At 65.3% G+C, this 57671-nt stretch carries 51 protein-coding genes, 2 tRNA genes and 1 riboswitch; of the genes, 33 read left to right on the top strand and 20 right to left on the bottom strand.

The window, feature by feature from the left end:
* Positions 1–86 precede the first annotated feature (86 nt).
* Positions 87–563, bottom strand: a complete 477-nt coding sequence (locus DCM79_RS06615) for a helix-turn-helix domain-containing protein (protein WP_257179174.1) — start codon at positions 561–563, stop codon at positions 87–89.
* Positions 564–804: 241 nt separating this feature from the next.
* On the opposite strand from DCM79_RS06615, the gene DCM79_RS06610 reads away from it, so the two are divergent.
* Positions 805–1257: a hypothetical protein gene (locus tag DCM79_RS06610; RefSeq protein WP_257179173.1), complete on the top strand. Its 453-nt coding sequence runs from the start codon at positions 805–807 to the stop codon at positions 1255–1257.
* Between the two features lie 560 nt (positions 1258–1817).
* Here DCM79_RS06610 and DCM79_RS06605 read toward each other — a convergent pair.
* From DCM79_RS06605 to DCM79_RS06590, 4 genes are all read right to left on the bottom strand, one after another.
* A tRNA-Thr gene (locus DCM79_RS06605) sits at positions 1818–1893 on the bottom strand.
* A gap of 99 nt (positions 1894–1992) precedes the next feature.
* Positions 1993–3762, bottom strand: coding sequence for a heme biosynthesis HemY N-terminal domain-containing protein (locus DCM79_RS06600; protein ID WP_257179172.1), 1770 nt, complete (start codon positions 3760–3762; stop codon positions 1993–1995).
* A 36-nt stretch (positions 3763–3798) separates the two neighbouring features.
* On the bottom strand, positions 3799–5019 hold the full coding sequence (locus DCM79_RS06595; RefSeq protein ID WP_257179171.1) for a COG4223 family protein: 1221 nt from the start codon (positions 5017–5019) through the stop codon (positions 3799–3801).
* A gap of 64 nt (positions 5020–5083) precedes the next feature.
* Positions 5084–5830, bottom strand: a complete 747-nt coding sequence (locus DCM79_RS06590; RefSeq protein WP_257179170.1) for a uroporphyrinogen-III synthase — start codon at positions 5828–5830, stop codon at positions 5084–5086.
* Between the two features lie 158 nt (positions 5831–5988).
* Here DCM79_RS06590 and tsaD point away from each other — a divergent pair, with 158 nt between their 5' ends.
* The 3 genes from tsaD to DCM79_RS06575 are packed head-to-tail and all read left to right on the top strand — an operon-like array spanning position 5989 to position 8454.
* Positions 5989–7056 (top strand): tRNA (adenosine(37)-N6)-threonylcarbamoyltransferase complex transferase subunit TsaD, encoded by a 1068-nt coding sequence (tsaD, locus tag DCM79_RS06585; protein WP_257180710.1) that lies wholly within the window; start codon positions 5989–5991, stop codon positions 7054–7056.
* 1 nt (position 7057) lies between these two features.
* Positions 7058–8038 (top strand): NAD(P)H-dependent glycerol-3-phosphate dehydrogenase, encoded by a 981-nt coding sequence (locus tag DCM79_RS06580; RefSeq protein ID WP_257179169.1) that lies wholly within the window; start codon positions 7058–7060, stop codon positions 8036–8038.
* A 2-nt stretch (positions 8039–8040) separates the two neighbouring features.
* Positions 8041–8454 carry an EVE domain-containing protein gene (locus DCM79_RS06575; RefSeq protein WP_257179168.1) on the top strand — a complete coding sequence of 138 codons (414 nt, stop codon included), beginning with the start codon at positions 8041–8043 and terminating at the stop codon, positions 8452–8454.
* Positions 8455–8576: 122 nt separating this feature from the next.
* On the opposite strand, the gene DCM79_RS06570 is transcribed toward DCM79_RS06575, so the two are convergent.
* On the bottom strand, positions 8577–9743 hold the full coding sequence (locus tag DCM79_RS06570) for a DNA topoisomerase IB (RefSeq protein ID WP_257179167.1): 1167 nt from the start codon (positions 9741–9743) through the stop codon (positions 8577–8579).
* A gap of 403 nt (positions 9744–10146) precedes the next feature.
* Here DCM79_RS06570 and acs point away from each other — a divergent pair, with 403 nt between their 5' ends.
* Entirely contained in the window at positions 10147–12093 is a 1947-nt protein-coding gene (acs, locus tag DCM79_RS06565; RefSeq protein WP_257179166.1) for an acetate--CoA ligase, read from the top strand.
* Between the two features lie 431 nt (positions 12094–12524).
* Positions 12525–13040 (top strand): L,D-transpeptidase, encoded by a 516-nt coding sequence (locus DCM79_RS06560; RefSeq protein WP_257179165.1) that lies wholly within the window; start codon positions 12525–12527, stop codon positions 13038–13040.
* 54 nt (positions 13041–13094) lie between these two features.
* On the opposite strand, the gene DCM79_RS06555 is transcribed toward DCM79_RS06560, so the two are convergent.
* The gene (locus DCM79_RS06555) at positions 13095–13676 is read right to left on the bottom strand and encodes a thermonuclease family protein (protein WP_257179164.1); all 582 of its coding nucleotides are present in this window, start codon (positions 13674–13676) and stop codon (positions 13095–13097) included.
* 199 nt (positions 13677–13875) lie between these two features.
* Here DCM79_RS06555 and DCM79_RS06550 point away from each other — a divergent pair, with 199 nt between their 5' ends.
* The 4 genes from DCM79_RS06550 (at position 13876) to cysN (ending at position 19631) form a co-directional block, all read left to right on the top strand.
* Positions 13876–15594: a methyl-accepting chemotaxis protein gene (locus tag DCM79_RS06550; RefSeq protein WP_257179163.1), complete on the top strand. Its 1719-nt coding sequence runs from the start codon at positions 13876–13878 to the stop codon at positions 15592–15594.
* A 154-nt stretch (positions 15595–15748) separates the two neighbouring features.
* Complete coding sequence (locus DCM79_RS06545) at positions 15749–16768, top strand: sulfotransferase family protein (protein ID WP_257179162.1); 1020 nt, start codon at positions 15749–15751, stop codon at positions 16766–16768.
* A gap of 5 nt (positions 16769–16773) precedes the next feature.
* On the top strand, positions 16774–17736 hold the full coding sequence (gene cysD, locus DCM79_RS06540; RefSeq protein ID WP_257179161.1) for a sulfate adenylyltransferase subunit CysD: 963 nt from the start codon (positions 16774–16776) through the stop codon (positions 17734–17736).
* Entirely contained in the window at positions 17736–19631 is a 1896-nt protein-coding gene (gene cysN, locus DCM79_RS06535; protein ID WP_257179160.1) for a sulfate adenylyltransferase subunit CysN, read from the top strand. Before cysD ends, cysN begins: the two co-directional genes overlap by 1 nt.
* A 77-nt stretch (positions 19632–19708) precedes the next feature.
* On the opposite strand, the gene DCM79_RS06530 is transcribed toward cysN, so the two are convergent.
* Positions 19709–19924, bottom strand: a complete 216-nt coding sequence (locus DCM79_RS06530; protein WP_257179159.1) for a DUF1674 domain-containing protein — start codon at positions 19922–19924, stop codon at positions 19709–19711.
* 190 nt (positions 19925–20114) lie between these two features.
* Here DCM79_RS06530 and DCM79_RS06525 point away from each other — a divergent pair, with 190 nt between their 5' ends.
* The 3 genes from DCM79_RS06525 (at position 20115) to purH (ending at position 25092) form a co-directional block, all read left to right on the top strand.
* On the top strand, positions 20115–21461 hold the full coding sequence (locus DCM79_RS06525; RefSeq protein ID WP_257179158.1) for an RsmB/NOP family class I SAM-dependent RNA methyltransferase: 1347 nt from the start codon (positions 20115–20117) through the stop codon (positions 21459–21461).
* A gap of 155 nt (positions 21462–21616) precedes the next feature.
* Positions 21617–23335 carry a heparinase II/III family protein gene (locus tag DCM79_RS06520; protein ID WP_257179157.1) on the top strand — a complete coding sequence of 573 codons (1719 nt, stop codon included), beginning with the start codon at positions 21617–21619 and terminating at the stop codon, positions 23333–23335.
* Between the two features lie 57 nt (positions 23336–23392).
* A riboswitch (ZMP/ZTP riboswitch) is annotated at positions 23393–23474 on the top strand.
* Positions 23475–23499: 25 nt separating this feature from the next.
* Complete coding sequence (purH, locus tag DCM79_RS06515; RefSeq protein WP_257179155.1) at positions 23500–25092, top strand: bifunctional phosphoribosylaminoimidazolecarboxamide formyltransferase/IMP cyclohydrolase; 1593 nt, start codon at positions 23500–23502, stop codon at positions 25090–25092.
* Positions 25093–25234: 142 nt separating this feature from the next.
* Here the strand turns inward: purH and DCM79_RS06510 are convergent, their stop codons facing one another.
* Positions 25235–26620, bottom strand: coding sequence for an MFS transporter (locus tag DCM79_RS06510; RefSeq protein WP_257179154.1), 1386 nt, complete (start codon positions 26618–26620; stop codon positions 25235–25237).
* A 103-nt stretch (positions 26621–26723) separates the two neighbouring features.
* Here DCM79_RS06510 and ggt point away from each other — a divergent pair, with 103 nt between their 5' ends.
* On the top strand, positions 26724–28472 hold the full coding sequence (gene ggt, locus DCM79_RS06505; protein WP_257179153.1) for a gamma-glutamyltransferase: 1749 nt from the start codon (positions 26724–26726) through the stop codon (positions 28470–28472).
* Between the two features lie 73 nt (positions 28473–28545).
* Here ggt and DCM79_RS06500 read toward each other — a convergent pair whose 3' ends face one another.
* Complete coding sequence (locus DCM79_RS06500) at positions 28546–29211, bottom strand: glutathione S-transferase family protein (RefSeq protein WP_257179152.1); 666 nt, start codon at positions 29209–29211, stop codon at positions 28546–28548.
* Positions 29212–29376: 165 nt separating this feature from the next.
* Between DCM79_RS06500 and DCM79_RS06495 the strand changes: the two genes are divergently transcribed.
* The 4 genes from DCM79_RS06495 (at position 29377) to panE (ending at position 33160) form a co-directional block, all read left to right on the top strand.
* Entirely contained in the window at positions 29377–29973 is a 597-nt protein-coding gene (locus DCM79_RS06495) for a DUF2239 family protein (RefSeq protein WP_257179151.1), read from the top strand.
* Between the two features lie 91 nt (positions 29974–30064).
* The gene (locus tag DCM79_RS06490) at positions 30065–31414 is read left to right on the top strand and encodes an MATE family efflux transporter (protein WP_257179150.1); all 1350 of its coding nucleotides are present in this window, start codon (positions 30065–30067) and stop codon (positions 31412–31414) included.
* A 102-nt stretch (positions 31415–31516) separates the two neighbouring features.
* Positions 31517–32131: a 2-hydroxychromene-2-carboxylate isomerase gene (locus tag DCM79_RS06485; protein ID WP_257179149.1), complete on the top strand. Its 615-nt coding sequence runs from the start codon at positions 31517–31519 to the stop codon at positions 32129–32131.
* 105 nt (positions 32132–32236) lie between these two features.
* Positions 32237–33160, top strand: coding sequence for a 2-dehydropantoate 2-reductase (panE, locus tag DCM79_RS06480; protein ID WP_257179148.1), 924 nt, complete (start codon positions 32237–32239; stop codon positions 33158–33160).
* Between the two features lie 87 nt (positions 33161–33247).
* Here panE and DCM79_RS06475 read toward each other — a convergent pair whose 3' ends face one another.
* The 3 genes from DCM79_RS06475 to DCM79_RS06465 form a co-directional block, all read right to left on the bottom strand.
* A complete protein-coding gene (locus DCM79_RS06475; protein WP_257179147.1) occupies positions 33248–33841 on the bottom strand; it encodes a c-type cytochrome in 594 nt (197 codons plus the stop codon).
* A 188-nt stretch (positions 33842–34029) separates the two neighbouring features.
* On the bottom strand, positions 34030–35310 hold the full coding sequence (locus DCM79_RS06470; RefSeq protein ID WP_257179146.1) for a sorbosone dehydrogenase family protein: 1281 nt from the start codon (positions 35308–35310) through the stop codon (positions 34030–34032).
* Between the two features lie 376 nt (positions 35311–35686).
* Positions 35687–36673 (bottom strand): NAD(P)-dependent oxidoreductase, encoded by a 987-nt coding sequence (locus DCM79_RS06465; protein ID WP_257179145.1) that lies wholly within the window; start codon positions 36671–36673, stop codon positions 35687–35689.
* 195 nt (positions 36674–36868) lie between these two features.
* Here DCM79_RS06465 and DCM79_RS06460 point away from each other — a divergent pair, with 195 nt between their 5' ends.
* Positions 36869–37129, top strand: coding sequence for a hypothetical protein (locus DCM79_RS06460; protein ID WP_257179144.1), 261 nt, complete (start codon positions 36869–36871; stop codon positions 37127–37129).
* Positions 37130–37132: 3 nt separating this feature from the next.
* Complete coding sequence (locus DCM79_RS06455; protein WP_257179143.1) at positions 37133–37783, top strand: nucleotidyl transferase AbiEii/AbiGii toxin family protein; 651 nt, start codon at positions 37133–37135, stop codon at positions 37781–37783.
* Between the two features lie 162 nt (positions 37784–37945).
* Here DCM79_RS06455 and DCM79_RS06450 read toward each other — a convergent pair.
* Positions 37946–38020: transfer RNA gene (locus tag DCM79_RS06450), tRNA-Gly, on the bottom strand.
* Between the two features lie 275 nt (positions 38021–38295).
* Here DCM79_RS06450 and trxA point away from each other — a divergent pair.
* Both trxA and DCM79_RS06440 read left to right on the top strand, forming a co-directional pair.
* Entirely contained in the window at positions 38296–39219 is a 924-nt protein-coding gene (gene trxA, locus DCM79_RS06445) for a thioredoxin (protein WP_257179142.1), read from the top strand.
* Positions 39220–39339: 120 nt separating this feature from the next.
* On the top strand, positions 39340–40017 hold the full coding sequence (locus tag DCM79_RS06440; RefSeq protein ID WP_257179141.1) for an LON peptidase substrate-binding domain-containing protein: 678 nt from the start codon (positions 39340–39342) through the stop codon (positions 40015–40017).
* 9 nt (positions 40018–40026) lie between these two features.
* Here the strand turns inward: DCM79_RS06440 and DCM79_RS06435 are convergent, their stop codons facing one another.
* A complete protein-coding gene (locus DCM79_RS06435) occupies positions 40027–42477 on the bottom strand; it encodes an EAL domain-containing protein (protein WP_257180709.1) in 2451 nt (816 codons plus the stop codon).
* Here DCM79_RS06435 and DCM79_RS06430 point away from each other — a divergent pair.
* Complete coding sequence (locus DCM79_RS06430) at positions 42421–42582, top strand: hypothetical protein (RefSeq protein WP_257180940.1); 162 nt, start codon at positions 42421–42423, stop codon at positions 42580–42582. The two genes, DCM79_RS06435 and DCM79_RS06430, sit on opposite strands and share 57 nt — an antisense overlap.
* Before the next feature lie 128 nt (positions 42583–42710).
* Here DCM79_RS06430 and DCM79_RS06425 read toward each other — a convergent pair whose 3' ends face one another.
* From DCM79_RS06425 to DCM79_RS06415, 3 genes are all read right to left on the bottom strand, one after another.
* Positions 42711–43304, bottom strand: a complete 594-nt coding sequence (locus DCM79_RS06425) for a cytochrome b/b6 domain-containing protein (protein WP_257179140.1) — start codon at positions 43302–43304, stop codon at positions 42711–42713.
* Between the two features lie 96 nt (positions 43305–43400).
* The gene (locus DCM79_RS06420; protein ID WP_028133416.1) at positions 43401–43679 is read right to left on the bottom strand and encodes a PepSY domain-containing protein; all 279 of its coding nucleotides are present in this window, start codon (positions 43677–43679) and stop codon (positions 43401–43403) included.
* 210 nt (positions 43680–43889) lie between these two features.
* Positions 43890–44240 (bottom strand): hypothetical protein, encoded by a 351-nt coding sequence (locus DCM79_RS06415; RefSeq protein WP_257179139.1) that lies wholly within the window; start codon positions 44238–44240, stop codon positions 43890–43892.
* Positions 44241–44332: 92 nt separating this feature from the next.
* Between DCM79_RS06415 and DCM79_RS06410 the strand changes: the two genes are divergently transcribed.
* On the top strand, positions 44333–44863 hold the full coding sequence (locus DCM79_RS06410) for a TetR/AcrR family transcriptional regulator (RefSeq protein WP_257179138.1): 531 nt from the start codon (positions 44333–44335) through the stop codon (positions 44861–44863).
* 60 nt (positions 44864–44923) lie between these two features.
* Positions 44924–45121, top strand: coding sequence for a Trm112 family protein (locus DCM79_RS06405; RefSeq protein ID WP_028133418.1), 198 nt, complete (start codon positions 44924–44926; stop codon positions 45119–45121).
* Positions 45122–45189: 68 nt separating this feature from the next.
* Here DCM79_RS06405 and DCM79_RS06400 read toward each other — a convergent pair whose 3' ends face one another.
* Positions 45190–46410, bottom strand: coding sequence for a ubiquinone biosynthesis hydroxylase (locus DCM79_RS06400; RefSeq protein WP_257179137.1), 1221 nt, complete (start codon positions 46408–46410; stop codon positions 45190–45192).
* Positions 46411–46563: 153 nt separating this feature from the next.
* On the opposite strand from DCM79_RS06400, the gene tesB reads away from it, so the two are divergent.
* Complete coding sequence (gene tesB, locus DCM79_RS06395) at positions 46564–47427, top strand: acyl-CoA thioesterase II (RefSeq protein WP_257179136.1); 864 nt, start codon at positions 46564–46566, stop codon at positions 47425–47427.
* Positions 47428–47467: 40 nt separating this feature from the next.
* On the opposite strand, the gene DCM79_RS06390 is transcribed toward tesB, so the two are convergent.
* Complete coding sequence (locus tag DCM79_RS06390) at positions 47468–48358, bottom strand: DUF4339 domain-containing protein (protein ID WP_257179135.1); 891 nt, start codon at positions 48356–48358, stop codon at positions 47468–47470.
* Positions 48359–48605: 247 nt separating this feature from the next.
* On the opposite strand from DCM79_RS06390, the gene DCM79_RS06385 reads away from it, so the two are divergent.
* From DCM79_RS06385 to DCM79_RS06355, 7 genes are all read left to right on the top strand, one after another.
* Complete coding sequence (locus DCM79_RS06385; RefSeq protein ID WP_027535359.1) at positions 48606–48944, top strand: P-II family nitrogen regulator; 339 nt, start codon at positions 48606–48608, stop codon at positions 48942–48944.
* Positions 48945–49077: 133 nt separating this feature from the next.
* The gene (locus tag DCM79_RS06380; RefSeq protein WP_257179134.1) at positions 49078–50379 is read left to right on the top strand and encodes an ammonium transporter; all 1302 of its coding nucleotides are present in this window, start codon (positions 49078–49080) and stop codon (positions 50377–50379) included.
* Positions 50380–50688: 309 nt separating this feature from the next.
* On the top strand, positions 50689–51027 hold the full coding sequence (locus DCM79_RS06375) for a P-II family nitrogen regulator (RefSeq protein WP_008142813.1): 339 nt from the start codon (positions 50689–50691) through the stop codon (positions 51025–51027).
* Between the two features lie 37 nt (positions 51028–51064).
* Positions 51065–52513, top strand: coding sequence for an ammonium transporter (locus DCM79_RS06370; RefSeq protein WP_257179133.1), 1449 nt, complete (start codon positions 51065–51067; stop codon positions 52511–52513).
* A 418-nt stretch (positions 52514–52931) separates the two neighbouring features.
* Positions 52932–54143, top strand: a complete 1212-nt coding sequence (locus tag DCM79_RS06365; protein WP_257179132.1) for an aminotransferase class I/II-fold pyridoxal phosphate-dependent enzyme — start codon at positions 52932–52934, stop codon at positions 54141–54143.
* A gap of 8 nt (positions 54144–54151) precedes the next feature.
* Positions 54152–56623 carry a DNA translocase FtsK gene (locus DCM79_RS06360; RefSeq protein WP_257179131.1) on the top strand — a complete coding sequence of 824 codons (2472 nt, stop codon included), beginning with the start codon at positions 54152–54154 and terminating at the stop codon, positions 56621–56623.
* Positions 56624–56773: 150 nt separating this feature from the next.
* Positions 56774–57535, top strand: a complete 762-nt coding sequence (locus tag DCM79_RS06355) for an outer membrane lipoprotein carrier protein LolA (RefSeq protein ID WP_028133426.1) — start codon at positions 56774–56776, stop codon at positions 57533–57535.
* The last annotated feature ends 136 nt before the right edge of the window (positions 57536–57671 follow it).

The raw sequence follows: 57671 nt of genomic DNA, 5'->3' as shown, positions 1-57671 counted from the left end.
CGCGCCCGGTGGAAACTTCTCCCCTAGGGGGCTGTTGTCCGACGTACACCGGTTGCCATGCAGTAGAACCCACATGGCGGGCGCATTCACGCGGCTGGCGCTTCGATCTTTCGCCGCCGAACCTTTTTAGACTCGATCATCTTGCGAAACTCAGGCTCAAGAATCGTGAGCTTTCGGACGAGTCCACGCATCTCGTATCCGTTTGCGAGTTGGTTTTTTGGACCGCGGAAGCGCTCAATGCGTCGAATGAATCCACCATCTTCCAGTGTTGTTAGATGCCGCTGCACTTGTCTCGCGCCCATTCCAATCCTCGTGGCAAGCAGTTGTTTCGTGGGGAATGGTGGCTCGCCTGCGTCCCACCAAAAGTCCGCGAGGTGCATCAGGATCGTAAATTGCTCGGCAGATAGCCCGAGTCTCCCCTGCGCCCAAATCATGATGGAAGGGACTGTACAAAAACCCAGTCCGATGAGATTCTTTGTCCACTTATCTTCGGGACTGCGTCTTGGTCGTTTCGGAGCTTCCGCCTTAGCGGTGTCGCTCTTCCGTTTCGCTGCCTTCTTCATCGCGTTCTAACCTCCAACGGTCAGAACCATACGGCCAAGAAAGCAAAAAGCACAAGCGACGCGGGGAGACACCTATGCCTCTCCCCGGGAGGCGGCGGACCCCTCCGGTCGGGAGGCGTAAGTGTCTCACGAAACAATCACCATCCATTTCAATACTCAGCGCGTATGACCCAACAGTATCATCGAGGTGGAGGCGAAAATGCCTCCCCTAAAATTTGAGCTTTGCCGGGCGCAGCGAGCAATGGACGCATTAACGCTGACGACAGAAAATCCAAAAGGCGGTCATGACCGCTCGCTTGCAACGAAATCGAGCGCTGGCATGCTTGTCCCGTCAACAGTTGGAGTACCGAACATGACCAAAGCATCGGAAGAACGACGCCACCGGGCGCTGGCCTTGCGTGATATCGCATTTAGATTCGCATCGTCTAATGGGACAATGACTCGCACGGCCAAAGGACCGAGCGTTTTGGAGGTCCGGCATAGTGGCTTGGGCTTTCTCTATTCCAACACCTTTCCGACCGGACGCGGCCCGGGCCACTATCTTGTCGTTGATGATGATGAGATGCCTAGCTCGAAAAATCGACGCCGGCTTTGCGTTGTGTGGACTGACGAAGGCGAGTCGGAGGTTCGGACATTTAAGCCCGGTGACTGGCAAGAGCGTTTGTTAAAGCTTGTGCGGCGCGAAATGAACTAACTCGCGCCACTTTCAGCGTAAGCGGACCAAGGACGATGTTCATGGGGTGCCCCCGTGTGGAACAGGCGCTGACCTACTGCCGACCTCGGCGCCCCAGTTCGAAGAACGCAGTGGCCTAACTTGGTTTAAGGGCAGCCACTGTCATTTGTTGTAGCGTCCCCCGTCGAATCGGGACCGCCCTATATGAGCAACGAATCTCAAGTCTTGACCCGCAGCCCCGTTTGCGACGATTGCCGCATACCGATGACGTTCCGGGCCAGCATATTCGACCCCCGCAAAAACGGTCAGGTCCAAGTCTACGACTGCCCCACCTGCAAACGCATCTACTGGAAAGGGTAAGGCCGCCTCGGTTGGCGGCCTCTTTCATCTGCCGAATAGTGACTTCCGCTTCTGGCCGCCCCACAGCGGACCTCTGGGACTTTCCGATAATGTCTGCTTCGGCCGCATCGTGTGCAAGCTCGCTGCGGGCTTGGACGACGACTTTGCGTGCAGCTACATCCGTTCCTTACCCGCAGCTTACCCGGGCCAGACTAGAAGAAGCTTAGGGGTGGGCTAAGTGCTGGTGCCGCAAGAGGGATTCGAACCCCCGACCCCGTCATTACGAATGACGTGCTCTACCGACTGAGCTATTGCGGCGAACCCTACCGGGGCCTGGCGATGCCGGCCCCGATACGCGCGCTCCTGATATCGGGCATGGCCCGAATTGGCAAGGACAAGCCGGCTTCGAATTGCGGCTCACGCGCCCCAGCGTGACCAGAACCCGCGCCAGCCCCCGGCCTGGGCCTTGGGTGTGCCGATTTGTTCCGTGAATTCATCGCTCGGACCCTCGTCGTCGATCCCGGGATCGTCGGGGGCCCGGACGAGGGGGATGACCGCGGGAATCGGCGCTGGAGCGGGCTTGCCGAGGTCGGCGCGGGTCCGGAACACCGGCGTGGCCGCCGGCGGCGATGATTCGGCGGGCTCGGCAACCGGTTGAACCGGCTCGGCGGGCGTGACCGCCGGCTCATCCCTCACCGTTTCCTTGGTGGCTTCTTTGGCGGCTTCCTTGGTCTCAGGCGGCGTATTGTCCTGGGCGGCGGGAGCCGGAGCCTCCGGCGCGGGCGGTTCCGTCGGGGCTTCACTGACCGCCACCGTCACGCGCTTCGGTGGCGGCGCCGCCAGCATGGCTTCCTCGAAGGCCGAAGATTCGATCGTGGAGCTCCTGTCCGAGGGCAGGCTGGCGACCGGTGTCTGCCACTGGAACGCATCGAGCCGACCGGTGACCGGAGAGACCGGGCGCCAAGTGTCGCTAACGTAACCGTCCGCGGTCCAGGCCGGATCAAGGCGGGCGCGCACCGCGCGCAGGGTCCAGGCCCGGGCGCGGCCGCTATCGCCATGCTCGGCGCGCTCGATCTCGGCCATCAGCAGCGCGACGCGCTGGGTCGGATCGTTGAGATAGGGCGCGAGCACCTCGCGTGCACGGGCGAATTCGGAGGCGTCGATCGCGGCGCGTGCGATCGCGAGCTGACCCTCGACATGGCCGGGCTTGTCGGCCGGCGTCTTCGCGGCGAGGGTCTCGATCCGCTGCAAGCGGTGCCAGGCGGTGTCGCCGAGCTTCACATGCGCATAGGCATCGGCAAGATCGGGATGCGGATTGGCGAGCCAGGCGGCTTCCACCAGCTTCATGGCGCGGCGCACCTGATGCGCCTCGCTCTCGAATTTCGCCGCGAGCACCGCGGCCGGCACCAGTGTCGGCGCGAGCTTGACCGCTTCCATCGCGCTCTCGCGCGCGACGTCGCGGTCCATGGTCTCCAGCTCCAGCGCGCGCGCCGTCAGCAACACGCCGCGCTGCCGGCGATAGGTCTGCTTGTCGATCTGCCCTGCGCGCAGATTCGAGTCGAGGATCGCGAGCGCGCCGCTCCAGTCGCCACGCGCGCAGCGGAAGCCGAGCACCGCGTGCGAGGCCCAGGTCGAGGACGGCGACAGCTTGATCGCTTCCTCCGCGATCATCACCGCTCCGACCGCATCGTCGGCGCGCTGCGCCTCGATGAACAGGCCGCGCAGACCGAGCAGGCGCGTGTCCTCGCGCTCGGCCATGACGCGGAAGACGCGCTGCGCTTCCTCGCGATTGCCTTCGAGCTGCGCCGACTGCGCGTGCAGCAGCAGCGCGAGCGGATCGTTCGGTGCATGCCGCCGCGCCGCTTCGGCGTGACGACGGGCGAGCGCGGTATCGCCATGGCCGATCGCGAGCAGGCCTTGAGTGATGGCCTGGCGGCCCTTGGCGTGGCGCTTGTCGTGGCGGCGCCGCCGCAGGCGCTTCGGCGTGCGCCAGACCATCGTCAGGATGCTCCAGACCAGCACGACAGCCGCGGCAAAGAGGCCGAGCAGGAACACGAATCTGGGAAGCGTCGTCGAGATCCGGAAACTACCTGCGGTCAGGACGAGATCGCCGGGCTGGTCGGCAACCCAGGCCGCGCCGGCCGCCGCCAGCGCGATCAGGACGAGAAAGAGGACGATGCGAAGCATGACGATCCCTATTACGCGCCGATTGTTGCGCGAATCTTATTGAGCAGGCTTGGCCGGATCAGATTTGGCCGGATCAGATTTGGCGAGATCCGCCATCGCATCGTCGGCGAATTTGCGGGACGCGGCGAGCGCAGCGTCGCGGGCATCGGCCTTGTCGAGCCAGGCCAGTGCCGCAGCGCGATCGGCCTCCGGCAGCGACTTCAGCTCGCGCCGTGCCTCCACGAAATCGTTGCGGAGCGCGGCCGCCGTCACCCGCGCCACGATCGCGCCGCGGTCGTTGCCGACCCCGTCGGTCCGCTCGATGCGGACGAGTTTTGAGGCTCCCGCCTGAAGACGCTCGACGATGCCGGCATTCGCGGCCGGGGCTTCCGCCGGCGGCGACAGCTTCGGCACGATGGTGAGCAGCTCGCGGCTCAGCGCGACCGGCGTCGGGATGCCCGAGGATGCGAACGCTTCGAGCGGCTTCAGCGTGTCGGGCTTGGCCGCCAGCGACCGCGCCGCGGCCAATTGCTGCTGATAGGGATCGCCGTGGCGAACAGCGACGTCAAGCAAAGCCGCCGCCACCACGCTACGCAGCGGCTTGTCGTCCTTCGTGGCATCGGCGATCTTCTCGCCCTGTTGCGCGAGCTCGGCCCGTTCGGCCCTGCTGGCGCGCTCGAGCTGCGCGATGCGATCGCTGAGCGCGGAAAGATCGGGCGCGGCAGCACCTGGCGCGGACTTCACGTCGTTCAGTGCGCTCGCCGTCTTGTCGGCCTGCGTACGAAGATTGGCGACGTCGCTCCGCAAACTGCCGATCGATTTCTCGATCGCGTCGATCCGCGCCGCCATGGCCGGATCGGTCGCGGGCCTGCCGGCCTTGGCCTCGACCGCGCTGACGCGCCCGCTCAGCGCATCGACCGTCGCGCTCGTGACTTGCGGTGCGGCAGGCGGCGCCTGCACCGCCGGCCAGCCCAGCATCCAGCCGACCGCGATCACGATTGCAGCCGCGGCCGCGCCGGAGAACGGCGCGATGACCCAGGGGGAAATCGACGGCGCCGGAGCCTGGGCTTCGACGCGCTCCGGCTCTGCGTCAACCTGGTCGGGTTCTGCCTGTTCAGGCGCGGCGTGCTCCGGCGCCGGTGGGGCCTCTGGCTCGACCGCCGCCTCCTGCGGCTGGGTCGCGATTTCGGTGGCTTCGAGATCAATGGTGGGCGGAGTGCGCTTGGCACGACCGCTGTCGGGCGCCAATCCTGCGTCTTCAGGCTTGTCGTCGGCCATCGTGACGGTTCCTCACACTTCCATATCAAGGTGAACTAGATTGCGTCGGATTCGGCCCGACCTCTTACGCCAAACGGGTCTGCAAAGCACGCTCCAAGGTGGCAAATAAGGCATTTTCGTCCGGTGTCGCGGCAACCAGAACCTGCGACGCGCCGGCCTCGCGCAACGCGCCCGCGACCGCCTCGGACAGACAGCATTGCGGTATCGCCAGCGCCGAGATTTCGACGCCCTCGTCCCGCGCCGCATCCAGGAACGCCCGGGCGCTGCGCCGGGAGTAGTGCAGCACCGCCTCGACCCCGTGGGCGGCAAAGCCCTCGCAGACCTCGCGCGGCAGATGCTTGACGGGCGTCATCCGATAAGTGGTGTGCGTGACCACGGAGAAACCCTCTGCATCGAGCTCACCGCCGAGGTCGCGCGACAGATCCGCGCCCGCGAGATACAGCAGCGTGCTCTTTTTCTTCAGCACCTTGTCGCGCGCGCTCTGCATCACCTTGTCGCGCAAGGACGCGGCATCGCCGCCGGCGACGATCACCCGGGTAAAGCCGGCGTCGCGCGCAGCAGTGGCCGTATGCTCCCCGACCGCAAACAACGGCAGCTCCAGAAGACCAAGGTCGCGCAATTGCGGCGCGACCGCGCGAATCGCGTTGACCGACGTGACGAGGACGGCGCCATAGGGAGCGTCACCTTTGTCATGAAAGGCGACCGGCTCGAACTTGAGCGCCGGCGCAAGCAGCACCGCATGCCCCCGCGCGCGCAGACTTGCCGCGGTCGCTTCATTGTCGGGATGCGGCCGTGTGACAAGAATGGACATCGCTGCTGTTCCCGAACCAATTGGCGGTGGCGCACGACCCGGACGGCTTGCTTCGTGACGATTGCGCAATCTGGTCCCGGAATGCTACCGGACGTACCAGAACTCTGCTTTCCGGATGAGCGCAAGGGCGCAAATTGGATAACAATTCGCCAATGCTGGTGCTGGGCATCGAAACCACCTGCGACGAGACCGCCGCGGCCGTGATCGAGCGCGCCTCTGACGGCAGCGGCAGGATCCTGTCCAACATCGTGAGGTCGCAGATCGAGGAGCATGCCCGCTTCGGCGGCGTGGTGCCGGAGATCGCCGCCCGCGCCCATGTCGACCTGCTCGACGGCATCGTCGATCGCGCCATGCGCGAGGCCGGCATCGGCTTCGGCGAGCTCGGCGGCGTCGCGGCCGCCGCGGGGCCGGGCCTGATCGGCGGCGTCATCGTCGGGCTCACCACTGCAAAAGCGATCGCGATGGTCCACGACACGCCGCTGGTCGCAGTGAACCATCTGGAGGCGCATGCGCTGACGCCGCGCCTCACCGATGGCATCGCGTTTCCCTATTGCCTGTTTCTCGCCTCCGGCGGCCACACCCAGATCGTCGCCGTCACCGGCGTCGGCCAATATGTGCGGCTCGGCACCACCGTCGACGATGCGATCGGCGAGGCCTTCGACAAGGTCGCGAAGATGCTGGGCCTGCCCTATCCCGGCGGCCCGCAGGTCGAGCGCGCGGCGGCGAGCGGCGATGCCACCCGCTTTGCGTTCCCGCGGCCGATGCAGGGCAGACCCGATGCCAATTTCTCGCTGTCGGGATTGAAGACGGCAGTGCGCACCGAAGCGAGCCGGTTGCCAGAGATCACGCCGCAGGACATCAGCGATCTCTGCGCGAGCTTTCAGGCTGCCGTGCTCGAATCGACGGCCGACCGGTTGAACGTCGGCTTGAGACTTTTCCGCGAGAAATTCGGCGCTCCCAGCGCGCTCGTGGCCGCCGGCGGCGTCGCCGCCAATCAGGCGATCCGCGGCGCCCTCGACGAGGTCGCACGGCAAGCCGGGACGCAATTGATCATGCCGCCGCCCGCGCTCTGCACCGACAACGGCGCGATGATCGCATGGGCCGGCGCCGAGCGCCTCGCGCTCGGCATGACCGACACGATGGACGCGCAGCCGCGGGCGCGCTGGCTGCTCGACGCCAACGCAACGGCGCCGGCCGGCTACGGCAAGACGCGGGCGGGATACTAGAATGTCCGCGTTCCAATCCGTCGCGGTGATCGGCGCGGGCGCCTGGGGCACGGCGCTGGCGACCGTGGCCGCACGGGCCGGGCGCGCCGTGACGCTGTGGGCGCGCAACGCCGAACATGCCGCGCGAATCGCATCGACGCGCGACAATCCGCGGCTGCCCGGCGTGCGGATCCCTCCTGAGATCGTGGTCACCAGCGATCTGACGCTCGCTGCGCGCGCGGACATGCTGCTGATCGCGACGCCGGCGCAGCATCTGCGCGGCGCGGTCAACATGCTGGCCTCGCATCTGGCAAGGCCGGCGCCGATCGTTGCGTGCGCCAAGGGCATCGAGCACGGCACCCATAAATTCATGACCGACGTGATTGCGGAAGCCGCCCCCAGCGCGCAGCCGGCGATCCTGTCGGGACCGAGCTTCGCCGACGACGTCGCGCGCGGCCTGCCGACCGCGGTGACGCTGGCGGCCGGCGATGAACGGCTGGCGAGCGCCCTGGTGCAGGCGCTGGGCTCGCCGACATTCCGCCCCTATCACTCCACCGACATCCGCGGCGTCGAGATCGGCGGCGCCGCCAAGAACGTGCTGGCGATCGCAGTCGGCATCGCGGTCGGGCGCAAGCTCGGCGCCTCCGCCCAGGCGGCGCTGACGACGCGCGGCTTTGCCGAGCTGACCCGCCTCGGCCGCGCGCTCGGGGCACGCAGCGAGACGCTCGCGGGACTCTCCGGTCTCGGCGACCTCATCCTGACCTGCGCGAGCCCGCAATCGCGCAACTTCGCGCTGGGGCTCGCGCTCGGACGCGGCGAGCCGTCGCCCGCCGGCAAGCTCGCCGAGGGCGAGTTCACCGCGCCGGTCTTGATCGAACTCGCAGCTTCGCGAAACATCGAGATGCCGGTCTCGGAAGCGGTCGCGGCGATCCTGGGCGGCCGGAGCACGATCGACGCGGCGATTTCGGGGCTGCTGACGCGCCCCTTCAAGTCTGAGGAATGAACATGGCGTACTGGCTGGTGAAATCCGAACCGTCGGTGTGGTCCTGGGACCAGCAGGTGGCGAAGGGCGCCAAGGGCGAGGCCTGGACCGGCGTGCGCAATTACACCGCGCGCCAGAACCTCGTCGCCATGAAGAAGGGCGACAAGGCGTTCTATTATCATTCGAACGAGGGCAAGGAGATCGTCGGCATCGCGGAGGTCATCAAGGAGGCCTATCCCGATCCGACCGACAAGACCGGCAAGTTCGTTTGCGTCGACATCAAGGCCGACAAGCCCTTGAAGAATCCGGTGACGATGGCTGCGATCAAGGCCGAGAAGAAGCTCGCCGATATGGCGCTGGTGAAATATTCGCGGCTTTCGGTGCAGCCGGTGACGGCGGAGGAGTGGAAGCTCGTCTGCAAGATGGGCGGGCTCTAGTCGCTGCGGTATAGCTCTCGTAGGATGGGCAAAGGCGCACTCCACGCCGTGCCCACGAATTCTCTCGATATTAGTTAGAAATGGTGGGCACGCTTCGCTTTGCCCACCCTACGGCACCGGCGTTACACCGCCGCGGTGGCGACCACTTGCGCCAGCAACTGCTCGCGCCGCGCCTGGGAGCGCTGGCCCTTCATGGTCGCGGCAAAGCGTTCGAGGATGCCCTCCTCGAAGGCGGTGACGATGGTGTCGTGGACGTAGCTCTTGCGGCAGATCGCCGGCGTGTTGGAGAGCTTGTCGGCGGCAGCGCGGATCGCGTCCAGCACCTGCTTGTTGCGGCCGCGCTGGCTGGTCGCCGGCGTGATGCGTGACAAGGATTCCACGACCACGGCGGAGGCCATCAGCGTGCGAAAATCCTTGAGCGAGATCTTGATGCCGGCGATCTCGCGCAGGAACGCATTCACCTGCGTGGTGCTGACCGCGCGCACGATGCCGTTGGCGTCGCGATACTGGAACATCCGCTTGCCGGGGACGCCCTGCAAGATGCGGATGGCGCGGACCAGCTTGGCCGCGTCGCATTCCTTGCGCACCGCCTTGCCGCCCTTCGCCTTGAAGGTCAGCACGAAGCAATCGTCTTCCAGCGTGACGTTGGACTTCAGCAGCGTGGTGGCGCCGCGGGTGCCGTTGAGGCGGGCGTAGGATTCGTTGCCGGGGCGGATCGCGGTGCGCGCGATCAGCTCGATCACGGCCGAGAGCGCGAATTCACGCGTCGGCTCGTCGCCCGACAGGAACGCCGAGACCTTGCGCCGGATCTTGGGCAGCGCGCCGACGAGCTTTTCCAGGCGATGCGCCTTGCGATGCTCGCGGACCTTCTCCCAATCGGCGTGATAGCGATATTGCAGCCGGCCCGCGGCATCGCGGCCCACGGCCTGAAGATGCGAGCTCGGATCGGCCGAGTAGCGCACCTCGCGATAGGCCGGCGGCACCGCCATGGCATGCAGCCGGCGGATGGTGCGGGCGTCGCGGATGTGGGCGCCGTTGGGGCGGACGAAGGAATAGCCCTTGCCGCGCCTGATGCGGCGAATGGTCAGCTCGTTCTGGTCGCCAAGCCGCAGGCCGAGTTCCTTGGCAAGCGCTTCGACCGTCGCCGGCGCCGCGTCAAAGGTCTTTTTAGGGCTGGGACGCCTGAAAGGGGCCGATTTGGGCCATTGTCCGAGGGCCTTGGCCAGCGCAATGGCCGCAGGATCGGCTGAAGCGGGCCGTATCGTCCCGAGATTCTGCTGATCCATCATAGTCTTATGCCTTAGCCCTGTCTGTTATCGGTCAATGCCGCAATTCTGATTTTTGTTCCCAAGGGTCTCTTTGGACCCGGGTTGGCCATTTAGGGTGTTCCGAACCGCATTGCGAGTCCCGAATCGGTGACAGGAGGTTGCCAAATACCGGCTGCGTCGCATGGGCGCTCTGCACCGGCCCATTCCTGAGGATCGGATCAAAAGCCTCAACGCCGCCCGTGGGGCCTGTTTCAAATCTGCGACAGCCACCGCAAGCGGGCTTGATCCTCCGCATGGCGGGCAGCCCGCCGAAGGTACAGCTTGTGCTCCTTGTCGGGTCCGGTTAGCCCGACGCATAATCAGTCAATGATCAAGTCGGCTCGCCAGTCGCTAGCGTTCGGCCTGCCGTATGTGGAGGGAAAGCATGTCCGAGAAGATCTACGACGTCCCTGCGGAGTGGGCAAAGCGCGCCTGGGTCGACCAGGCCAAGTACAAGGAGATGTATGCCCGCTCGATCTCGGACCCGAACGGTTTCTGGGCGGAGCAGGCCAAGCGCATCGACTGGATGCACGCACCGACGAAGATCGAGAACGTCTCGTTCGCACCCGGTAACATCTCGATCAAGTGGTTCGAGGACGGCATCCTCAACGTCGCCTACAATTGCATCGACCGGCATCTCGCCAAGCGCGGCAACCAGACCGCGATCATCTGGGAAGGCGACGATCCCTCGCAGTCCAAGCACATCACCTACCAGGAGCTGCACGACGAGGTCTGCCGGATGGCCAACATCCTGCGCACCCGCAATGTCGGGAAAGGTGATCGCGTCACCATCTACCTGCCGATGATTCCGGAAGCGGCCTACGCGATGCTCGCCTGCGCGCGCATCGGCGCGATCCACTCCGTGGTGTTCGCGGGTTTCTCGCCGGACAGCCTCGCCCAGCGCATCAACGACTGCAAATCCAAGGTCATCATCACCGCGGACGAAGGCCTGCGCGGCGGCAAGAAAGTGCCGCTGAAGGCCAATGTCGATGCGGCGCTCGCCAAGGCCGACGGCGTCGACTGGGTCGTCGTGGTCAAGCGCACCGGCGGCAAGATCGACATGAATCCGACGCGCGACCTCTGGTATCACGAGGCGGCGGCCATGGTGACGACGGAATGCCCGGTCGAGCACATGCACGCCGAGGACCCGCTGTTCATCCTCTATACGTCGGGCTCGACCGGCCAGCCCAAGGGTGTGCTGCACACCTCCGCCGGCTATCTCGTGTTCGCCTCGATGACGCATCAATACGTCTTCGACTATCACGACGGCGACATCTACTGGTGCACCGCGGACGTCGGCTGGGTCACCGGCCACAGCTACATCCTCTACGGGCCGCTCGCGAACGGCGCGACCACGCTGATGTTCGAAGGCGTGCCGAATTACCCGGATAATTCCAGATTCTGGAACGTCATCGACAAGCACAAGGTCAACATCTTCTACACCGCGCCGACCGCGATCCGCGCGCTGATGCAGTCGGGCGACGAGCCGGTGAAGAAGACCTCGCGCGCGAGCCTGCGCCTGCTCGGCTCGGTCGGCGAGCCGATCAATCCGGAAGCCTGGGAATGGTATCACCGCGTCGTCGGCGACGACCGCTGCCCGATCGTCGACACCTGGTGGCAGACCGAGACCGGCGGCATCCTGATCACGCCGCTGCCGGGCGCGACCAAGCTCAAGCCGGGCTCGGCGACGCAGCCGTTCTTCGGCGTGGTGCCGGAGATCGTCGATGCCGACGGCAAGGTGCTGGAGGGCGAAACATCGGGCAATCTCTGCCTCACCCGCTCGTGGCCGGGCCAGATGCGCACGGTCTACGGCGACCATGCCCGCTTCGAGCAGACCTATTTCTCGACCTACAAGGGCAAGTACTTCACCGGCGACGGCTGCCGCCGCGATGCCGATGGCTATTACTGGATCACCGGTCGCGTCGACGATGTCATCAACGTCTCCGGCCATCGCATGGGCACCGCGGAAGTCGAGAGCGCGCTGGTGGCGCATGAGAAGGTCTCGGAGGCCGCGGTGGTCGGCTTCCCGCACGACATCAAGGGCCAGGGCATCTACGCCTATGTCACCCTGATGGCCGGCATCGAGCCGACCGAGGATCTGCGCAAGGAGCTCGTCACCTGGGTGCGCAAGGAGATCGGCCCGATCGCCTCGCCCGACCAGATCCAGTTCGCGCCGGGCCTGCCCAAGACCCGCTCCGGCAAGATCATGCGCCGCATCCTGCGCAAGATCGCCGAGGACGAGCCGGGCAGCCTGGGCGACACCTCGACCCTGGCCGATCCCGCCGTGGTCGACGACCTCGTCAAGAACCGGCAGAACCGGAAGCCGGCATAAGGCAAGCCCGTGCCCCGGGCGCAGCGCAGCACGCAAGTGGTGCGCTGCCGAGCCGGGGCTCATCTATCCGTGGAAAGAAAGAACTGGGTCCCGGCTCTGCGCAGCAGCGTTGCACGCTGCAGCGCGTCCGGGACACGATACGGCCCCTCGGCGCGACGCTCCCGCAACAACAGCCGTTCACAGCCTCACGCGCTTGTCAGCGTGCGCGGCGGAGGGCCGGTATGTTTCCGGCCGAGTGTTGTTTTCAGGTCATTTACTTTATTTCGAACATTTCCTTTGTTCCCCCTGCTGGCCGGCCTTCGGTGGCCGCGCGTGGAAACCATCCGGTTAACGGGCGCGGTTAATAATGTCCCCTCACGAGGACTTGGCGCGGCGGCGATTGCAGGTTCTGCGTCATTTTGGATGATCCGGTTGTGGCAAGGGGGAGATCGATGTCGATGAGGATTGCGGTGGCGCTGGCCGCCACCATCGGAGCTGGGGTCTTGATGTCGACGGCGGCAGAAGCGCGGCCGGAAATGGTGGGCACGCACCTCGCGGACTATTCGCCGGGCACGATCGTGGTCAAAACCAGCGAGCGCAAACTCTATCTCATTCTCGATAACGGCCACGCCGTGCGCTATCCGGTTGGCGTCGGCAAGTCCGGCAAGCAATGGGCCGGCACCACTCGCATCGACGGCAAGTATCGCAACCCGGCCTGGGCGCCGCCGGCCGAGGTCAAGCGCGACAAGCCCAACATTCCCGACATGATTCCCGGCGGCTCGCCGCGCAACCCGATGGGCGTCGCGGCGATGACGCTGGCCGGCGGCGAATACGCCATCCACGGCACCAACGTGCCGGGCTCGATCGGCGGCTTCGTCTCCTATGGCTGCATCCGCATGCTCAACGACGACATCACCGATCTCTACAGCCGCGTCTCCGTCGGCACGACGGTGGTCGTGACGCGCTGATCCCGCGATCGGCCGCGACAACAACGAGCCGCGTCTTTGGACGCGGCTTTTTTGTTACCAGAATCGCCAGCCGCGTGCGCACCAGCCGTCGCGATGGCCGCCGTTGTAGCTGCGCGCGAAGCCGCCGGCGAGCAACGCCGCGGAAACGTTCGCGGTCCGCCGCGTCGCGACGTCGGCGAGCACGCGGCCATATTTGTCGGGACCGAGATTGGTGATGGTCACGCCGCCCTGGCCGAGCAGATCGCGCAAGGCACGGGCCGCGGCTTCGGCCTTGTTGAGCTCCTCCTGGCAGGATGCCTTCAGTTCGGGCGCATCGATGCCGCGCAGCCGAATGCGCACGACGTGATCGCGTCCCTCGCGCAGACGAACACGCGCGAGAAAAGTATCGCCGTCGACGGCACGGATGAATTCGACGGGACGCACATCCGCGTGGCCGGTCTGCTGAAGAACGATCTCGGCATCTCCGGTACGATCGGCATCGGGAACGAGCCAATGCGTTCCATGACGAAATGTGAGCACGACGGCCAGCGCGATACCCACCACGAACATCCAGGGCAGTAGGCCGGTGAAGCGGCGGCCGAACGGCGAGCCGCTGTACTGCGGCCGACGGGAATGGGGGCGGTCCTGGAAACGCATCAACTCACGCTAGGCCTGAGTCGGGGGAACTCACAAGCGCGAGCGCGCACCCGGCGGAACCGGATCCGCTGCGAGCCTGCACGAAATTTCCGCTTCGAAGCATGTCAGCCGTAGTTCTACTGGACGGCCGCGAATCTTTTCAAATTCTCAATCATTGGTTGCGAATAGCTGTTATACGACAAATCGAGGGGAGACTGCCGTGGGGTCATTCAGGTTTCGCATTGGAACAAAGCTCGGCATCGTCACGGGCGTGAGCGTCGTGTTGGTCGGCGGCATGCTGGCCAATCAGATGCTCGGCAACCGCTCGATTGCGGAATCCAATCGCCTCGTCACGATCAACTATCTCAACAAGGGCAACGCGCAGGCGGCGCAGACGGCGATGGCACGGGCGCAGCTCGCCGCTCTCGAACTCGGCACGGCATCCTCACCCGGCGAGGCGGACAGGCTCCTCGAGCTTCTCCGCACCCGGGCGGGCGAAGCCGGCACGGAGATCCACGCCGCGATGGAGCGGGCGACCCGGAAGGTCACGCAGGACGCCTATCGCGAGACCAAGAAATTCGTCGATGCGTATCTGGCCAGCGGCGTCGAGCTGGCGGCGGCGCAAAAGGCCGTCATTGCCGCCCCTGCAGGCGGTGCCAAGCTTGCAGCCGAGTCGGCCAGGGCAAGCGTTCTCACCGAGCACATGCGGCCGGCAGCCCAGGAGGTCAGCAAGCGGATCGACGATCTCGTCGGCGTCGCCAACGAATTCGCCGCGCGCCGCAAGGGCGAGATGCTGACCGAACTGGACCGGGTCGCGAACTTCGCCTTGATCGTCGGCCTCTTCGTCGTCCTGACGCTGATCGGCTCCGCGGTCTTTTCCGTCTTGAACGTCGCCCGCCCGATCCGGCGCATCGGCGATGTGCTCCTGCAACTCGCCGGAGGCAACAAGGCGGTCGAAATTCCCTACACGAGCCGCGGCGACGAGGTCGGCGACAACGCCCGCGCAGCACAGACCTTCAAGGAAAATCTGATTCGCATCGAGCAGATGGAAGCCGAGCAGAAGAACCAGGAAGCCGCAGCCGCCGCCCAGCGCAAACAGGAGATGGCCCGGCTCGCCAATGCGTTCGAAACTGCGGTCGGCGGCATCATCGACTCGGTGTCGACCGCCTCCCAGCAGCTCGAAGCCGCGGCCGGCACATTGTCGGGCACGGCCGAACAGACTCAGCAGCTCTCCGGAATGGTCGCCGCTGCCTCGGAGGAAGCCTCCACCAATGTCGGAGCCGTGGCGTCCGCGGCCGAGGAAATGAGCACGTCGGTCGTCGAGATCGGCCGCCAGGTGCACGATTCCAGCCGCATCGCCGGCGATGCGGTCAAGCAGGCCGAGCGCACCGATGCCCGGATCAACGAGCTGCTCAAGGCGGCGGGCCGCATCGGCGACGTCGTCAAACTGATTACGGCCATCGCCGAGCAGACCAACCTCCTGGCGCTGAACGCAACGATCGAGGCCGCCCGCGCCGGCGAATCCGGCCGCGGCTTCGCGGTCGTGGCGAGCGAGGTCAAGGCGCTCGCGGCGCAAACCGCGCGTGCGACCGAGGAGATCAGCTCACAGATCGCCGGCATGCAATCGGCAACGGAGGACTCCGTCGGAGCGATCAAGGAAATCGGGACGACCATCGGCCGCATCTCCGACATCTCGACGACCATTGCCGCAACGATCGAACAGCAGAGCGCAGCGACGGCCGAGATTGCGCGAAATGTCAGCGAAGCGGCCAAGGGAACGGTCGAAGTCGCGGACAAGATCGCCCACGTCAGCCAGGGCGCCAGCGCGACCGGCGCGGCATCGGGACAGGTGTTGGCGTCGGCGCGCTCGCTGTCGCGCGAGAGCGGTCTCCTGAAGACCGAGGTCGAGAAGTTCCTCGACACCGTGCGCGCCGCATAGGTCGGCAACGACGCGGCGAGCACAATTGCCGTGCTCGCCGGACGTTCACAACCCCCGGGATTACCCGGGTTTGACCGGCGCCATCGGCAACGATAGGTTGAACATGGAAGCGTAAGCAACTTGCTTGCGGAACTTGTTCAGCGAGTCCCCCACCATGAACATCGACGCATCGTCCCCCGATTCGCTCGAGCGAATCGCCGATCTCGTTCGTCAGCAACATCCCTCGCTCGAAACCACGCTGCTTTCGCCGGTGGACGGATTCCAAACCAGGACCGTCGCGCTCGAAACGCTGATGCGCGAGGTGACGGAGTGCCTGGCCGGCGGCTTCAAGCATCGTCCACCGCAGGATTTTCCCATGCTTTACTTTGCATGCGGCAAGGCGCGCGTCGGATCGACGGCCCTGAGCAATCTGTTCGGCATGACGGGGATGCCGTCCTACTATCAGCCGTTGAAGGCCATGCTGCGCGATGCGCTCGTCGGCAAGAGGCCGGCGCCGTGGATCGTGCCGTCGGCAAACGACGAGCCGCGTATTTTTAGCAAGGAAACGATCGGACCCTACGTGCTCGCCGAGAGCCTGTTCAATCCGCTCAAGTTATTGATCGACGCGGGCTATCCGCCGCACCGGCTGCATCTCATCATGCTCGACCGCGAGCCGGCGAGTTCACTGGCGTCGTGGCTCGACAAGCTGATCTCGCGCGCGCCTGCAGATGTACTGCTGCGGCACTATGTCGTCGCCGCGCTCAGCGCGGCTCAGCTCGCCAGCTACGCCCAGCGACACGACGTTGCCGTCACTCACTACGTCTACGAGGTGAGCAAGGAGGCCGTGTCGTCGATCCGCGTGCTGTTCGACCGGATCGGCCTTTCGGGCAGCTTCAACGAGAATGCCGTGACGTCCTGGCGGGAACCGGGAGAGGCGCAAGCGAACAATGCGCGCGTGATCTACCCGAGCGAAGCGACCATCTACAAGGTGCCCAATCTGCACACCTCCGACAGTGCCTATCGCTACCAGCGCCGCGCCACCGCCTCTCTGAGCCAAGCGCAACGCGAGGTTCTGGAGCGCTGTGGTGTCAACGATGCCTATCGCGCCTCGGTCGCAGCCTGCGTTCGCGACCTCGGCCTGAATGCGACGCTGTCGCAACGTCTGTTCGGCGACTGGTTTGCTGCGGCCGCGTGATCGTCATGCTGGACATTCCCACCATCGCCGATCCCACCCTCCGTGAAGGTGCAGGCGGCAAGCAGCTTCACGTCGCCAGCCATCTCCGGCGCCTGGAGGCGGAAAGCATCCACATCCTGCGGGAGACGGCAGCCGAGTTCCGCAAGCCGGTCATGCTCTACTCGATCGGCAAGGATTCCTCGGTGCTGCTGCATCTGGCGATGAAGGCGTTTCATCCCGGCAAGCCGCCGTTTCCGCTGCTGCATGTCGACACCACCTGGAAGTTCCGCGAGATGATCGCATTTCGCGACCGCCGCGCACACGAGCTCGGCCTCGATCTGATCGTCCATACCAACAACGATGGATTGCGCGAGGGCATCGACCCCTTCACCCACGGCTCGGCCCGCTACACCGACGTTATGAAGACGCAGGCGTTGCGGCAGGCGCTCGAATGTCACGGCTTCGACGCCGCGATCGGGGGCGCGCGGCGCGACGAGGAGAAGTCGCGTGCCAAGGAGCGCGTGTTCTCGCACCGGAGCGCGGCGCATCGCTGGGATCCGAAGAACCAGCGGCCCGAGCTGTGGAGCCTGTACAACACGATGCTCGCGCCCGGCGAGAGCATGCGGGTGTTTCCGCTGTCGAACTGGACCGAGCTCGACGTCTGGGACTACATCCTGCTCGAGGACATCCCGATCGTTCCACTCTATCTGGCGGCCTCGCGCCCGGTGGTCGAGCGCGACGGCGCGTTGATCATGGTGGACGACGAACGGCTGCCGCTGCATGCGGGTGAACAGCCGCAATGGCGCTCGGTCAGATTCCGGACCCTGGGCTGCTATCCGCTCAGCGGTGCCACGATCTCGACGGCGGCAACCCTGCCCGAGATCGTGCGGGAGATGACGGCCTCGCGCACCTCCGAACGGCAGGGACGCATGATCGACCGGGACAGTCCGGCATCGATGGAGCGCAAGAAAGCGGAAGGCTACTTCTGATGTCCTATCACGAAGCCCCCACGATCGCCGCTTCCGGTGCGCCGCGGCTGAACCAGGACGACCGTCCGACGTTGCGTTTCGTCACTTGCGGCAGCGTCGACGACGGCAAGAGCACGCTGGTCGGCCGCCTGCTCTACGATTCCAAGACGCTGCTCGACGACCAGCTCGACGCGCTGGCGTCCGAGAGCAAGACTGTCGGCACCACCGGCGGCGATCTCGATTTCGCGCTGCTGGTCGACGGCTTGCAGGCGGAACGCGAGCAGGGCATCACCATCGACGTCGCCTACCGCTTCTTTGCCACCAGGCTGCGCCGCTTCATCGTCGCCGACACGCCAGGGCATGCGCAATATACGCGCAACATGGCGACGGGCGCCTCCAACGCCGAGCTCGCCGTGGTGCTGGTCGACGCCCGCAAGGGCGTGATCACGCAGACGCGGCGCCATAGCCACATCCTGTCGCTGCTGGGTATCCGTCACGTCGTGCTCGCCGTGAACAAGATGGACCTGATCGGATTCGACGGAGATCGCTTTGCGGCCATCACTGCCGAATACCTGACCATGGCCGGGCAGCTCGGGATATCGCAGGTCCAGTGCATTCCGGTGGTGGCGCCCGAAGGCGACAACATCGTCGCCCCGAGCGCGCGGATGCCCTGGTACGCCGGGCCGACCGTCACGGCCTATCTGGAATCGGTCGACGTGTCCGGCGACGCCTCGCAGCGGCCGTTCCGGCTGCCGGTGCAATGGGTCAACCGGCCGAACGCGGAGTTTCGCGGCTTCTGCGGCCGGATCGCCAGCGGAACGATTGCGACCGGCGAGACCGTCGCGGTGCAGCCCTCGGGTCGTCAAACCCGGGTCGCGCGCATTCTCACCCCCGGCGGCGAACGCGATCGCGCGGCGGCGGGCGAATCGATCACGCTCACATTTGCCGACGAGATCGACGTCAGCCGCGGCGACGTGCTAACGGCCGGTCCCGCGCCGCAGCTCTCGGATCAATTGGCCGCCCACCTCGTCTGGTTCGACGACGAACCCATGGTCGCGGGCCGGCGCTATGTGCTCAAATGCGGCACGGCCTCGACCGGTGCGGCGGTCACGACGCTCAAGCATCGCATCGCCATCGACACCATGGCCCAGGAGAGCGCCGCGACGCTCGATGCCAACGAGATCGGCTTCGTCGATCTCAACCTCGACCGTCCATTGGCGTTTGAGGCCTATCGCGACGACCGCGACATGGGCAGCTTCATTCTGGTCGACCCGATCAGCCACCGCACGGCCGCAGCGGGAATGATCGAGCATTCGCTCCGCCGCGCTACCAACGTTCGTTGGCAGCGGCTTGCCGTCGACAAATCGGTGCGCGCGCGGCTGAAGCAGCAACGGCCATGCGTGCTCTGGTTCACGGGGCTGAGCGGCGCCGGCAAATCGACGATCGCAGATCTCGTCGACCGCAGGCTCGCCGAGCTCGGCCGCCACGCCGCGCTGCTCGACGGCGACAATCTTCGCCACGGCATCAACGGCGACCTCGGCTTCTCCAGCGCGGACCGGGCCGAGAACGTCCGGCGCGCCGGGGAGATCGCCGCGCTGTTCGTCGACGCCGGCATGATCGCGCTAGTCGCGCTGATCTCGCCGTTCCGAAGCGAGCGCGAGCTGGCGCGCCAGCGGGTCGAGGCGGGCGAATTCATCGAGATCCATGTCGCGACCCCGCTCGCCGAATGCGAACGTCGCGATCCCAAGGGGCTCTATCGCAAGGCACGGGCAGGCGAGATACCGGCGTTCACCGGCATCGACCAGCCTTACGAGGCGCCGCAGGCGCCGGAGATCATCATCGATAGTTCGGAGCTGTCGGCCGACGCGGCTTGCGAGCGCATCATCGGTTACTTGCGAGAACGCAACTACCTGTAACGACCGGCCCTGCATCTGATGCAGCCACGAAGGAGGTGCGCTCCCTCTCCGCTTGCGGGAAAGGTCAAGCAAGAGGCTCAGAAGTCGGAGGCGATGCCCTTGCGTTCCCAATCGCCGTAGCGGGTCGGCTCGGGACCCTTCGGTCCCTGCAGCTCCTTCGCCTTGGCCGTGGTCTTGGCCTCGCTGCCGGCTTCCGCGGCAGCAGCCTGCCGGCGCGCCTCGGCTTCGGCCAGCGCGCGCTGGGCTGCCGGCGTGAGCGGCTTGCGATCGGGAACGGGAGGCTGGTCACTCATCGTCCGGTCTTCTAGCGCAGGACGGGCCGCAATGCGACGTGCAATAACGCATTCCTGAAATCAGGCCCGAAAGGGCTGAAAAAGCCGGAAGCGATTCTTACATTTGGCATATTCGCGTGCCAGAGATCGCCTTCTCAAGGCATGCGCCCATTGCGGCGGAACTGCCGCTCGCTCAGAACCTTGCTTCCGCATGCCATCTCAACGTTTTGCTCCTCCGCCCGAAGTGCCAGGCCTTGCGGCACGTCGGATTGCCGCCGACATCGTCGACGGCGTGCTGCACAAGCGCCGCACGCTCGACGACCAGCTCGACGGTAGCGGTGCCCATCCCGGACTGAAGTCGCTGGCCGATCGCGACCGAGCGTTGATGCGGCGCCTGGTTGCCACCGTGCTGCGCCGGCTCGGCACGCTCGGCCACGTGCTGTCGCGCCTGCTCGACAAAGGCATTCCTTCCGACGCGCCGCGCGCGCAGAGCGCGCTGCTGATCGGCGCGGCGCAAATCCTCTGGATGGACGTGCCGGATCACGCCGCCGTCGACCTCTCCGTTCGCCTGGTGCAATCCGACCGCCGTGCCGCGCGCTATGCCGGCCTCGTCAATGCCGTGCTGCGTCGCTGCGCGCGCGAGGGCAAGGCGCTGGTCGAGGAGGTCGCCACGCAATCGCTCGACCTTCCGCCATGGCTGCTCGCGCGTTGGAGCGCACATTATGGCGAAGCCACCGCACGAGACATGGCGCTGGCGCTCGGCCACGAGCCCTCGCTCGATCTCACCGTGAAGTCCGATCCCGCGCAATGGGCGAGCCGCCTGCACGGCGAGATGCTGCCGACCGGGACGGTGCGGATGCTGCTGCACGGCTCGGTGACGATGCTGCCCGGCTTCACCGAGGGACAATGGTGGGTGCAGGACGCCGCCGCCGCACTGCCGGCCCGGCTGTTCGGCGACGTCAATGGCAAGTCCATTGCAGATCTCTGCGCCGCCCCCGGAGGCAAGACCGCGCAACTGGCGCTGGCCGGTGCGCAGGTCACGGCGATCGACCGCTCGCCGGCCCGGGTGGCACGACTGCGCGAAAACCTGGCGCGGCTGTCGCTCCAGGCCGAGACCGTCGTCGCCGACGCCGTGGAATGGGCCGGCCGGGCCGAGGGCTTCGACGGTGTCCTGATCGATGCGCCCTGCACCTCGACCGGCACGATCCGCCGCCATCCCGACGTGGCCTGGCTGCGGCAGGAATCCGACATCGCGCCCCTGACCGCGCTCCAGCAACGGCTGCTACGAAAATCGGTGTCGCTGCTCAAGCCGGGCGGTACGCTGATCTACTGCACCTGCTCGCTGGAACCCGAAGAAGGCGAGCAGGCCGTGGCGACGCTGCTGGCGGCCGAGCCGGCGCTTCGCCGCGTCCCCATCGCGGCGGCGGAGGTCGCGGGCCTCGACGAAATCCTCAACCCGGAGGGCGATCTGCGCACCCTGCCCTGCCATCTGCCGCATGCCGATCCCAAGCTCGGCGGGCTCGACGGATTTTTCGCGGCCCGGCTGGTTAAATCCTGATTTTGCACTGGATTTTGCGACCGGCGCTGATTCGCGCCGTTCAAGGTGGTGTCAGACGAGCGATTTTGGGATTAATAGGGATTCGTCGCTAATTCTCTCCCCCTTCAAGGCACGGCGTGTCGGTCGCTCAACGCAGACATATCTCGACGCTGGTCATGAACCGCTTCGCGCGGAACATGCTTGCGCGCGCGAGCGGCGGTTCGGTTGCGCTGTCGCGGGTCTGGCCCAGCCGCACCGACCGGCTGATCATCGCGCCGCACGATCTGCGCACCGCGGATGCGACCCGCGCCGCCGAGATCTATGCCGGCCGCTTCGTCTTCGCCGGCAAGATCGTCAATTGCCACGGCCGCTCGATCTTCGATCTCGAGCCGCCGTCGGAGGACTGGGAGGTTGCGCTGCTCGGCTTCGGCTGGCTGCGCCATCTGCGCGCCGCCGACACCGCGCTGACACGGGCGAATGCGCGCGCTCTGATCGAAGACTGGATCGCCAACCCCGCCAACAAGCGCCGCCCGGTCGCGCGGCGCGCCGACGTGCTGGCGAGGCGCGTGATCTCGCTGCTGTCGCAGGCACCGTTGGTGCTGAGCGAGACCGACAACAAATTCTACCGCCGTTACTTGCGCGCACTCGCCCGCGAGATCCGGTTCCTGCGCTACACCATGGTCGACATTCCGGACGGAGTGCCGAAGCTCCAGGTGCTGATCGCGCTGTGTTATGCGGCGCTGTGCCTTGCCAACCAGACGCGTCACATCCGCAGCGCATCGAAGAAGCTGTCGGACGAGTTGCAGCGGCAGATCCTGCCCGATGGCGGCCACATCTCCCGCAATCCGGGCGCGCTGATCGAGCTCCTGATCGACCTCTTGCCGCTGCGGCAGACCTTTGCCGCGCGCAACATCGCACCGCCTCCGGCGCTGCTGAATGCGATCGACCGCATGATGCCGATGCTGCGCTTCTTCCGGCACGGCGACGGCAATTTCGCGCTGTTCAACGGCATGAGCGCGACATCTTCGGACCTGCTCGCCACGCTGCTCGCCTATGACGACACTCACGGCGCGCCGATGGCCAACATGCCGCATACCGGCTTTCAGCGCCTCGATGCCGGCCAGACCACTGTGATCATCGACACCGGCCCGCCGCCGCCGGCCAGCGTCAGTCACGACGCCCATGCCGGCTGCCTGTCGTTCGAGCTGTCCTCCGGCATCAGCCGCATCGTCACCAATTGCGGCATGCCGACCACGGGGCGCGACAATTGGCGACCGTTCGCACGCGGCACCGCGGCCCATTCCACCCTGACCTACCACGACACCTCGTCCTGCCAATTCGTCGAGATGTCGGCGATGAAGCGGCTGCTGCACGGCTCACCCGTCACCAGCGGACCCGTCGAGGTCGAGAGCTATCGCGAGATCGTGCAGAACGGCACGCTGCTGACGACGTCGCATGACGGTTACCTCGCCAAGTTCGGCGCGATCCACCGCCGCGTGCTGATGATCGCCAATGACGGTGCGCGCATCGACGGCGAGGACACGCTGTCGCCGCCGCAGGGCGGACGCTTCAAGGGCGCGGATGCCGATTTCGCGCTGCGCTTCCATCTGCATCCGGCCGTGAAGGCCAGTCGGCTGTCGGACGCCCGCGGCGTCATGCTGGTGCTGCCGAACCGCGACGTCTGGACCTTTGAAGCGTTGGACGACAAGGTCGATCTCGAGGACAGCGTGTTCCTGGCCGGCAATGACGGCCCCCGCCGCACCGCGCAGATCGTGATCCGGCAGGATGCCCGGCAGGCGCCCTCGATCCGCTGGAGCTTTGTGCGTTCCACCGCATCGCCGGCGGTCACCAACGCCCGGAGAAATGCGCGGCGAGAGCCGGAACTACCGCTGTAGACGTGCGATTCAGTCAGATCCGGTCGTTGTGAAAACGGCCGAAAACTGCTATCGAGCCCTCGCTCGCGCGACTGGCGACCTGGGATGGAGCACCATCGGGAAGCGCGGGCCATAGAAGCCGCGCGCCTGGGCATAGACACTCCTTAAGACAGAGGATCTTGCTCATGACTGACCGTCCCCGCCGCGTCACCCGTGCTCTTCTCTCCGTCTCCGACAAGTCCGGCCTGATCGAGTTCGCCAAGGCGCTGGTCGCGCATGATGTCGAGCTGGTCTCGACCGGCGGCACCGCGAAAGCGATCGCCGCGGCCGGTCTCAAGGTGAAGGACGTCTCCGACCTGACCGGCTTCCCCGAAATGATGGACGGCCGCGTCAAGACGCTGCATCCGAAGGTGCATGGCGGCCTGCTCGCGATCCGCGACAACAAGGAGCATGCGGAGGCGATGAAGGCCCACGGCATCGCGCCGATCGACCTGCTCGTCGTCAACCTCTATCCGTTCGAAGCGACTGTCGAGAAAGGCGCCGGCTTCGAGGATTGCATCGAGAACATCGACATCGGCGGCCCCGCCATGATCCGCGCCGCCGCCAAGAACCACGACGACGTCGCCGTCGTGGTCGAGGCCGATGACTACAAAGCCGTGCTCGACGAGCTCGCCGCCAACAACGGCGCGACCACGCTGAAGCTGCGCCGGCGGCTTGCGGCAAAGGCCTATGCGCGCACCGCGGCCTATGACGCCGCGATCTCGAACTGGTTCAACCGGCAGCTCGAGATCGACGCACCCGACTTCCGCGCCTTCGGCGGCAGGTTGATCCAGTCGTTGCGCTATGGCGAGAACCCGCACCAGACCGCAGCGTTCTATGCGACGCCGGACAAGCGCCCGGGCGTCTCGACCGCGCGGCAGCTCCAGGGCAAGGAGCTCTCCTACAACAACATCAACGACACCGATGCGGCCTATGAATGCATCGGCGAGTTCGACGCCAAGCGCACCGCGGCCTGCGTCATCGTCAAGCACGCCAATCCCTGCGGCGTCGCCGAAGGATCGAACCTAGTCGAGGCTTATCGCAGGGCGCTGGCCTGCGATTCCACCTCGGCCTTCGGCGGCATCATCGCGATGAACCGCGCGCTCGACGCCGACACCGCGCGCGAGATCACGAAAATCTTCACCGAGGTGATCATCGCGCCCGACGCCACCGAGGAAGCGATCGCCATCATCGGCGGCAAGAAAAATCTGCGCCTGCTGCTCGCCGGCAGCCTGCCCGACCCCCGTGCGCCGGGCCTCACCGCCAAGACGGTGGCCGGCGGCCTCCTCGTGCAGAGCCGCGACAATGCCGTGGTCGACGACATGACGTTCAAGGTCGTGACCAAGCGGGCGCCGACCGAGGCCGAGATGAGCGACCTCAAATTCGCGTTCCGTGTCGCCAAGCACGTCAAGTCCAACACCATCATCTACGCCAGGGATCTCGCCACCGTGGGCATCGGCGCAGGGCAGATGAGCCGGGTGGATTCAGCCCGTATCGCAGCGCGCAAGGCGCAGGACGCGGCGACCGAGCTGAAGCTCGCCGAGCCGCTCACCAAGGGCTCGGTGGTGGCCTCGGATGCCTTCTTCCCGTTCGCCGACGGCATGCTCGCCTGCATCGAGGCCGGCGCCACCGCCGTGGTGCAGCCCGGCGGCTCGATGCGTGACGACGAGGTGATCAAGGCCGCCGACGAGCACGGCATTGCCATGGTGTTCACGGGCACGCGGCACTTCAGGCACTGAGCCGCTAGCAAGAACGTCGACGATCCCGTCAGGGCCGTCATTGCGAGCGTAGCGAAGCAATCCAGAACCTTTCCGCAGAGGCAGTCTGGATTGCTTCGTCGCTTCGCTCCTCGCTATGACGAAAGTAGAGCGCGTCGTGCGACTAATCCCGCACCCGCATCAACAATCCCAACCCTGCGACGAAGAACACCACCAGCACGGCCATGCCGGCCTTCTGGCTCGCGGTCACCGCCGTGATCATGCCGATCAGGAGCGGTCCGATGAAGGACGTCACCTTTCCGGTCAGTGCGAACAGGCCAAAATACTGCGCGATGCGGTCTTTCGGTGCGAGGTGGATCAGCAGCGTGCGGGAGGCGGCCTGGAGCGGACCGCCGGCCGCGCCGATGAAGCAGCCCAGCACGAGATAGGCGCGCTCGGCGGCGCTCGAGAACAAGCCCGCGCCCGGCTGCGGTGGCGCGACCTTCACGAACAACACGTTATCCTTGTCGACCAGCAGGATCGCCGCCACGGACAGCAAGAGAAGCAGCAGGCTGCCGGCAATGACTCGCTTCGGCCCTAGACGATCATCCAGTTTGCCGCCGAACCATGCGCCGAATGCGCCGGCGATCGCAAGCATAATGCCGAACGTGCCGATCTGGATCGTGTGCCAGCCGAACGTGCCCGCGGCATAGATGCCGCCGAAGGCGAACAGCGACACCAGACCGTCGGTGTAGATCATGTTGGCGAGCAGGAATGCCGCGAGCGACTTCTGCTTCGGCAGATGCTTGATCGATTGCCTGAGCTCCGACAGGCCCTCGCGCAGCGCCTCGCGCAGTGGGCGCTTGGCCGGATAGTCCGGCGTGAACAGGAACATCGGCGTCACGAAGATGATGAACCACAGCCCGGTCAGCGGCCCGGCGGCCCGGTCGCCCTGATGCGTCACGGGATCGAGCCCGAACAATGGCGTGAGGCCGAGCAGCGTGCGGCCGGTCTCGGGATTGGCGGCGAGGAGGCCGAGCACGATGATCAGGCTGACGATGCCGCCGACATAGCCGGTCGCCCAGCCGGTGCCGGAGAGCCGGCCGATCCGCTCCGGCGGCACCAGGGTCGGCATCATCGCATTGTTGAAGACGGTGGCGAACTCGGCACCGACGCTGGCGAGTGCAACCGCGGTGAGCAGCAACGGAATGACGGCGGCATCGCCAGGCCTGCCGATCCACAGCGTGCACGATGCCAGCACCAGCACCGTCCCGAATCCCGCAATCCATGGCTTCCTGCGGCCCGCGGCGTCGGCGATGGCTCCCAGCACCGGCGACAACAGCGCGATTGCAAGGCCCGCCGAAGCCATCGCAAACGCCCATAGCGACTGGCCGGCGGCGGGATTCGGCGCAATGCTGGTGGCAAAATAGGGCGCGAACACGAAGGTCGTGATCAACGTGAAATAGGGCTGCGCGGCCCAATCGAAGAAGATCCAGCTGACGACGGCGGTGCGGGGCGGATAGGTCCGCAGCACATCGGCCATGCGCGCATCCGGGGCGATCGTCGTCATCACGCAGGCCTCATCACGAACAGTTTTGCCTCTCTTGAGTCAAACCGTATAGCATTGCGGCGAGGCGTGTGAACCGGTCCGAAGCCCCGGCGGAAGTTTGATAATGTCGTCATATTCGACACGGCGGACGGTTTTCGCCGTCATAGCCATTCTCGCGTTCGGCTTCGCAGCCGCGACTGCCCAGGACGCGCGACAGGCTTATGTTCCCGCCGCGCCCGGCACGGTGCGCGCCATTGCCGCCGAACACGGCATGGTGGTCGCGCAGGAGAAGATATCCGCGCAAGTCGGCGCCGAGATCCTGCGGCGCGGTGGCAATGCGGTCGATGCGGCCGTCGCGACCGGCTTTGCGATGGCCGTGACCTATCCGCGTGCCGGCAATATCGGCGGCGGCGGCTTCATGGTGATCCATTCCGCCGACCGCAACGAAGACATCACGATCGACTACCGCGAGACGGCGCCGGCGGCGACCACGCCGCAGATCTTTCTCGGCGCCGACGGCAAGCCTGATCCGGCGAAGTCACGGGATTCCGCCCTTGGCGTCGGCGTTCCCGGCACGGTCGCGGGGCTCAGTCTGGCACTGGAGAAATACGGCTCGGGCCAGTTCACGCTGGCGCAATTGCTCAAGCCTGCGATTGCGCTCGCCAGCGATGGTTTCGTCGTCAGCGACGACATCGCCGATACGCTGCCCGGTTGGCACCGGCGGCTGGCACGCTGGCCTTCGACCGCCAAAATCTTCTCGCGGCCCGATGGCACGCCGCTTCGCGAGGGCGACAGGTTGATGCAGGGCGAGCTTGCCGAAACGCTGTCGGCCATCGCGGCACAGGGACCGCGAGGCTTCTATGAGGGACCGGTCGCGGAAAAGCTCGCCAAAGCCGTGGCTGATGCCGGCGGCATCATGACGCCGGCCGATTTGAAGGCCTATCAGGCCGTGATCCGCGCGCCGGTGCGCGGCACCTATCGCGGCTACGACATCGTGTCGATGCCGCTGCCCTCGTCCGGTGGCACCGTCTTGGTGGAAACGCTCAACATCCTCGAGGGCTTTCAGCTTGGCGATTTGAAGCAGGGATCGCCGGCATCCCTGCATCTCTTGATTGAGGCCATGAAGCGGGCCTATGCGGACCGCGCGCGCTATCTCGGCGATCCCGCCTTCGTCAACGCACCGATCGAGACGCTCACCGCGAAGGACTATGCCGCCAAACTGCGCTCCGGCATCACGGTCGATCGCGCCACGCCGTCGAAAGAGCTCGCAGCCGCGGCTCCCTCGCCGCGCGAGGGCAGCAACACCACGCATTTCTCCGTAGTGGATTCCCGCGGCAACGCGGTCAGCAACACTTACACGCTGAACTTCAGCTACGGCGTCGGCCTCGTTGCCGACGGCACCGGCGTGCTGCTCAACAACGAGCTCGACGATTTCACCGCCGCGGTCGGCGCCTCCAATGCCTACGGCCTCGTCGGCTTCGAGGCCAATCTGCCCGGACCTGGCAAACGTCCGCTCTCGTCGATGTCGCCGACCATCGTGCTCAGGAACGGCAAGCCGGTGCTGGTGACGGGCTCGCCCGGCGGCAGCCGCATCATTTCCAGCGTGCTGCAGGTGATCGTGAACGTCCTGGACTACAAGATGGATGTCGCGGCCGCCGTCGCGGCGCCACGGCTGCATCACCAATGGTTGCCCGACGAAGTGCGGATCGAGCGCGGCTTTGCCGAGGATGTGCTGCTCGAACTGAAGGCGAGAGGCCATGCGATCGTCGAGCCGATGGGGCAGACATCGGCCAATTCGATTCTCGTGTCGCCGAACGGGCCGCTCGGCGCGCCCGACCCCCGCACAAGGGGCGCAGAAGCGGCCGGCCAGTAACCGCTTTGCTTGCAGGACCAGGTGCGCAATGCGCACCATAGCTGCCTCTGCCGCGGAATGACGGGCGCGAAGCTTACCGCCCCACCTCGTACGGCCCGCCCTTTTCCAGCGCACGCGCATAGGCCGGGCGTGCGTGGATGCGCTCGAGGAATGCCATCGCCTTGGGATGGCCCTGCTCGAGCCCGCCGCGCGCTTGCGCAGCTTCGAGCGGGAAGCTCATCTGGATGTCGGCTGCGGTGAATTCGTTGCCGGCGAACCATTCGCTCTTCGCAAGCTCGCCTTCCCAATAGTCCATGTGCTGCTTGAGCTGCGGATTGACCAGCGTGGTCAGCGCCTGGTTCGAGACCTTGCGCACCAGCGGACGAAGCAGCGCGGGCGCGCGCTTCGGCATCAGCGTGAACAGCAGCTTCAGCAGCAGCGGCTGCATCGCCGACCCCTCGGCATAATGCAGCCAATAGGTGAAGCGCAGCCGCTCCGGTGTATCAGGCGGCGGAATCAGCCGGCCATTGCCGTAGGTCGCGACAATATATTCGATGATCGCACCCGACTCGGCGATGGTGTTGCCGTTGTCGGTGATGACGGGCGACTTGCCGAGCGGGTGGATGGCGCGCAGCTCCTTCGGCGCACGCATGTCCGGCTGCCGCTGGTAGCGCACGATCTCGTAAGGCACGCCTAGCTCCTCGAGCAGCCACAGCACGCGCTGCGAGCGGGAATTGTTGAGGTGGTGAACAATCAGCATCGGTGAGGTCCCCAGGGCTAGGCGTGGTGGCTAAGCGCGGTCGTGCGGCGGCGCCGTTGGTGCCAGCCCAGGGGCGCAATGTCGAGCCGGGGTGCGGATATTTTCACCCGGGTATATTGACCTTTATAATTTACCCGGGTATTAAATGGCCCTAGCCTCATCAATATGGCAATGATTTCAATGCAAAGGACTTTCACCGCCTTCCAGGGACCACGTCGCCTGGTGTCCGGACCCGCAGGCGAAGTCGCGCTGGTCGTCAAGCGAGTGGCGCCTCGGCCGGACGAGGCCATCATCATCTTCGAGGACGCCACGGGCCGATCGATCGACTTCGATCTGCGTGGCGGCGATCGCGAGGTGCTGGCGCGGCTGGCCAAGCTCGTCCCGCCGCCGGTCGAGGCGAGCACGCCACCGAGCGAGCCGCGCGGCCGCGGCCGGCCCAAGCTCGGCGTCGTCGCGCGCGAGGTGACGCTGTTGCCGCGGCACTGGGAGTGGCTCGGCGCGCAGCCGGGCGGCGCCTCGGTCGCGTTGCGCAAGCTCGTCGACGAGGCGAGGCGCGCCAGCGGCGACAAGGACCGCGAGCGGCAGGCGCGCGATGCGGCCTATCACTTCATGTCGACCATGGCCGGCAATCTGCCGCGGTTCGAGGACGCTTCGCGCGCGCTGTTCGCAGACGACCGGCGGCGCTTCACCGCGCTGATCGCCGACTGGCCGGCCGACATCCGCGACCACATCGTCAAGCTCGCCTACAGCGACCGCGCGTAAACCGCGCGGCGCTCTTCACAACCTCCATCGACGGCCGAGCCGCGCACCTTGCGCGGCAACGGCCTCGCACGCCCTGATGAAAGGCCGATCCATGTCCGCCCCAAAACCGCTCTGGAGGACATTCCTCCGCTTCCTCGCGCCGTTGATGCTGAGCAACGCGCTGCAATCGCTGTTCGGCACCGTCAGCAACGTCTATCTCGGCCAGATGATCGGCGTCGACGCGCTGGCGGCGGTCTCGGTGTTCTTCCCCGTGATGTTCTTCCTGTTCGCCTTCGTCATGGGCCTCAGCACCGGGGCGACCGTCCTGATCGGCCAGGCCTTCGGCGCGCGCGAGCCCGACAAGATCAGAAGCATCGCGGGCACGACGCTCGCGATCGGCCTTCTGCTCTCCACTTCGGTTGCGCTGATCGGCGGCCTCTTCACCCGTCAATTGATGATGGCGCTCGCCACACCCGCGGACATTCTCGATTCCGCCAGCACCTATGCGCGGATCATGCTGCTCACCATGCCGCTCGGCTTCGTCTTCCTGCTGATGACGGCGATGATCCGCGGCGTCGGCGATGCGTTGACGCCGCTGCTGGCGCTGGCGCTGTCGACTGCGATCGGCCTGATCCTGACCCCGCTGCTGATCCGCGGGTCGTTCGGATTGCCGCCGGCCGGCGTCGCCAGCCCGGCATGGGCGGCCGCGATCGCGAACGCGCTCACCTTGATCGCGCTCGCCGTCTATCTGCTGCGGAAGAAGCATGCGCTCGCGCCGGACGCGGCCTTGCTGCGTCAGCTGCGGCTGAACCGCGCCATGCTCGGCAAGATTCTTGGCATCGGGTTGCCGAGCGCCATCGGCATGGTGGTGATGGCGATTGCGGAGCTGGTCCTGCTCGGCCTGGTCAACGGTTACGGGTCGGACGCCACGGCCGCCTATGGCGCCGTCAACCAGGTGATGGGCTACACGCAGTTCACGGCGATGTCGATCTCGATCGCCGTCTCGATCCTCGGCGCGCAGGCTGTCGGCGGTGGCGACAGAACCCGGCTCGACGGCATCGTGCGCACCGGGCTCGCCTTCAACTTCGTCCTGACCGGCGGGCTGGTGGCGCTGATCTATCTGGCGCCGCGTGCCATCCTCGGCATCTTCATCACCGACGCCGCCGTGCTCGATCTGGCGAAAGGCCTGCTCGACATCGCCCTGTGGAGCTCGGTGCCGTTCGGTCTGGCCATTGTGTATTCCGGGGCCATGCGCGCGGCGGGCGTCGCGCTGACGCCGATGCTGCTCTCGATCTTCGCCATCGTCGCGATCGAGCTGCCTGCCGCGGTGATCCTGAGCCGCACGATCGGTCTTCAGGGCGTATGGGCCGCCTATCCCATCGTGTTCTGCGCCATGTTCGTCTTGCAGATGGGCTATTACCTCGCGGTCTGGCGCAAGCGCGCGATCCGGCGTCTGATCTGACGCTCAAAGTATTATGACCATCATTAAACGGTAGACCTGTGGCGCGCCCTGCGCCACAATGGAAAAAAGCCAGATCAGAAAGTTAGGTCAGGGAGAGTGAGTTTGACCCGCATTGCCCCGCAGTTCCTGTTCGATTTCGGCAGCCCGAACGCCTATCTCAGCCATCTCGCGATTCCCGCGATCGAGCAGCGCATTGGCGTCAGGTTCGAATACGTCCCGATCCTGCTCGGCGGCATCTTCAAGTCGACCAACAACCGGTCGCCGGCCGAGACGCTCGCCGGCATCAAGAACAAGCGTGAATTCCAGCAGGTCGAGACCGAGCGCTTCATCAAGCGCTTCAAGGTGCAGCCCTATGTCTGGAATCCGCACTTTCCCGTCAATACGCTGAACCTGATGCGCATGGCGATCGCGGCGCAAGCGGAAGGCGTGTTCGAGGCCTATGTCGAGGCCGCCTTCCATCACATGTGGCGCGAGCCGAAGAAGATGGACGATCCTGAAGTCGCGGCGAAGGCGCTGGCGTCCTCCGGCCTCGATGCCCAGAAGCTGTTGACCCGCGCGCAGGAACCCGAGGTGAAGGCCAAGCTGATCAAGAACACCGAGGAGGCGGTCGTGCGCGGCGCGTTCGGCTCGCCGACCTTCTTTGTCGGCAACGAGATGTTCTTTGGCAAGGAACAGCTCCGCGAGGTCGAGGAGATGGTGCTGGAAGGGGGCAAATAGGGAATGGTGAAGAGCGAGTCGTGAAACTGTGACTCGTGATTTGCGGCCTCTCACCCTATTCGCTATTCCCTACTCGCCATTCGCCTCGTTCAACGGAGCTTTCGCATGCGTATCCTCGTGGTCGGCGCCGGCGCCATCGGCGGCTATTTTGGTGGCAGGCTGTTGCAGGCCGGCCGCGACGTCACCTTCCTGGTCCGGCCGCGCCGGGCCGGCGAGCTCGCCAGCGCCGGGCTCGTCATCAAGAGCCCGAATGGCGACGTGACCCTGAAGAATCCGCCGACCGTGCAGGCCGACGCGCTCAAGGACAAGTTCGACGTCGTGCTGCTCAGCTGCAAGGCGTTCGATCTCGACGATGCCATCAAGTCGTTCGCGGCCGCCGTCGGGCCGAACACTGCGATCATCCCGATGCTGAACGGCATGAAGCATCTCGACATCCTCGACGCCAAGTTCGGCAAGGAGCGCGTGCTCGGCGGCCTCTGCGCGATCGCCGCGACCTTGAACGAGCAGCGTGAGGTGGTACAGCTCCAGCCGATGCAGGCGCTCAGCTACGGCGAGCGCGACGGCAAGCTGTCCGATCGCGTCAAGGCGATCGACGAAGCTTTCAAGAGCGGCATTACCGGCGCCGCCGCCAGCCAGAACATCATGCAGGACATGTGGGAGAAGTGGGTGTTCCTCGCCTCGCTGGCGGCATCCACCAGCCTGATGCGGACCTCCGTCGGCAACATCCTCGCAGCGCCCGGCGGTCGGGATTTCCTGCTCGGCATGCTGGATGAGACCAGCGCGATCGCCACCGCGTCGGGCTATCCGCCGGGCGGCCCGTTCTTCGAGCGTGTGAAGGGCAACCTCACCACCGAGGGCTCGCCCATGACGGCCTCGATGTTCCGCGACATCAAGGCCGGCCTGCCGGTCGAGGCCGATCACGTCATCGGCGACCTCATCGCGCGCGCCGACGCCGCCAAGGTGCCTGTGCCCAAGCTGCGCATCGCCTATACGCATTTGAAGGCGTATGAGAAGCAGCGGGCGGGCTAGCTGCAGCTACACACTCGTGTGTCGTCCTGGGCTCGCGCTTTGCGCGCCCCGGGATGACGAGCTGCGTTTGCCGCAACGAACCCCGCGCTATTTCAAATGCGCGAGATAGTGCGAGACGGCGGTGATCTCCTCGTCGCTCATGCGATAGGCGACATCGACCATCGCAGCGACGCCGTTGCCGATGCGCTGGCCGGCCTTGTAGTCGTGCAGCGCCTTGACCAGATATTCCTCGCGCTGGCCCGCGAGCCGCGCCACGGCCTTGGTGCCGGCATAGCTGTCCGTGTGGCACGACGCACAGCGGCGGCCGGCGGCAACCTGCGCGCCCTTTTCCGACAGCTCCGGATCCTTGTCCTCCGGGCCCTTCGGCGGCGCCATTTGCGAGAAATAGGCACCGAAACTGCGGATGTCCTCGTTGGTGATCTCCTCCGCGATCGGCTTCATCTGCTCGTTCTTGCGCGCGCCGGCGCGGAAGAACACCAGTTGCCACTGGATGAACTGATCGGGCTGCCCGGCGAGCGAGGGGACGTTCTCCGTCTGCGAAATGCCGTTCTCGCCGTGACAGCCGGCGCAGGCGGAGGCCTTCTCCTTGATCGCGGAATTATCGGCAGCACCTGCCGGCACGGCACCGAGCGCCAGGAGCGCAACCGCGCTGATTGCGTGCGAGATGAATGGCCGGCGCATGAGGGAATTCCGATCTGATCAACTGCGTCGATTCCGGGGCGTGCGGAGCACGCGCCCTGGATCCATAACCACGGCTCGGGGCCGTGGGTTCCGGACTTGCGCTGGCGCGCAATCCGGAACGATGGGATGGGCTTGAAGCAAACGAGGCTGCGGCCCTTCCGGCACCACAGCCTCGTGTCGTATGCGCGCTACTTCTTGCTGTAGCTGATGCGATAGATCGCGCCGGCCCAGTCGTCGGCAACGAGGATCGATCCGTCCTTAGCGAGGATGATGTCGTTGGGTCGGCCGAGATAGCCCTGGTCGCCCTCGAGCCAACCGGAGGCGAAGATCTCCCGCTTCGGGTTCTTGCCATCGGGCCCGACGATCACGCGCACGATGCGCGCGCCCTGGTACTTGTGCCGATTCCAGGAGCCGTGTTCGGCGATCAGGATGTTGTTCTTGTACTCGGCCGGAAACTGGTCGCCGGTATAGAACTTCATGCCGAGCGGGGCGACATGGGCGCCGAGATTCAGCACGGGCGGCGTGAACTCGGAGCACTTGTGGCCCATCGCGAACTTGTCGTCGGGCAGGTTGCCCTGGTGGCAATAGGGATAGCCGAAATGCTCGCCGATCCGGTTGATCATGTTCAGCTTGTCCGAGGGCAGATCATCGCTGATCCAGTCGCGGGCATTCTCGGTGAACCAGAGCTTGCCGGTGCGCGGATCGACGTCGCCGCCGACCGAGTTGCGCACGCCGAGCGCCCAGATTTCGGCGTTGCCGGTCTTGGGATCGACGCGCCGGATCTGCGACACGCTGGTCGGCGGGATGCCGATGTTGAAGGGCGGCCCGAACGGCAGGAAGAACCAGCCTTCCTTGTCGACCGCGATGTACTTCCAGCCATGCGCGGCATAGGACGGCATGTCGTCATAGACGACCTTGCCTTCGCCGGGATTGTCGAGCTTGTTCTCGATGTCGTCGTAGCGGATCAGCTTGTCGACCGCGATGACGTAGAGCGCGCCGTCCCTGACGGCGAGCCCGGTGGGCATGTTCAGCCCCTTGAGGATGGTCTTGACCTCCTTCTTCCCGCCATTGTCCTTGATGGCATAGACGTTGCCGAGGCCGAACGAGCCGACGAACAGGGTGCCCTTGTTACCCCAGGCCATCTGCCGCGCCGCGAGCACGCCCGAGGCGTAGACCTCGATCTTGAAGCCCTGCGGCAGCTTGATCTTCTTGACGATGTTGGCGAGCTCGGCATCGGAGGCGCCGGTCGGCGGACCCGAGGGCGGCGCAAGGCCCTTCTGCGCCTCGGTCTCATCGCCCAGGAACCAGTCATCCGGCGGACGGGTCCAGAACTCCTTGGTGCCGGATTCGTATTTCTTCAGCGCCCGGTTCTTGTCCTGCTGCTGCGCATAGCCGGCGCTGGTCCCCGTGAGGAGAGCAGCCGCTGCAAGCGCCAGAACGGATTGAAAGACGGATCGGTGGAATCTCATCGCGTCACTCCCCTAAGGCAGCCGCCAGGGCTGCGCATTATTTTCTTTTGCTAAGTCGAGAGGCGAAGTTTTGGGTCGGTCGGAACGACAGACGCAAAAAGGTTAGCACATCTGCGAGCGCTGAGAAGCGCGGCACATGCACCGCGGTTGCGCCGCGCAAAAATTGAGACGGAATGTCAACGAGGCCAAACCGTGGCGACGGCCCTGTCGCTGCGATGCGGAATCAAGGCGGCGCGCGCCTCGTTCGCGGCCCAGGCGAGCTGCGGTACAAAAAATGCGAAAACAACCCCATGCACAGTAGAACGGCGCAAGCCGCGCCGCTCAGGGGAGACCCGGCAGGCACTTGACTCGTCGAGCAAAACATCGATCGCGGCGCTCAACCGGCGACGGGATAGGGTCCATCGTCGAACACCGTGTCATGATAGCCTTTGGCCCCGATCTCGCGCGCCAGCGCACTGCGAAAATCGCGCCCCTCGCGCAGGCTGCGCAGCACATGCGCGAAATCGAATTCGGGCCGCCAGCCCAGCTCGCGCCGCGCGCGCTCGTTGACATAGACGCGGTCGATCTCGGGGAAGAGGCTCCAGCCGCGCGCCGCATAGAGCTGGGCGCAATCCGGATAGAGCTCGCGGACGACCCCGGCGGCATCGCGCGCCAGCGCCGCGAGATGACGCTGCTCGAACGGGCTGGTCGCCGAAATGATGTAGCGGGCGAAACCGATGTTGGGCGCGCGCTCGACGGCGAGCAGATGGGCGCTCACCGCGTCGGCGATATCCAGCCGGCGATACAGCAGCTCGTTGGCCTGCGCGTTGTCCAGCGCGTAAGCCGACCGCATCGCGGGATCGTCGTCGTCCTCCGGAAAGAAGCGCGAGGTCCGCAACACCACGACCGGAAGTCCGCGCTCGCGGACGAACAACTCGCACAGCGTCTCCGCCATCAGCTTGGTGGTGCCGTAGATATTTTTCGGAACGGACGGCAGGTCCTCGGTGACCCACACCGCCGCCTGTCCCGCCGCCGGCCGAAGCTGCGAGCCGAACGCGCTGGTCGTGCTGGTGAAGACGAAACTCTTCACCCCGGCCGCCGCGGCCGCCTCGAGCAGATTGAGCGTGCCCGATACGTTGGTGTCGACAAAGTCCTGCTTGCTGTGGGTCGCCACATGCGGCTTGTGCAGAGTCGCGGTGTGGATCACCGCCGTGACGCCGTCCATCTGGCGCCGCACGAAGCCGGGATCGACGATCGAGCCCACCGCGTCAGTGAAGGGCGAAGGCTTCAGATCGATCCCGCGCACGGGCGACCCGCGCCCACGCAGGGTGCGGGTAACGGCTTCACCGAGATGGCCGGCACTGCCGGTGACCAGAGTAGCCATTTGAGATCAATTTGAACCCACCCGCCAACGGCGGAAAACTGCCGTCCGTTCCGGGCATTCGATTGAGGCGTTACCGCAAATCTAACCGTGCAGATCGAACGAAAAAAGAACAAATTGACTGCGAAGGCCATCGGAGGGAATGTAGATGCACCCAAGTCGCTCCTATATTGACAGGGTACCGAGATAGTGACGCGGATGAAGAGCCCTGTTCTAGTTCTGTCGACTGTGAATGCGCCCTATAGCAAGAAGCTAGACGCGCAGGAGCTTGTCCATTGTCTGCTGGACCCCGCTTCGGCGAAGGCGGCCTGCGGCCCCATGTCGTCGTTTTTCGGGGACGTTGAACCCGAACTGCAAATCGCATTCGCGGAGACATATGGCATCAGCCACGACCAACTGGTTGCCGCAGCGAAGGCCTTTGCCGAATTTTCGGGGCAATCCTATCCACTCGCGGCGTGACCGATGAGCGCTCAATCCGATTGGGCGCAACTTTTCCGCATTGCCTGTGCGATGATCCGGCAAGTCAACGCCGAACAGAACATCATTGATCGTTGGACGTTCGGCGGCGGCACAGCGATGATGCTGCAAATCGATCATCGGATAAGCCAGGATGTCGATATCTTTCTCACGGATCCCCAGGTTCTGCCCTTTCTCGATCCACAGAAGCATGACTTCAATTTCGAGGTCAGGCCTGCCGACTACGATGGCGATGGTGCACGGTCTCTGAAGCTTGGTTTTGAATTTGGTCAGATCGATTTTATCGTCGCACCATCCCTCACCTCCTTGCCGACGACGCAAGCGACAGTCGAAGGCGAAACGATCCTTCTGGAGACAATTCCAGAGATCATCGCAAAGAAGGTCTACCATAGAGGCAATAGCATCACGCCACGCGATATCTTCGACATCGCAGCTGGCAGTGAATTGCATGCGGAATCCATGATCAAGGAGCTGGCGCGGTATCGCGACCGGGTCGCCAGTACGCTGGCCGCAATCGAAAAGCTCAAGCCTGACTTTGTGGGCGCGGCGATCAATCAGCTCGCGATCAAGGACGCCTACAAGCTGACCGCGAATGCGGCGCTGGAAAAGACCAAGCACCTCCTTCGCGCTGTTTAGGCTGGGGCCGGGCGGCCTGAATTGCGGGTTGACACCCATTGCAGCTTCCGGGACCTCGGGCAGCGCGACCTACGCGCCCCATGCCAGAGACCAGAACAATGGCGTCAAGCGGCTCGCCTCCGCGGGCGGCAGCCAACTCATTTCGGATGCTCTGGGAAAAATTGGAGCGGGCGAAGGGGCTCGAACCCTCGACCCCGACCTTGGCAAGGTCGTGCTCTACCACTGAGCTACACCCGCATCCTGTGTCGGTCGCGTGACGCGCCGGCAACGGCTGTCGTATGCCAAAAGCGGGAGGGGAATGCAACAGCTACCGGCGGCGTAGATGCGCAATCCGGGGCCCAATATCGACCCCTGATGCGGCCAAACAGCCCGAAACCACCCCGGAACCGCCGAATCGGCCGCGATGGATTGAAATTCGGCCCATTCGGCCCAATCTAGGAGCCGACAGCGCAGCAGAGGAAGCGGCGGCGTGCTAAAGAGCCGCCATTCCGGACATCAGACAAGGGGATCCCGTGACGATCATCGACCAGGGTAACGGAGCCGCAAACCCGGCCGCCGCCGATCTGATCAAGGACACCACCACCCAGACCTTCGTGAAGGACGTCATCGAGGAATCGAAGCGCCAGCCGGTGCTGATCGATTTCTGGGCGGAGTGGTGCGGGCCCTGCAAGCAGCTCACCCCCGTGCTGGAAAAGGCGGTCAGGGCGGCCAAGGGCAAGGTCAAGCTGGTCAAGATGAACATCGACCAGCACCCGGCGATCCCCGGCCAGATGGGCATCCAGTCGATCCCGGCCGTGATCGCCTTCGTCAACGGCCAGCCGGCCGACGGCTTCATGGGCGCGGTGCCCGAGAGCCAGCTCAATGCCTTCATCGAAAAGCTGACCAAGGGCGTCGTCGCGCCGGGCGAGGTCAACGTCGCCGAGATCGTGCAGGAGGCCGAGGCGATGCTCGCCGAGGGCGATGCCGCCGCGGCAGCGCAGATCTATGCCGAAGCGCTCCAGCATGATTCGACCAATATCGCGGCGCTGGCCGGCCTTGCGAAGTGCTACGCCGTCTCCGGCGCGATGGAGCAGGCCAAGCAGACGCTGGCCATGGTGCCGGAATCCAAGCGCAACGACCCCGCGGTCAAGGCCGTGCAGACCACGATCGATCTCGCCGAGCAGGCGCAGTCTCTCGGGCCAGTCGCGGAGCTGGAACAGAAAGTCGCCGCAAACCCGCTCGATCATCAGGCCCGATTCGACTTGGCGACCGCGCTCAACGCGAAAGGCGACCGCCCTGCTGCCACTGCGCAGCTGCTCGAGATCGTCAAGCGCGACCGCAAATGGAACGATGACGGCGCCCGCAAGCAGCTGGTGCAGTTCTTCGAGGCGTGGGGCGGCACGGATGATGCAACGGTCGAGGGGCGCAAGCGCTTGTCGACGATCCTGTTTTCGTGATCCTGTTTTCGTAAGGCCCTCTTTTGAGCATGATCTGTTCGGAAAACCGCTGCACACTTTGCGCCGACGGGGTCCTCCGGATCCGGATCATGCACTAGCAAGGGCAGGGGGACCGGGCAGATGCCGATCAATATCGAATATCGCGGCCCCGCCGACCTCCCGGAGATCATTCCGGTGTTTCCGCTCCCGGGCGCGCTGCTGCTGCCGCGCGGCCAGATGCCGCTCAACATCTTCGAGCCGCGCTACCTTGCGATGGTCGACGATTCCTTCCGCGACGGCCATCGCCTGATCGGCATGATCCAGCCCGACGTCGCACACTCGCCGAAGGATTCCGACAAGCCGACGCTGTTCCGGGTCGGCTGCGTCGGCCGCATCACCCAGCTCGCCGAATCCGGCGACGGCCGCTACATCCTCGAGCTCACCGGCGTCTCGCGCTTCAAGGTGGTCGAGGAGCTCGACGTGCTCACCGCCTACCGGCAGTGCAAGGTGGACTTCTTCGCCTTCGCCAACGACTTCACCGCGCGCATCGGCGAGGAGGAGGTCGACCGCGAGGCGCTGCTGGCCGTGCTGGCGGATTTCCTGAAAGCCAACAATCTCAAGGTCGACTGGGAGGGCGTCGAAAGCGCGCCCAACGAAGCGCTCGTCAACGCGCTGGCGATGATGTCCCCCTATGGCCCCGCCGAGAAGCAGGCCATGCTGGAAGCGCCCGACCTGAAGACCCGCGCCGAGATCCTGATCGCCGTCACCGAGATGGACCTTGCCAAGAAGCGCACCAGCGGCGATCCGCCGCTGCAGTGAGAACGGCGCTCAGGCTGCGTGAATGGCCGCTTCCGCCTTGCGCTGCGCCGGTGGCGCGATCCTGGAGGCCTGGAGCGGCCGGCTGAAATAATAGCCCTGCGCCTCGATGCAGCCCTCCTCGCGGAGGATCGCCAGCTGCTCGGCGGTTTCGACGCCCTCGGCCGTGGATGTCTTGCCGAGGCTGGTGGCGAACCGGATCACTGCGCGCGCGATCCGATGGGATTCTTCGGTCGTGCTGGCCAGCTCGCTGACGAAGCTGCGATCGATCTTGACCTTGTCGAACGGGAACTTCTGCAGGAAGCTCAGCGACGAATAGCCGGTGCCGAAATCGTCGAGGGCAATCCGTACGCCGAGCTTGCGCAATTGGCCGAGCGCGGCGAATACAGCCCCACTGTCGTGCATGATGACGGTCTCGGTAACCTCAAGCTCAAGCCTGTTCGAGGCAATTCCCGAATTTGCCAATGCGCCGACAATCGAGGCGACGAGCTCCTTGCCTCTGAATTGCGCGGGAGACAGGTTTATCGCGATCTTCAGATCGGAGGGCCACTTGGCTGCTTCGGCGCAGGCGGTCCTCAGGACCCATTCGCCGATGGGAAGGATCAGGCCGGTTTCCTCCGCGAGCGGAATGAACTCGCCCGGCAAGACCAGACCACGCTCGGGGTGATGCCACCGCAACAACGCCTCATAGCCGCAGATTCGTCCGCTCTCCACGCTCACGAACGGCTGGTAATGAAGCTCGAATTCGCCCCGCGCCAGCGCCTTCCGCAGATCCTTTTCCAGGTTGCGGCGGACGTGCATGCGCTGATCGAGCTCTGGCTCGAAGAAACGGAATGCGCCGCGTCCGCCGCCCTTCGCCGCGTAGAGGGCGAGATCGGCGCTCTTGAGGATCGTGTCTGAATCGGCCCCGTCGCGAGGCGCGATGGCGATTCCGATGCTGGTGCCCACGATGACCTGGTGATCGCCGAGATCAAACGGTTCGCAGAGCGCGCCTTTGATCGCCTCGGCCAAGGCCGCCGCGTCCATGGCCGGGCTTGTCACGTAGTCGACGACGGCGAATTCGTCGCCGCCCAGTCGAGCGATGAACGTCGTCTCCCTGCCGCAATTCTGCAAGCGGGCCGCGACTGAACGCAGCAGCGAGTCGCCTGCCGGATGTCCGAGCGTGTCGTTGATCTCCTTGAATCGATCGAGGTCGAGCATCAGGACCGCCAAATGGAGATTTCCGTCACGCGTGACGGCCAGAGCATGCTCCAAGCGCGCTCTGAGCAGGACGCGGTTCGGCAGCTCCGTCAGGGCGTCGTGTTGCGCCATATAGGTGATCTTGGCTTCGGACCGGCGCTGCTCCGTGACGTCGAGATGCGTGGCCACCCAGCCGCCGCCGGCCATCGGCTGCCGCGTCACGCAGATCAGCCGGCCGTCGGCGAACGCGTCGATCCGGCTCGAAACCGCATGGACCGGCAATGCATCGAGCTTGGCGATCTGCCGTTCGGCGGCCAAATCGCTGGCATCGCCGTCGAGTATGCCGTTCATGATGCGATGCCGGATGATGTCGCGGTGCGCGGTTCCCGCACGCAACAGCTCCGGCGGCAGCCGGTACAATCTGGCGTAGCGCTCGTTGCATATGACGAGCCGCTTCTCGGCATCGAACATGCAAAGGCCCTCGACCATGTGGTTGATGGCCGTGTCAAGCCTCAGCGTCTGCTCCTGCAATTCTCGCTGGGAATCTTCGAGCTGCTGACGGGCAACCGAAAGCTGGCTGATGATCTCCTCAAACCTGGCGGTTCTGCTTGCCAGGCGACGATCGGCCAGCACGCCGATCAGGCTCATGCCCAGCACGGACAGTGCGACACCGGCGATCGCAAGCGCGAGAACGGCCGGGGACAGCGACAGGGTGCTCGTCGCGCGCGTGGGATCCGGCGTGATATGCACCGCACCCATCGCCGTGAAGTGATGCGACATGATGGCAAGCGTCAGCAGGACTGCCGCCGCGAGCGTGCCCTGGTAGTTCCGATACTTGATCGCGACAGCCAGGGCGGCATAGCCGAAGCACATGCCGAGAACGATCGAGACGAGCACGAGATCCAGCGACCACGCGACGCGGCCGGGCACTTCAAGTGCCCACATTCCGAGATAATGCATGCTGGCAATGCCGCCGCCGATGATGATGCCGCCTGTCCCCGGGCGCCACCGGCCGGAATCGCCGGCCGCGACGCCGAAGCCGACCGACGTCAGAAACATTGCGGTGGCCAGCGAAAGCGACGTCAGCACGATGCCGTAGCCGGTCGCAACGCCCGGCTCGTAGGCGAGCATGGCGACGAAATGCGTTGCCCAGATGCCGTAGCCGATGGCGGCGCCGGCGATCGCGATCCAGATCAGGCGCGTTCTTGCGCGCGCCGCGATCGCACGATGGAAGATACTGACCGCGACGATGCTGGCAACGAAGCAGACCAAACCGGCGAGCACGACGAGCCGAACATCATGTTCGACGGTAAGGCAAGACAAGACACGAAACATCCAAGCCGCTCCATCGGCAACATTGCCGAGATAGAAACGGGCCAATCGCGTTGATTTTGTGCCGTGACTGATTGGATGCTTATCGACGCATTAAACTCATCGGCGCAATTTGAACTTTGCCGACCACCGGCGCGCGACGGCGCCGCGCCGGAAAGCGCCACGGAACGAGCGGAGACGAATCTCTAGGGACGATTGCGAATGTGCTTGCGGCCGGTGAGCATCGCGCGGGTCAGATTCTCGCGCTGGAGAATCCCCATCAGCAGCACGCCCACCACATGCAGCACGACGAGGACGATGACCGCGTCCGACGAATAATGGTGGGTGTCCTCGACCCACCAGACGCCGAAGAACGTGACGGTGACCGACATCGCGCCGGTGATCGCCGAAACGGCCAGCGAGACCAGCAGCGCCACGAGCATCACCGTGCCGGCCGGATTGAGCCCGATATAGCGGCCGGTGATGCCGCGGCGCAGATTCCAGAGATAGCTTGGCGCGGCCCGGAGCCTGGCCCTCATCATGCGGAAACGCGAATAGCGGCTTCCCCAGAAGCCCCAGACGAGCCGGAAGGCGAGGAGCCCAAGCACCGCATAGCCGACGAAGCGGTGAAGCCGATCATAGACGGTCGGCGTGAACCACGCGACCAGAACGCAGGCCGCGAGGCTCCAGTGCCAAAGGCGCAGCGGCAGGTCCCAGACCAAAACCGTCCGCGAAGCGGTTCGATCCGCAAGGGCCCTGTCGGACGCCCCGCGCGCTTTCGGGATCGCATCCTCAATCAAGCGAAGACCATCCTTGAGCCCAGCCTTGCGCAGATCAATCCGCGCGGCCTCCTTCACCGCCAGCTTGACGATTCGCCTGGAAGTTTACTTGGCGGTTTACTTCGCGATCGTGTGCTTCAGGCTGAGGTCTTCGGGGCTGTAGAACAGCTCGTAGAGCTTGCCTTCCTTGACACCGTAGACCTCGTAGCACGAGCCCTCGATCTTGGATCGCCGCACCTCGTAGCCCAGGGCCTTGGCCTTGGCTTCGGCTTCGCTGGCCGGCTTCCACGACGCCTTGTCGAGCTTTGTGCAGTTCTTGAAACCGTCGGCCATGGCCGCCGACCCCATGCCCATCCCGATCGTCAGTGCGATGGCAACAACACGAATGACCTTCACGAACACCTTCTCCTCTGCCGTGCGCGCTATGCGAGCCGCGTCGAAGGAAGCAAAGGGGGAGATGAAGTCAATCCGGTATGCGCGTCGATGATCTTAGATAAGTTCTAATCGGTCGCCTTAGATCGGTTCTAATGTGAGCGAGGACGCGAATGCTGTCCGGGCGCGCGCGGCCTAGACCGCCGCTGCAGCCTCGCGGTCCAGGTACGGCCGCTAGTAGCCGGCCACGGCGAGCGCCACGACGAAGCTCATGCCCACCCAGCCGAAATGCCGACCGCGCGTCGCAAAGGCGTTGGCCAAGGCCGCAAAACCGAACACGACCGCGAAGGTGGCGACGATCCAGTGCCGGGCAGGGTTCGACTCCATCCCGGGCGCGGCGAGCAGCAGCACGCCGCCGCCGATCCACGCCACCGTGCCGGCCTGCCACACCAGGCGGATCAACATGCGCAGCCGCGGCGGCTCGATGCGGGCATGCGTGAACACCTTGGTCTCGCCGAGCATGCCGTGGATCAGCGCGATCGCGATCGCCGCGAGGCCGGAACATTGCAGGAGCAGGTCGCGCATGAGCATATCTCCATACAGTGATGTACGGTTATGCACCCGCTTGCGTCGGGCTGTCAATACACTAGTGTATGGTCAAATCCCGGGACCCCGACATGACCGACCAGCTCTCCGCCGACGACTGGATCCAGGAAGGCCTCAAGGCTCTGGCCAAAAGCGGCTTCACCGCGCTCAAGGCCGACCCGCTGGCAAGGGCCATGGGAGTGTCGCGCGGCAGCTTCTATTGGCATTTCGCCGATCTCGGTGCGTTCCAGGCAGCCCTGCTGAAGCGCTGGCGCGAGATCGCGGCGGAGCAGATCATCGCCGACGTCGAGGCCGCCGGCGACGAGCCGCTGCAGGCGCTGCTGCGCCGCTCGTTCGGCGCGCGGCTGGATCTCGAACGCGCGGTGCGCAACTGGGCGGCCTTCGACGCGGCGGCGCAAGCAGCCGTACGCGCAATCGACCGCCGCAGGCTCGACTATATCGAGCAGCTGCTGGCGAAGCGCGGGCTCGGGGCGGCGACGGCGCAGGCCCGCGCACAGATCCTCTACTGGACGTTTCTCGGCTTTGCCCTGTCGGGCGCGCCAATGCCGGCAGCCCGGCTCCACGCCCTGCTCGACGAGGTCTTCACGATGGTCACGGCTTGAGCGCCGCGATGGGCGGGCGCGAAATTCTGTGCTAGAGGCAGCCGATCGCCGGAGACCCCAATGAACGCGCCCACCGAACGTCCCGAAGCCAGCGTCGATCCCAAATTGCTGGAGATTCTCGTCTGCCCGCTGACCAAGGGCCCGCTGGAGTTCGATGCTGCAAGGCAGGAGCTGATCTCGCGCAGCGCCAAGCTCGCCTATCCGATCCGCGACGGCATCCCGATCATGCTGCCGGAAGAGGCGCGCAAGATCGATTGAATGTGAGCGAATAGGGAGTAGCGAATAGCGAATGGACCTACTCACCAATCGCTACTCGCGATTCGCCCCTACAACGCCTCGCCCTTCAACAATCTTGGCACCTCGCCGGTCAGTCCGGCGGCCTGGCGAATGAACAGGTTCTTCAGTGGCGGGGCGCGGTCGACGAGGCCGAGGCCGATGTCGCGGACCGTGCGCAGCAGCGTCGACTGGTTCGAGAACAGGAAGTTCAGCGAGTTGGTGGCAACGCCCATCGCCATGGTGTCGAAGCGGCGCCAGCGCTGGTAGCGCTCGAGCACGTCGGCCGCGCCGATATCCATGCCGAGCCGCGCGGCATCGACGACGACCTCGGCCAATGCCGCGACATCCTTCAGCCCCATGTTGAGACCCTGGCCCGCAATGGGGTGGATGACATGGGCGGCATCGCCGACCAGCGCGAGGCGGGTGGCGATGAAGGAGCGCGCGACGAAATAGGACAGCGGGAAGGCGCGCGGCTTGTCGAGCGGCTTCACCTCGCCGAGATGCAGGCCAAAGCGCTGCTCGAGCTCGGCGTGAAATTCCTCGTCACTGAGCGCCACGATGCGCGCGGCCTCGGCTCGGCGCTCGGTCCACACCAGCGAGGAGCGTTTGCCCGAGAGCGGCAGGATCGCGAACGGGCCTGCCGGCAGGAAGTGCTCCTCGGCGCGGCCCTCGTGGTCGCGCTCGTGGCCGACGGTGACGACGATGCCGGACTGGTCGTACTCCCAGCCATGGGTTGGAATGCCGGCGCGCTCGCGCAACCTCGACCGCGCGCCGTCGGCGGCGACCAGCAGGCTGGCGGCAATCACGCTGCCGTCGCCGAGCGTCACGTCGATGCCTTCGGGACGCGCGTCGTAGGAGGCGACGGTCGTGGCACGAAGATCGATGCCCTCGGCTTCCGCACGCGCCGTCAGCGCGTCGATCAGGCGGCGGTTCTCGACCATATGCGCAAAGGGCTCGCCCGGCGCGACGTCGCCGGCGAAGTTGAGGAACACCGGTCGGGTGGCGTCCTCCAGCCTGGAATCGGTGACGACCATGTCGAGGATCGGCTGCGCCTCGCTCTTGACCTCGTCCCAGGCGCCGATCGCCTCGAACAGGCGGCGGCAGGCGGCCACGATCGCGGTGGCGCGGGGATCGCGGCTCGGCCGGGTGCCGAGCGCGGGATCAGCGACGATGACGGGAATCTCGGGTCCGAGCCCCTGGCGCAGCGCCAGGGCCAGCGCGAGCCCTGCAAACGCGCCGCCACCAATGACAATGCTACCCTGTACCGACATACCAAGCTTCCCGGCCAATTCTCGGCCTTGCTAGCAGACTTGAGCTGGGCGAAACAGTGCGGTGAAACGAGGGCGGAACGGCCCCCATTGTGTCATTCCGGGCCTGCGCCGTTCCGGCGCATCCTGGAATGGCGACTTTAGAGAGCTGTGTTCATGTCCAAAAGCCTCATCGACCTCATCTCGATCCTCGACCTCGAGCAGCTCGAGGTGAACCTGTTCCGCGGCAACAGCCCGAAGACCAGCTGGCAGCGCGTGTTCGGCGGTCAGGTGATCGGGCAGGCGATGGTCGCGGCCTGCCGCACCGTCGAGGGGCGCCTGCCGCATTCGCTGCATTGCTATTTCATCCTGCCGGGCGATCCGCAGATTCCGATCATCTACCAGGTCGAACGCCTGCGTGACGGCAAGAGCTACTCGACCCGCCGCGTCACCGCGATCCAGCACGGCAACGCGATCTTCTCGATCATGGTCTCGTTCCATGCCGAGGAGGAAAGCGCCTTCGACCACCAGGACAAGATGCCCGACGTGCCGCCGCCGGAGAAGCTCACGGCGGAGGAGGTGGCGAAGCAGCCGATGTTCAAGGAGATGCCGGAGTTCATCCGCCGCTATTATGAATCGGATCGGCCGATCGAGCTGCGCCCGGTCGAGCTCGGTCGCTATTTCGGCCAGAAGATCGACGACGGCCGCATCCATGTCTGGATCAAGACCGCGGCGACGCTGCCGGAGGATCCGGCGCTGCACATGTGCGCGCTCGCCTACGCCTCGGACTTCTCGCTGCTGGATGCGATCATGGCGCGCTATGGCCGCACCCTGTTCGACAAGCGCATGATGCCGGCGAGCCTCGACCACGCGATGTGGTTTCACCGCCCGTTCCGCGCCGACGAATGGCTGCTCTACGCGCAGGATTCGCCGAGCGCGCGCGGCGGCCGCGGCCTCACCCGCGGCTCCATCTTCAAGCCCGACGGCACGCTGGTTGCCTCCGTCGCGCAGGAAGGCTCGGTGCGCGAGCGGAAGGGGTGATCACCTCGAACGCGAGGTCTCGCGTTCGAGGCTTTCCGGATCAGGCTGCGACGGAGCCGCGCGGCGCGAGCACGGTCTGCGAGGCAAACCAGTTCATGATCCAGCGATAGACCCACGGGATCGGGATGATCAGGCTGCACAGGATCGCAGCGACGATCCCGCGCCAGAGGATGTCGAGACCAGAGCCAGTGAACACGATCTCGCGCCGCGTGCCTTCGATGTTGCGGCAGAACCAGCGCATCTGCGCTGCGGCGACCCAGGCCCAGCCGATGATGGTGATGATCGAAATTGCGAACAGCAGATTCCAGCCGATATAGGCCCAGACCGAGCCGGTGAAGCTCAAGCCCAGCGGCTGCCCGTTGGAGGCGAGGTTCGCGATCATCCATTTGATCAGCAGCCAGTAGAGCACGATCTGCACGACGAACAGCAGGTTGCTCAGGATCTCGCTGCCGACGAAGCCGAGGGCGATCGCCAGACCGATGAAGCCGAAGAACCAGGGCACCAGCGTCATCGCACTGCCGGTGAAGCTGAGATTGGGTCGTCCCGGGACTTTGAAGCAGGGCACGATCCAGTTCGTGTACCAGACGAACAGCCACGGCACCGGGATGATGAAGCACGAGCCGATCACCAGCACGAGCGTGCGCCAGGTGAACTCGAGGATGCCGAAATCGACGGCCAGCGATCCACCGCTTCCGCCGCCGGCATAGCCACCGGCACCCATCATCGGCGGGCCGCCCGCCGGCATCATCGGCGGCGCGCCGCCGCCCCCGACCAGGCCGGGAATTTCGGCGGCCTTCTGCCAGCCGGCCATGCCCTCGGTCCACACCAGCGTGTCCGGGCGCACCACCCCCTGGGCGACGAGATCGCGGAATTGCCCTTCCGGAAAGGGCCCCTGCTGCTTGCCTTCGGATGCGTAGAACCAACTCGCCATGAAGCGTCCCCCTCAAAATACTTATGTCCCGCCTGGCAGGCCCGGGTTCACCGCATCCATGCCGAAAATGCATTGTGAAGGATGAACACTTGCCCTGTACAGAGGCGGCCATTCACATGACCGCCCTTGGCCAAACGTTTTTCCGCTTCAAACTGCAAGTTTTTTGTGCCATTTGCCCGGAAAGATGCCAGATTGACGCAGCGCCGGGGACATACGGCGCGCCGCACCCCGGGGAATAGGCCTGACCATGAAACTCGTCGTCGCGATCATCAAACCCTTCAAGCTCGACGAGGTCCGCCAGGCCCTGACGGCGATCGGCGTCCACGGCATGACCGTGACTGAGGTGAAGGGCTATGGCCGCCAGAAGGGCCACACCGAGATTTATCGCGGCGCCGAATATGTCGTGAACTTCCTGCCCAAGCTGCGCATCGAGATCGCGGTCGCCTCCGACATCGCCGACAAGGCCGTGGGTGTGATCACCGCCTCCGCGCGAACCGGGCAGATCGGCGACGGCAAGATCTTCGTCACGCCGATCGATCACGCGCTGCGCATCCGCACCGGCGAAACCGACAGCGACGCGCTCTAGGATCTTGTCTTGACGCGTCTTCTTCGCGCGAGCCGGGATCCACTTCGCGCGAGAACGCTCTGATATTGCTTCTTCGATCGCACCGGGCAACGACGCCAGAGGTGCGACGCCAATTGATGCCGGGGGGAACGATATGGCGGGATTTTTGCGCCGCGCAGCTGCAATGGCTGCGCCGATCGGAATTGCGCTGCTCATGGCTGCGCCCGCACAAGCCGCGGCCAGCGAGATCAACGCCGCCGACACCGCCTGGATGACCGTCGCCACCGCGCTGGTGCTGATGATGACGATCCCGGGCCTTGCGCTGTTCTATGCCGGCATGGTGCGCAAGAAGAACGTGCTCGCCACCATGGCGCAGAGCCTCGCCGCTGTCGCGCTGATCTCCATTCTCTGGGTCGCGTTCGGCTATTCGCTGTGCTTCGTCGGCGATGGCCCGTGGATCGGCACGCTCGACCGCTGGTTTCTCGCCGGCATGACCATGGACAGCGTCAATCCGGCGGCGAAGACAATCCCGGAAGCACTGTTCATGCTGTACCAGATGACCTTTGCCATCATCACGGTGGCGCTGGTCGCGGGCTCGGTCGCCGACCGGATGCGGTTCTCCGCCTATCTCCTGTTCTCCGTCGCCTGGTTCATCTTCGTCTACATTCCGCTGGCGCATTGGGTGTGGGGCGGCGGCTTCCTCAGCAGCATGGGCGTGCTCGATTTCGCCGGCGGCCTGGTGGTGCACCTGTCTGCAGGCACCGGCGGCCTCGTTGCGGCGAGGGTGATGGGGCGGCGCCACGGCTACGGCAGCGAAAATCTCTCGCCGTTCGATCTTTCGCTTGCGGTGATGGGCACCGGCCTGTTGTGGGTCGGCTGGTTCGGCTTCAACGGCGGCTCGGCGGGCGCGGCCAATTCACGCGCGGTGATGGCGATCATCGCAACGCACCTCGCCGCCTGCGCCGGCGCGTTGACCTGGGGCGCGATCGAATGGTCGACGCGGCGCAAGCCCTCCGTGCTCGGCATGATCTCCGGCGCGGTGGCCGGGCTCGGCACCATCACGCCGGCCTCCGGATTCGTGGCGCCCTGGCACGGCATCGTCATCGGCATCATTGCCGGCGCGTCCTGCTATTGGGCCTGCACCTGGCTGAAGCACCGCTTCAACTATGACGATTCCCTGGACGTGTTCGGCGTCCACGGCATCGGCGGCCTGACCGGGACCCTGCTCGCCGGCGTGTTCGCAACCAGCGCCATCGGCGGCACCGCCGGCCTTTTCGAGGGCAATCCGCAGCAATTGCTGATCCAGCTCTATGGGATCGCCATCACCTTCGTCTGGTCGGCAGGCGTGAGCTTCATCCTGCTCAAGCTGGTCGGCCTGTTCGTGCCCTTGCGCGTATCCCGTGAGCAGGAACTCGAGGGGCTGGATATTTCGCAGCACGGCGAAGCCCTGCAATAAGCGCCTACGCTACAAAATTACCTTTTCGCTGCCCGACACATGAGCAACATTGTGTCGGCAGCCTGTCGTGCTCGCGTTTTAAGCAGGCATGATCACGTTTTGGGCGCGACGGAATGGCGCACCGCACTGCAATACCCGTCAAACGCGAAAACCCCCGTTTTCATAGTCCGTTAGGCAACATGCCTGATCTGGCACGGCATTTGATTCTAGGGGTCCTGGCTGTGCCCGCGTAGTGAACTTCTCCCTCGTGGCGAACCAGTCGAGAACGCCCGGCCATGTCCGGACCGGGCCCAAGCGGGGATAGGACCCATGAAAATTGTTATGGCGATCATTAAGCCATTCAAGCTGGAAGAAGTCCGTGACGCCCTGACCGCCATCGGCGTTCATGGTCTCACGGTGACGGAAGTCAAGGGATATGGCCGCCAGAAGGGCCATACGGAAATCTATCGCGGCGCCGAATATGCCGTGAGCTTCCTGCCCAAGATCAAGATCGAGGTCGCTGTCGCCTCCGACCAGGTCGACAAGACCATCGACGCCATCACGTCCGCCGCGAAAACCGGACAGATCGGCGACGGCAAGATCTTCGTCATCAACCTCGACCACGCGGTGCGCATCCGCACCGGCGAGGCCGATGCCGCGGCCCTCTGATTTCGCGCTCAACCTTATCCAAGCAGGAGTGAATATTATGACGTTCAAGCGTCCCTATGGCGCGGGATTGGCGGCTCTCGCAGTCGGCCTGTTCGCTGCGACCGCAGCCTACGCCGAGCCAACAATCAACAAGGGAGACAACGCCTGGATGATGACATCGACAGTGCTGGTCCTGTTGATGACGATCCCCGGCCTCGCCCTGTTCTACGGCGGTCTCGTCCGCTCCAAGAACATGCTCTCCGTCCTGATGCAGGTGTTCTACACCGTCTGCGTCGTCACCGTGATCTGGGCCGTGTACGGCTACAGCCTCACCTTCACCGGCGGCTCGGACTTCATCGGCGGCTTCTCCAAGGCCTTCATGATGGGCGTCACCACCGACACCAAGGCGGCGACCTTCTCGGTCGACGCCAACATCTCGGAGCTCATCTATGTGTGCTTCCAGATGACTTTCGCGGCGATCACGCCCGCCCTCATCGTCGGCGCCTTCGCCGAGCGCATGAAGTTCGCGGCGATCGCGCTGTTCGTCCCGCTCTGGGTCACGCTGGTGTATTTCCCGATCGCGCACATGGTCTGGTACTGGCAGGGTCCGGATCTGATCCAGGACGCGGCCAAGGCGCTCGCTGCGGCCACTGACGCGGCGGCCAAGACCGCGGCGCAGGCCAAGCTCGACGAGCTCAATGCCGACGCCGGCTGGATCTTCAAGATGGGCGCGATCGACTTCGCGGGCGGCACCGTGGTGCACATCAACGCCGGCATCGCGGGCCTCGTCGGCGCTCTCCTGATCGGCAAGCGCGTCGGTTACGGCAAGGAGCTGATGGCCCCGCACTCGCTGACCATGTCGATGATCGGCGCCTCGCTGCTCTGGGTCGGCTGGTTCGGCTTCAACGCCGGCTCCAACCTCGAAGCCAGCGGCGGCGCTGCCCTCGCCATGACCAACTCCTTCGTCGCCACCGCGGCCGCCGCGCTGTCGTGGATGTTCGCGGAGTGGATCATCAAGGGTCATCCCTCGGTGCTCGGCGTCATCTCCGGTGCCGTCGCAGGCCTCGTGGCCGTCACCCCTGCCGCCGGCTTCTCCGGTGTCATGGGCGCGATCGTCCTCGGTCTCGTGGTCGGCGTGGTCTGCCTGTTCTTCTGCACCGTCGTGAAGAACGCGCTCGGCTATGACGACAGCCTCGACGTGTTCGGCGTGCACTGCGTCGGCGGCATCGTCGGCGCCATCGGCACCGGCATCCTCGTCAACCCCGCCCTCGGCGGCGCCGGCATCGTCGACTACACCGCGATCCCGCCCAAGGTTGCCGATTACGACTTCGCCGTGCAGATGCTGGCGCAGATCAAGGCCGTCGTCACCACGCTGGTGTGGTCGGGCGTCGGCTCGGCGATCCTCTACAAGGTCGTCGACGTGATCGTCGGTCTGCGCACCAACGTCGAAAGCGAGCGTGAAGGTCTCGACATCACCGAGCACACCGAGCGCGCCTACAACATGTAACTCCTCCCGGGCGCGGCTCCTTCGGGGATCGCGCCCCGACCTACGGTTCGGGCACATACCCGGCAATGCCCTGACCGTTGAGGGGCTCCAGCGCAAGCTGGAGCCCCTTTCTTTTGGTCGGTGCGCCGAAGAAAAGGATTGCCATTCCGGGGCGTTGAGAACGCGAAGCTCGATAAGCCCGGCCATAACGTTGGCGGAATATCCGCGTCGACGTGATCGGGCACCGCGCGGGGCGAGAAGGGGGGCGGTCAAGCGCCACGCATCCCGTTGTTATCCGGCCTCAATATTCCTGCTCTGGACGGAGGCGGCGGCCGATGGTTAATCGCGTCTTAACCTCGCCCTATCTATGGTGAACTGAACCGCTTCCCGCCGGCGCCGTGGTGCGCGACCGGCCGTTCCAAGAGTACTGGCGCCCAGAATGGTCATGACCGCTTCATCCCGCGCGCCGCAGGCCGGTGGAAGCCCCAACGAACGCTCGCCCTTCGTCCGGCTGAACGAGCTGCTGGCGCCGCATCAGCCCGGCAAGCCCTTGATTTCGCTCGCTGTAGGCGAACCGCAGCACCCCGTGCCTGATTTCGTCGGGCCGGTGCTGGCCAAGCATATCGCCGATTTCGGCCGCTACCCGATGAACCAGGGCACCGAGCCGTTCCGCCAGGCCGCCAGCACCTGGCTGTCGTCGCGCTTCAAGCTGCCGCGGCCGCTCGACCCCAAAGCCGAGATTCTCGTCCTCAATGGCAGCCGCGAGGGGCTATTCCTCGCCGCGATCGCGGCGGCGCGCTATGTCGGCCCGCGCCCCGGCAAGCCCGCCATCCTGATGCCGAACCCGTTCTATCCGGTCTATGGCGCGGGCGCCCTGGCTGCAGCCTGCGAGCCGGTCTATCTGCCGACCACGATCGACAACGGCTTCCTGCCCGATCTCGATGCCATCGACGAGGCGACCCTGGCGCGCACCGTGGCGTTCTACCTGGCCTCGCCGGCCAATCCGCAGGGCTCGGTCGCCTCGCGCGATTACTTCACGCGGCTGAAGCGCCTCGCCGACCGCTACGGCTTCATGATCCTCAGCGACGAGTGCTATTCGGAGATCTATACCCGCGAAGCACCGGGCAGCGCGCTCGAATGTGCCGGCCCCGATTTCACCCGCGTGGCCGCGTTCCAATCGTTGTCGAAGCGCTCGAACCTGCCGGGCCTGCGCGTCGGCTTCGCCGCCGGCGACAAGACGTTCATCGGCATGTTCCTGGAACTGCGCAACATCGCCGCACCGCAGGTGCCGGTGCCGCTCCAGCATGTCGCGACGTTTGCCTACGGCGACGAAGCACATGTCGAAGAGAACCGCAGGCTCTACCGGATCAAGTTCGACCTCGCCGACCAGATCATCGGCAACCGTTACGGCTATCGCCGCCCAGATGCCGGCTTCTGCGTCTGGCTCAATACGTCCGCGATCGGCGACGACGTGGCCGTGACGCTCAAGCTTTTCCGGGAAGCCGGCGTGCGCGTGGTGCCCGGCAGCTTCCTGGCGCGGCAGCAGCCTGACGGATTCAATCCCGGCGCGGGCTACATTCGCCTCGCACTGGTGCAGGACAGCGAGACCACGGCGCAGGCGCTGCACCGCCTGGTCGAGACTCTGGGTTAGGCGGGCCCATGAGCATGTCGGCAATCGAACGCGTCATTCCACTGGTCGGCCATTTGCCGCCATCGATCCGCGAGGGTCTGGCGCGGCGCATGCGCGAGCTCACCGGCCTCGGCCTGATTGGGCTGGCGGGCGTTGCATCGGCCGCGCTGATGACCTGGTCGGTGCAGGATCCCAGCCTCAGCCACGCCACCTCGCGGCCGATCCGCAACATCCTCGGCTATGCCGGCGCGATCGGCGCCGATCTTGCGATGCAGATCCTCGGGCTCGGCGCCATCATGCTGGTCCTGACCGTCGCGGTCTGGGGCTGGCGCATGATGACGCATCGCCCGTTCGACCGCGAAGCGCTGCGGCTCGGCTCCTGGGTTCTCTGCGCGGTGCTCGCGGCGGGCTTCGTCAGCTGCTGGCCGCATGGCGGCGCATGGCCGCTGCCAACCGGCCTCGGCGGCGTGGTCGGGGACGCCCTGGTGCGCGCGCCCGCCGTCATCTTCGGGCCTGCCGGCACGATCTACCGCATCGTGCTCGGCACGATCCTGTTCGCCGCGATGGCCGCGACCTTCCTGATCGCCTGCGGTCTTGGCGCCCGTGAGCACGACGAGGAGCACAGCGAGATCGAGGACGACGACAAGCCGCTCGACGAAGACGAGGAAGGCGATCGCGGCTCGGTGTCGCTGGGCTGGCTGTTCCATGCGCTGATGAGCACCAAGGCGCGGCTGGTCTGGCTGTGTGGTGCCACCTACCGCTCGCTGGTCTCGAGCGCACCGAAGACCAAGGCCGTGGCGTTCAGCCGCCAGGAGCCGAATCTCGGCGGCGGGCGCGCCGCGCCCCCGATCTCGCCGCAATCCGAGGACGACGACTACGAGGATCAGCACGAGGACGAGGAAGAAGAGGAGGAGGAGCCGGTCGCGCGCGCCCCGCGCAAGAAGGCTGCGCCGAAGGCTCCTGCCAAGAAATCCTCCGACAAGTTCGACCTTCCCTCCGTCTCCATGCTGGCGGCGCCGAAGGCCGGCGATCGCCAGCCGCTCAGCAAGGCTGAGCTGGAGACCAATTCGCGCTCGCTCGAAGGCGTGCTGCAGGATTTCGGCGTGCGCGGCGAGATCGTCAAAGCCAATCCGGGCCCCGTCGTCACGCTGTACGAGCTGGAGCCCGCGCCCGGCATCAAATCGTCGCGCGTGATCGGGCTTGCCGACGACATCGCGCGCTCGATGAGCGCGCTGTCGGCGCGCGTCGCCGTCGTGCCGGGCCGCAACGCCATCGGCATCGAATTGCCGAACGCGCATCGCGAAAAGGTCTATTTGCGCGAATTGCTGGTCGCGAAGGAGGCCGCCGATACGGTTGCCAAGCTGCCGCTCTGCCTCGGCAAGACCATCGGCGGCGATCCCGTCATCATCGACCTCGCGCGCACGCCGCACATGCTGATCGCCGGCACCACGGGCTCGGGCAAGTCGGTCGCCATCAACACCATGATCCTCAGCCTGGTCTACCGGCTGCGCCCGGACCAGTGCCGGCTGATCATGGTCGATCCGAAGATGCTCGAGCTCTCCGTCTATGACGGCATTCCCCATCTGCTCACGCCCGTCGTGACCGACCCGAAGAAGGCGGTGGTCGCGCTGAAATGGGCCGTGCGCGAGATGGAAGAGCGCTACAAGAACATGGCCAAGCTCGGTGTGCGCAACATCGACGGCTACAACACGCGCCTGCTCGAGCTGAAGGCCAAGGGCGAGGAGCCGACGCGCACGGTTCATACCGGCTTCGACAAGGAGACCGGCAAGGCGATCTACGAGGAAGAGAAGCTCTCGCTCGACCCGCTGCCCTACATCGTCATCATCGTCGACGAAATGGCGGACCTGATGATGGTCGCCGGCAAGGACATCGAAGGCGCGGTGCAGCGCCTGGCGCAGATGGCGCGCGCCGCCGGCCTGCACGTGATCCTGGCGACGCAGCGTCCGTCGGTCGACGTCATCACCGGCACCATCAAGGCGAACTTCCCGACCCGCATCGCCTTCCAGGTGACCTCCAAGATCGACAGCCGCACGATCCTGGGCGAGATGGGCGCCGAGCAGCTGCTCGGCCAGGGCGACATGCTCTACATGGCCGGCGGCGGCCGCATCAGCCGCGTGCACGGCCCCTTTGCCTCCGACGAGGAAGTCGAGAAGGTGGTGCGTCACCTCAAGACGCAGGGGCAGCCGGAATATCTCGAGGCCGTCACCGCCGAAGAGCCGAGCGAGGACGAGGACGGCGGTGCCGTGTTCGACGCCAGCGGCATGGGCGCGGACGGCGGCGGCGATCTGTTCCAGCAGGCCGTTGCGATCGTCAAGCGCGACCGCAAGGCCTCGACCAGCTATATCCAGCGCCGCCTGCAAATCGGCTACAACCGCGCCGCATCGCTGATGGAGCGTATGGAACTGGAAGGCATCGTCGGACCCGCCAACCACGCCGGCAAGCGCGAGATTCTGGTCGAGGAAGAAGACAGCCATATGTGAGGCGGTCGCCTCGAAACATCATTTCACGCAAAATCGATATCTGCTTTTGCCCGAAATCACGCTAAAAGGCGCCTAGCCATACAGGACGACGCGTTGATCAGACATCCGGACATTCGATTCGCTGCCGATATCGCCGCGCGAAGCGCGCGCGTGGCCGGCGTGCTGCTCGTCGCTGCCGCGATGATGACCGCGACGTCGCTCGCGCAGTCCGTGCCGGTGCCGAAACCCGCGCCGAAGGGCCGTGATGGTGCGGGGTCCGGAGGCGGTGGTCCCGCTGTCACCGGCGCGACGCAGACGCCACCCGTTCCGGTGATCCCGGATCCGCGCCGCAACGTGCCGAGCAGCATCTTCCAGACCTTCGATGCAAACCAGAAGGCGCAAGCGGCCAAGGTCAGCGCCTATCTGTCGTCGCTGCAGACGCTGGTCGGAAATTTCGTCCAGGTCGGCCCCGACGGCAGCAAGACGCAGGGCGATTTCTACATTCAGAAGCCGGGCAAGGTGCGCTTCGAATACGATGCGCCGAGCCCGATCGACATCGTCGCCGACGGATCGTCCCTGGTGGTGCGCGACCGCAAGCTCGCGACGCAGGACGTCTATCCGCTGTCGCAGACGCCGCTGCGCTTCCTGTTGTCCGACCGCATCGACCTGATGAAGGACACCAACGTCGTCAACGTCTCCGCCGACGACGTCTTCGTCAGTGTCACCATCGAGGAGAAGCAGGCGCTGGTCGGCACCAGTCGCTTGCTGCTGATGTTCGGCGCCAAGGACGGCCAGCTCAAGCAGTGGACCGTCACCGACCCGCAGGGCTACGACACCACGATCGCGGTCTACAACCTGGATTCGAGCAAGAAGCTCGATCCCAGCATGTTCAAGATCGATTTCACCAATTACAGCACGCCGTCGCCGGGCTGAGCTCGCGTGTCCCGGACCAGCGCAGCGAAGCGCAGAGCCGGGACCCAGCATGCCGCAAGATGGGCCCGGCTGCAGCGCGTCACTTCGTGCCGCGCAGCGTCCGGGGCACGCAATTGGACCGACCGTTCGCGCCCAA

Origin of the sequence: Bradyrhizobium sp. WBOS07 (genome assembly GCF_024585165.1) — a bacterium.
GTDB lineage: Bacteria > Pseudomonadota > Alphaproteobacteria > Rhizobiales > Xanthobacteraceae > Bradyrhizobium > Bradyrhizobium japonicum_B.
Note: the sequence above shows the minus strand (reverse complement) of the source record. Positions and strands in the feature narration are given on the sequence as shown.

Coding starts and splice junctions, on each gene's coding strand:
- DCM79_RS06370 (WP_257179133.1), top strand. CDS start 51,065: ATGACGTTCAAGCGTCCCTATGGCGCGGGATTGGCGGCTCTCGCAGTC.
- DCM79_RS06530 (WP_257179159.1), bottom strand. CDS start 19,924: ATGAGTGACCAGCCTCCCGTTCCCGATCGCAAGCCGCTCACGCCGGCA.
- DCM79_RS06595 (WP_257179171.1), bottom strand. CDS start 5,019: ATGGCCGACGACAAGCCTGAAGACGCAGGATTGGCGCCCGACAGCGGT.
- DCM79_RS06405 (WP_028133418.1), top strand. CDS start 44,924: ATGAACGCGCCCACCGAACGTCCCGAAGCCAGCGTCGATCCCAAATTG.
- DCM79_RS06570 (WP_257179167.1), bottom strand. CDS start 9,743: ATGATGGATCAGCAGAATCTCGGGACGATACGGCCCGCTTCAGCCGAT.
- DCM79_RS06455 (WP_257179143.1), top strand. CDS start 37,133: ATGAGCGCTCAATCCGATTGGGCGCAACTTTTCCGCATTGCCTGTGCG.
- tesB (WP_257179136.1), top strand. CDS start 46,564: ATGTCCAAAAGCCTCATCGACCTCATCTCGATCCTCGACCTCGAGCAG.
- DCM79_RS06400 (WP_257179137.1), bottom strand. CDS start 46,410: ATGTCGGTACAGGGTAGCATTGTCATTGGTGGCGGCGCGTTTGCAGGG.
- DCM79_RS06440 (WP_257179141.1), top strand. CDS start 39,340: ATGCCGATCAATATCGAATATCGCGGCCCCGCCGACCTCCCGGAGATC.
- DCM79_RS06525 (WP_257179158.1), top strand. CDS start 20,115: ATGCCATCTCAACGTTTTGCTCCTCCGCCCGAAGTGCCAGGCCTTGCG.
- DCM79_RS06465 (WP_257179145.1), bottom strand. CDS start 36,673: ATGGCTACTCTGGTCACCGGCAGTGCCGGCCATCTCGGTGAAGCCGTT.
- DCM79_RS06495 (WP_257179151.1), top strand. CDS start 29,377: ATGGCAATGATTTCAATGCAAAGGACTTTCACCGCCTTCCAGGGACCA.
- DCM79_RS06500 (WP_257179152.1), bottom strand. CDS start 29,211: ATGCTGATTGTTCACCACCTCAACAATTCCCGCTCGCAGCGCGTGCTG.
- cysN (WP_257179160.1), top strand. CDS start 17,736: ATGTCCTATCACGAAGCCCCCACGATCGCCGCTTCCGGTGCGCCGCGG.
- acs (WP_257179166.1), top strand. CDS start 10,147: ATGTCCGAGAAGATCTACGACGTCCCTGCGGAGTGGGCAAAGCGCGCC.
- DCM79_RS06510 (WP_257179154.1), bottom strand. CDS start 26,620: ATGACGACGATCGCCCCGGATGCGCGCATGGCCGATGTGCTGCGGACC.
- DCM79_RS06430 (WP_257180940.1), top strand. CDS start 42,421: ATGGAAGATACTGACCGCGACGATGCTGGCAACGAAGCAGACCAAACC.
- panE (WP_257179148.1), top strand. CDS start 32,237: ATGCGTATCCTCGTGGTCGGCGCCGGCGCCATCGGCGGCTATTTTGGT.
- DCM79_RS06415 (WP_257179139.1), bottom strand. CDS start 44,240: ATGCGCGACCTGCTCCTGCAATGTTCCGGCCTCGCGGCGATCGCGATC.
- DCM79_RS06490 (WP_257179150.1), top strand. CDS start 30,065: ATGTCCGCCCCAAAACCGCTCTGGAGGACATTCCTCCGCTTCCTCGCG.
- DCM79_RS06385 (WP_027535359.1), top strand. CDS start 48,606: ATGAAACTCGTCGTCGCGATCATCAAACCCTTCAAGCTCGACGAGGTC.
- DCM79_RS06365 (WP_257179132.1), top strand. CDS start 52,932: ATGGTCATGACCGCTTCATCCCGCGCGCCGCAGGCCGGTGGAAGCCCC.
- DCM79_RS06580 (WP_257179169.1), top strand. CDS start 7,058: ATGTCCGCGTTCCAATCCGTCGCGGTGATCGGCGCGGGCGCCTGGGGC.
- DCM79_RS06380 (WP_257179134.1), top strand. CDS start 49,078: ATGGCGGGATTTTTGCGCCGCGCAGCTGCAATGGCTGCGCCGATCGGA.
- DCM79_RS06545 (WP_257179162.1), top strand. CDS start 15,749: ATGAACATCGACGCATCGTCCCCCGATTCGCTCGAGCGAATCGCCGAT.
- cysD (WP_257179161.1), top strand. CDS start 16,774: ATGCTGGACATTCCCACCATCGCCGATCCCACCCTCCGTGAAGGTGCA.
- DCM79_RS06600 (WP_257179172.1), bottom strand. CDS start 3,762: ATGCTTCGCATCGTCCTCTTTCTCGTCCTGATCGCGCTGGCGGCGGCC.
- DCM79_RS06615 (WP_257179174.1), bottom strand. CDS start 563: ATGAAGAAGGCAGCGAAACGGAAGAGCGACACCGCTAAGGCGGAAGCT.
- DCM79_RS06410 (WP_257179138.1), top strand. CDS start 44,333: ATGACCGACCAGCTCTCCGCCGACGACTGGATCCAGGAAGGCCTCAAG.
- DCM79_RS06470 (WP_257179146.1), bottom strand. CDS start 35,310: ATGAGATTCCACCGATCCGTCTTTCAATCCGTTCTGGCGCTTGCAGCG.
- DCM79_RS06610 (WP_257179173.1), top strand. CDS start 805: ATGGACGCATTAACGCTGACGACAGAAAATCCAAAAGGCGGTCATGAC.
- ggt (WP_257179153.1), top strand. CDS start 26,724: ATGTCGTCATATTCGACACGGCGGACGGTTTTCGCCGTCATAGCCATT.
- DCM79_RS06390 (WP_257179135.1), bottom strand. CDS start 48,358: ATGGCGAGTTGGTTCTACGCATCCGAAGGCAAGCAGCAGGGGCCCTTT.
- DCM79_RS06375 (WP_008142813.1), top strand. CDS start 50,689: ATGAAAATTGTTATGGCGATCATTAAGCCATTCAAGCTGGAAGAAGTC.
- DCM79_RS06560 (WP_257179165.1), top strand. CDS start 12,525: ATGTCGATGAGGATTGCGGTGGCGCTGGCCGCCACCATCGGAGCTGGG.
- DCM79_RS06460 (WP_257179144.1), top strand. CDS start 36,869: ATGAAGAGCCCTGTTCTAGTTCTGTCGACTGTGAATGCGCCCTATAGC.
- DCM79_RS06520 (WP_257179157.1), top strand. CDS start 21,617: ATGAACCGCTTCGCGCGGAACATGCTTGCGCGCGCGAGCGGCGGTTCG.
- DCM79_RS06360 (WP_257179131.1), top strand. CDS start 54,152: ATGAGCATGTCGGCAATCGAACGCGTCATTCCACTGGTCGGCCATTTG.
- DCM79_RS06590 (WP_257179170.1), bottom strand. CDS start 5,830: ATGTCCATTCTTGTCACACGGCCGCATCCCGACAATGAAGCGACCGCG.
- DCM79_RS06555 (WP_257179164.1), bottom strand. CDS start 13,676: ATGCGTTTCCAGGACCGCCCCCATTCCCGTCGGCCGCAGTACAGCGGC.
- DCM79_RS06575 (WP_257179168.1), top strand. CDS start 8,041: ATGGCGTACTGGCTGGTGAAATCCGAACCGTCGGTGTGGTCCTGGGAC.
- purH (WP_257179155.1), top strand. CDS start 23,500: ATGACTGACCGTCCCCGCCGCGTCACCCGTGCTCTTCTCTCCGTCTCC.
- DCM79_RS06475 (WP_257179147.1), bottom strand. CDS start 33,841: ATGCGCCGGCCATTCATCTCGCACGCAATCAGCGCGGTTGCGCTCCTG.